The organism is Pelagibacterium montanilacus (assembly GCF_003992665.1).
Taxonomy (GTDB): domain Bacteria; phylum Pseudomonadota; class Alphaproteobacteria; order Rhizobiales; family Devosiaceae; genus Pelagibacterium; species Pelagibacterium montanilacus.
In genome coordinates, this window is the sequence record NZ_RZMX01000014.1 from 53,258 (window position 1) to 109,552 (window position 56,295).

The 56,295-nt window shown below is 62.9% G+C and carries 56 protein-coding genes (2 of these 56 only partly in view); 32 read left to right on the forward strand and 24 right to left on the reverse strand.

The window, feature by feature from the left end; all coding sequences use genetic code 11:
• The 4 genes from plsY to ruvX all read right to left on the reverse strand — a co-directional run.
• Positions 1-439: the 5' portion of a glycerol-3-phosphate 1-O-acyltransferase PlsY gene (gene plsY, locus EO136_RS05180; protein WP_127143403.1), read on the reverse strand. Its footprint begins 164 nt before the window's first position; only the first 439 of its 603 coding nucleotides appear in the window; its start codon is at positions 437-439; its stop codon lies off the left edge, out of view.
• Positions 436-1,734, reverse strand: coding sequence for a dihydroorotase (pyrC, locus tag EO136_RS05185; protein WP_127143404.1), 1,299 nt, complete (start codon positions 1,732-1,734; stop codon positions 436-438). Before pyrC ends, plsY begins: the two co-directional genes overlap by 4 nt.
• Positions 1,727-2,716, reverse strand: coding sequence for an aspartate carbamoyltransferase catalytic subunit (locus tag EO136_RS05190; protein WP_127143405.1), 990 nt, complete (start codon positions 2,714-2,716; stop codon positions 1,727-1,729). Before EO136_RS05190 ends, pyrC begins: the two co-directional genes overlap by 8 nt.
• Before the next feature lie 69 nt (positions 2,717-2,785).
• Positions 2,786-3,244 carry a Holliday junction resolvase RuvX gene (gene ruvX / locus EO136_RS05195; RefSeq protein ID WP_127143406.1) on the reverse strand — a complete coding sequence of 153 codons (459 nt, stop codon included), beginning with the start codon at positions 3,242-3,244 and terminating at the stop codon, positions 2,786-2,788.
• A 76-nt stretch (positions 3,245-3,320) separates the two neighbouring features.
• Between ruvX and EO136_RS05200 the strand changes: the two genes are divergently transcribed.
• The 15 genes from EO136_RS05200 (at position 3,321) to EO136_RS05270 (ending at position 12,025) form a co-directional block, all read left to right on the forward strand.
• A complete protein-coding gene (locus tag EO136_RS05200) occupies positions 3,321-3,857 on the forward strand; it encodes a hypothetical protein (RefSeq protein ID WP_127143407.1) in 537 nt (178 codons plus the stop codon).
• A 96-nt stretch (positions 3,858-3,953) separates the two neighbouring features.
• Complete coding sequence (gene gatC / locus EO136_RS05205; protein ID WP_127143408.1) at positions 3,954-4,241, forward strand: Asp-tRNA(Asn)/Glu-tRNA(Gln) amidotransferase subunit GatC; 288 nt, start codon at positions 3,954-3,956, stop codon at positions 4,239-4,241.
• A gap of 3 nt (positions 4,242-4,244) precedes the next feature.
• The gene (locus EO136_RS05210) at positions 4,245-4,739 is read left to right on the forward strand and encodes a GNAT family N-acetyltransferase (RefSeq protein WP_127143409.1); all 495 of its coding nucleotides are present in this window, start codon (positions 4,245-4,247) and stop codon (positions 4,737-4,739) included.
• Complete coding sequence (gatA, locus tag EO136_RS05215) at positions 4,736-6,223, forward strand: Asp-tRNA(Asn)/Glu-tRNA(Gln) amidotransferase subunit GatA (RefSeq protein WP_127143410.1); 1,488 nt, start codon at positions 4,736-4,738, stop codon at positions 6,221-6,223. The genes EO136_RS05210 and gatA overlap by 4 nt, the downstream gene beginning before the upstream one ends.
• Positions 6,211-6,981, forward strand: a complete 771-nt coding sequence (locus EO136_RS05220) for a pentapeptide repeat-containing protein (RefSeq protein ID WP_127143411.1) — start codon at positions 6,211-6,213, stop codon at positions 6,979-6,981. The genes gatA and EO136_RS05220 overlap by 13 nt, the downstream gene beginning before the upstream one ends.
• 81 nt (positions 6,982-7,062) lie before the next feature.
• Positions 7,063-7,377 (forward strand): hypothetical protein, encoded by a 315-nt coding sequence (locus tag EO136_RS05225; protein ID WP_127143412.1) that lies wholly within the window; start codon positions 7,063-7,065, stop codon positions 7,375-7,377.
• Positions 7,378-7,386: 9 nt separating this feature from the next.
• Positions 7,387-7,701 (forward strand): chorismate mutase, encoded by a 315-nt coding sequence (locus EO136_RS05230; RefSeq protein ID WP_127143413.1) that lies wholly within the window; start codon positions 7,387-7,389, stop codon positions 7,699-7,701.
• A 15-nt stretch (positions 7,702-7,716) separates the two neighbouring features.
• Positions 7,717-8,232 carry a GNAT family N-acetyltransferase gene (locus EO136_RS05235; protein WP_127143414.1) on the forward strand — a complete coding sequence of 172 codons (516 nt, stop codon included), beginning with the start codon at positions 7,717-7,719 and terminating at the stop codon, positions 8,230-8,232.
• A 131-nt stretch (positions 8,233-8,363) separates the two neighbouring features.
• Positions 8,364-8,687, forward strand: a complete 324-nt coding sequence (locus EO136_RS05240) for an ArsR/SmtB family transcription factor (RefSeq protein ID WP_127143415.1) — start codon at positions 8,364-8,366, stop codon at positions 8,685-8,687.
• A complete protein-coding gene (locus EO136_RS05245) occupies positions 8,684-9,112 on the forward strand; it encodes an SRPBCC family protein (RefSeq protein ID WP_127143416.1) in 429 nt (142 codons plus the stop codon). Before EO136_RS05240 ends, EO136_RS05245 begins: the two co-directional genes overlap by 4 nt.
• Positions 9,113-9,138: 26 nt before the next feature.
• On the forward strand, positions 9,139-9,348 hold the full coding sequence (locus EO136_RS05250) for a hypothetical protein (RefSeq protein ID WP_127143417.1): 210 nt from the start codon (positions 9,139-9,141) through the stop codon (positions 9,346-9,348).
• Positions 9,349-9,357: 9 nt separating this feature from the next.
• Complete coding sequence (locus EO136_RS05255) at positions 9,358-9,783, forward strand: DUF1801 domain-containing protein (RefSeq protein ID WP_127143418.1); 426 nt, start codon at positions 9,358-9,360, stop codon at positions 9,781-9,783.
• Between the two features lie 97 nt (positions 9,784-9,880).
• A complete protein-coding gene (gene gatB / locus EO136_RS05260; RefSeq protein WP_127143419.1) occupies positions 9,881-11,365 on the forward strand; it encodes an Asp-tRNA(Asn)/Glu-tRNA(Gln) amidotransferase subunit GatB in 1,485 nt (494 codons plus the stop codon).
• Positions 11,365-11,757, forward strand: a complete 393-nt coding sequence (locus EO136_RS05265) for a VOC family protein (RefSeq protein ID WP_127143420.1) — start codon at positions 11,365-11,367, stop codon at positions 11,755-11,757. The genes gatB and EO136_RS05265 overlap by 1 nt, the downstream gene beginning before the upstream one ends.
• A 73-nt stretch (positions 11,758-11,830) precedes the next feature.
• Positions 11,831-12,025: a hypothetical protein gene (locus tag EO136_RS05270; protein ID WP_127143421.1), complete on the forward strand. Its 195-nt coding sequence runs from the start codon at positions 11,831-11,833 to the stop codon at positions 12,023-12,025.
• 191 nt (positions 12,026-12,216) lie between these two features.
• Here EO136_RS05270 and EO136_RS05275 read toward each other — a convergent pair whose 3' ends face one another.
• The 3 genes from EO136_RS05275 to purM form a co-directional block, all read right to left on the reverse strand.
• Positions 12,217-13,107 (reverse strand): DMT family transporter, encoded by an 891-nt coding sequence (locus EO136_RS05275; protein ID WP_127143422.1) that lies wholly within the window; start codon positions 13,105-13,107, stop codon positions 12,217-12,219.
• Between the two features lie 128 nt (positions 13,108-13,235).
• Positions 13,236-13,775: a phosphoribosylglycinamide formyltransferase gene (gene purN / locus EO136_RS05280; protein WP_246018265.1), complete on the reverse strand. Its 540-nt coding sequence runs from the start codon at positions 13,773-13,775 to the stop codon at positions 13,236-13,238.
• A 44-nt stretch (positions 13,776-13,819) separates the two neighbouring features.
• Complete coding sequence (purM, locus tag EO136_RS05285; RefSeq protein WP_127143424.1) at positions 13,820-14,896, reverse strand: phosphoribosylformylglycinamidine cyclo-ligase; 1,077 nt, start codon at positions 14,894-14,896, stop codon at positions 13,820-13,822.
• 138 nt (positions 14,897-15,034) lie between these two features.
• Here purM and EO136_RS05290 point away from each other — a divergent pair, with 138 nt between their 5' ends.
• The 4 genes from EO136_RS05290 to EO136_RS05305 are packed head-to-tail and all read left to right on the forward strand — an operon-like array spanning position 15,035 to position 20,619.
• On the forward strand, positions 15,035-16,150 hold the full coding sequence (locus EO136_RS05290; RefSeq protein ID WP_127143425.1) for an AI-2E family transporter: 1,116 nt from the start codon (positions 15,035-15,037) through the stop codon (positions 16,148-16,150).
• Entirely contained in the window at positions 16,131-16,895 is a 765-nt protein-coding gene (locus EO136_RS05295; protein ID WP_127143426.1) for an HdaA/DnaA family protein, read from the forward strand. The genes EO136_RS05290 and EO136_RS05295 overlap by 20 nt, the downstream gene beginning before the upstream one ends.
• 2 nt (positions 16,896-16,897) lie before the next feature.
• Positions 16,898-19,075, forward strand: coding sequence for an RNA degradosome polyphosphate kinase (locus EO136_RS05300; protein WP_127143427.1), 2,178 nt, complete (start codon positions 16,898-16,900; stop codon positions 19,073-19,075).
• A complete protein-coding gene (locus tag EO136_RS05305) occupies positions 19,072-20,619 on the forward strand; it encodes a Ppx/GppA phosphatase family protein (RefSeq protein ID WP_127143428.1) in 1,548 nt (515 codons plus the stop codon). The genes EO136_RS05300 and EO136_RS05305 overlap by 4 nt, the downstream gene beginning before the upstream one ends.
• A 145-nt stretch (positions 20,620-20,764) precedes the next feature.
• Here the strand turns inward: EO136_RS05305 and rnd are convergent, their stop codons facing one another.
• A complete protein-coding gene (gene rnd / locus EO136_RS05310; protein WP_127143429.1) occupies positions 20,765-21,937 on the reverse strand; it encodes a ribonuclease D in 1,173 nt (390 codons plus the stop codon).
• A gap of 176 nt (positions 21,938-22,113) precedes the next feature.
• Here rnd and aspS point away from each other — a divergent pair, with 176 nt between their 5' ends.
• The 3 genes from aspS to EO136_RS05325 all read left to right on the forward strand — a co-directional run bounded on the left by aspS (position 22,114) and on the right by EO136_RS05325 (position 27,933).
• Complete coding sequence (gene aspS, locus EO136_RS05315; RefSeq protein ID WP_127143430.1) at positions 22,114-23,898, forward strand: aspartate--tRNA ligase; 1,785 nt, start codon at positions 22,114-22,116, stop codon at positions 23,896-23,898.
• An 80-nt stretch (positions 23,899-23,978) separates the two neighbouring features.
• Positions 23,979-25,559 (forward strand): EAL domain-containing protein, encoded by a 1,581-nt coding sequence (locus tag EO136_RS05320; protein WP_127143431.1) that lies wholly within the window; start codon positions 23,979-23,981, stop codon positions 25,557-25,559.
• Between the two features lie 91 nt (positions 25,560-25,650).
• Positions 25,651-27,933, forward strand: a complete 2,283-nt coding sequence (locus EO136_RS05325) for an NADP-dependent malic enzyme (protein WP_281280370.1) — start codon at positions 25,651-25,653, stop codon at positions 27,931-27,933.
• 101 nt (positions 27,934-28,034) lie between these two features.
• Here EO136_RS05325 and EO136_RS05330 read toward each other — a convergent pair whose 3' ends face one another.
• From EO136_RS05330 to EO136_RS05345, 4 genes are all read right to left on the reverse strand, one after another.
• Positions 28,035-29,513, reverse strand: a complete 1,479-nt coding sequence (locus EO136_RS05330) for an AMP nucleosidase (protein WP_127143432.1) — start codon at positions 29,511-29,513, stop codon at positions 28,035-28,037.
• Positions 29,514-29,803: 290 nt separating this feature from the next.
• Positions 29,804-30,415 carry a DUF1176 domain-containing protein gene (locus EO136_RS05335; RefSeq protein ID WP_164730445.1) on the reverse strand — a complete coding sequence of 204 codons (612 nt, stop codon included), beginning with the start codon at positions 30,413-30,415 and terminating at the stop codon, positions 29,804-29,806.
• A 73-nt stretch (positions 30,416-30,488) separates the two neighbouring features.
• Positions 30,489-31,745 (reverse strand): aminopeptidase, encoded by a 1,257-nt coding sequence (locus EO136_RS05340; RefSeq protein ID WP_127143434.1) that lies wholly within the window; start codon positions 31,743-31,745, stop codon positions 30,489-30,491.
• Positions 31,746-31,855: 110 nt separating this feature from the next.
• A complete protein-coding gene (locus EO136_RS05345) occupies positions 31,856-32,866 on the reverse strand; it encodes an SEL1-like repeat protein (RefSeq protein ID WP_164730446.1) in 1,011 nt (336 codons plus the stop codon).
• Between the two features lie 182 nt (positions 32,867-33,048).
• Here EO136_RS05345 and EO136_RS05350 point away from each other — a divergent pair, with 182 nt between their 5' ends.
• Positions 33,049-34,263: a TIGR03862 family flavoprotein gene (locus tag EO136_RS05350; protein WP_127143436.1), complete on the forward strand. Its 1,215-nt coding sequence runs from the start codon at positions 33,049-33,051 to the stop codon at positions 34,261-34,263.
• Here the strand turns inward: EO136_RS05350 and EO136_RS05355 are convergent.
• Positions 34,260-34,649 carry a GFA family protein gene (locus EO136_RS05355; RefSeq protein ID WP_127143437.1) on the reverse strand — a complete coding sequence of 130 codons (390 nt, stop codon included), beginning with the start codon at positions 34,647-34,649 and terminating at the stop codon, positions 34,260-34,262. The genes EO136_RS05350 and EO136_RS05355 overlap by 4 nt on opposite strands.
• Before the next feature lie 127 nt (positions 34,650-34,776).
• Between EO136_RS05355 and EO136_RS05360 the strand changes: the two genes are divergently transcribed.
• Complete coding sequence (locus EO136_RS05360) at positions 34,777-35,250, forward strand: YbaK/EbsC family protein (protein ID WP_127143438.1); 474 nt, start codon at positions 34,777-34,779, stop codon at positions 35,248-35,250.
• A 112-nt stretch (positions 35,251-35,362) separates the two neighbouring features.
• Positions 35,363-35,596, forward strand: coding sequence for a hypothetical protein (locus EO136_RS05365; RefSeq protein ID WP_127143439.1), 234 nt, complete (start codon positions 35,363-35,365; stop codon positions 35,594-35,596).
• Positions 35,597-35,749: 153 nt separating this feature from the next.
• Here the strand turns inward: EO136_RS05365 and EO136_RS05370 are convergent, their stop codons facing one another.
• The 3 genes from EO136_RS05370 to EO136_RS05380 form a co-directional block, all read right to left on the reverse strand.
• Positions 35,750-35,929: a hypothetical protein gene (locus EO136_RS05370; protein WP_127143440.1), complete on the reverse strand. Its 180-nt coding sequence runs from the start codon at positions 35,927-35,929 to the stop codon at positions 35,750-35,752.
• A 305-nt stretch (positions 35,930-36,234) separates the two neighbouring features.
• Positions 36,235-36,768, reverse strand: a complete 534-nt coding sequence (locus tag EO136_RS05375) for a hypothetical protein (protein ID WP_127143441.1) — start codon at positions 36,766-36,768, stop codon at positions 36,235-36,237.
• 78 nt (positions 36,769-36,846) lie between these two features.
• Positions 36,847-40,536 (reverse strand): vitamin B12-dependent ribonucleotide reductase, encoded by a 3,690-nt coding sequence (locus EO136_RS05380; protein WP_127143442.1) that lies wholly within the window; start codon positions 40,534-40,536, stop codon positions 36,847-36,849.
• 534 nt (positions 40,537-41,070) lie between these two features.
• Here EO136_RS05380 and EO136_RS05385 point away from each other — a divergent pair.
• From EO136_RS05385 to EO136_RS05395, 3 genes are all read left to right on the forward strand, one after another.
• Complete coding sequence (locus EO136_RS05385; protein ID WP_127143443.1) at positions 41,071-41,469, forward strand: NADH:ubiquinone oxidoreductase subunit NDUFA12; 399 nt, start codon at positions 41,071-41,073, stop codon at positions 41,467-41,469.
• A 19-nt stretch (positions 41,470-41,488) separates the two neighbouring features.
• Entirely contained in the window at positions 41,489-41,911 is a 423-nt protein-coding gene (locus tag EO136_RS05390) for a DUF2155 domain-containing protein (RefSeq protein ID WP_127143444.1), read from the forward strand.
• Between the two features lie 120 nt (positions 41,912-42,031).
• Positions 42,032-42,529: a GyrI-like domain-containing protein gene (locus EO136_RS05395; RefSeq protein ID WP_127143445.1), complete on the forward strand. Its 498-nt coding sequence runs from the start codon at positions 42,032-42,034 to the stop codon at positions 42,527-42,529.
• Here the strand turns inward: EO136_RS05395 and aat are convergent.
• From aat to EO136_RS05430, 7 genes are all read right to left on the reverse strand, one after another.
• On the reverse strand, positions 42,513-43,160 hold the full coding sequence (aat, locus tag EO136_RS05400) for a leucyl/phenylalanyl-tRNA--protein transferase (protein WP_127143446.1): 648 nt from the start codon (positions 43,158-43,160) through the stop codon (positions 42,513-42,515). The two genes, EO136_RS05395 and aat, sit on opposite strands and share 17 nt — an antisense overlap.
• The gene (locus EO136_RS05405) at positions 43,144-43,452 is read right to left on the reverse strand and encodes a hypothetical protein (RefSeq protein WP_127143447.1); all 309 of its coding nucleotides are present in this window, start codon (positions 43,450-43,452) and stop codon (positions 43,144-43,146) included. The genes aat and EO136_RS05405 overlap by 17 nt, the downstream gene beginning before the upstream one ends.
• Before the next feature lie 4 nt (positions 43,453-43,456).
• Positions 43,457-44,803 (reverse strand): acetyl-CoA carboxylase biotin carboxylase subunit, encoded by a 1,347-nt coding sequence (accC, locus tag EO136_RS05410; protein WP_127143448.1) that lies wholly within the window; start codon positions 44,801-44,803, stop codon positions 43,457-43,459.
• A gap of 16 nt (positions 44,804-44,819) precedes the next feature.
• Entirely contained in the window at positions 44,820-45,320 is a 501-nt protein-coding gene (gene accB / locus EO136_RS05415) for an acetyl-CoA carboxylase biotin carboxyl carrier protein (protein ID WP_127143449.1), read from the reverse strand.
• A gap of 47 nt (positions 45,321-45,367) precedes the next feature.
• Positions 45,368-45,805, reverse strand: coding sequence for a type II 3-dehydroquinate dehydratase (gene aroQ / locus EO136_RS05420; RefSeq protein WP_127143450.1), 438 nt, complete (start codon positions 45,803-45,805; stop codon positions 45,368-45,370).
• Positions 45,806-45,879: 74 nt separating this feature from the next.
• Complete coding sequence (locus EO136_RS05425) at positions 45,880-46,254, reverse strand: DUF2087 domain-containing protein (RefSeq protein ID WP_127143451.1); 375 nt, start codon at positions 46,252-46,254, stop codon at positions 45,880-45,882.
• Positions 46,239-47,108 carry a DsbA family protein gene (locus EO136_RS05430; protein WP_164730447.1) on the reverse strand — a complete coding sequence of 290 codons (870 nt, stop codon included), beginning with the start codon at positions 47,106-47,108 and terminating at the stop codon, positions 46,239-46,241. The genes EO136_RS05425 and EO136_RS05430 overlap by 16 nt, the downstream gene beginning before the upstream one ends.
• A 166-nt stretch (positions 47,109-47,274) precedes the next feature.
• Here EO136_RS05430 and EO136_RS05435 point away from each other — a divergent pair, with 166 nt between their 5' ends.
• Positions 47,275-48,417, forward strand: a complete 1,143-nt coding sequence (locus EO136_RS05435; protein ID WP_127143453.1) for a pyridoxal phosphate-dependent aminotransferase — start codon at positions 47,275-47,277, stop codon at positions 48,415-48,417.
• A 63-nt stretch (positions 48,418-48,480) separates the two neighbouring features.
• Here EO136_RS05435 and EO136_RS05440 read toward each other — a convergent pair whose 3' ends face one another.
• Positions 48,481-51,192 (reverse strand): Rne/Rng family ribonuclease, encoded by a 2,712-nt coding sequence (locus EO136_RS05440; RefSeq protein WP_127143454.1) that lies wholly within the window; start codon positions 51,190-51,192, stop codon positions 48,481-48,483.
• A 510-nt stretch (positions 51,193-51,702) separates the two neighbouring features.
• Between EO136_RS05440 and EO136_RS05445 the strand changes: the two genes are divergently transcribed.
• The 3 genes from EO136_RS05445 to prfB form a co-directional block, all read left to right on the forward strand.
• The gene (locus EO136_RS05445) at positions 51,703-52,989 is read left to right on the forward strand and encodes an N-acetylmuramoyl-L-alanine amidase (RefSeq protein WP_127143455.1); all 1,287 of its coding nucleotides are present in this window, start codon (positions 51,703-51,705) and stop codon (positions 52,987-52,989) included.
• Positions 52,990-53,095: 106 nt separating this feature from the next.
• Positions 53,096-55,513, forward strand: a complete 2,418-nt coding sequence (locus EO136_RS05450; protein WP_127143456.1) for a penicillin-binding protein 1A — start codon at positions 53,096-53,098, stop codon at positions 55,511-55,513.
• 71 nt (positions 55,514-55,584) lie between these two features.
• Positions 55,585-56,295 (forward strand): peptide chain release factor 2 gene (prfB, locus tag EO136_RS05455; RefSeq protein ID WP_127143457.1). Its coding sequence is split into 2 segments (ribosomal slippage): positions 55,585-55,653 and positions 55,655-56,295, totalling 1,119 coding nucleotides (it continues 409 nt past the right edge of the window); the frame shifts between segments, so codons are not numbered across the junction.

Below are 56,295 nucleotides of genomic sequence, written 5' to 3' on the forward strand. Positions count from 1 at the left end.
ATGCCGCCACCAGCGCCGAGAGCGAGGAATAGCGTGTGGTCACCGCCACCAGCAGCCAGATCGCGCAGAAAATCAGCCCCACCGGCCAGCTCAGGGCGAGGAGGGTGCCGATATAGGTCGCCACGCCCTTGCCGCCCTTAAAACCGAGCCAGACCGGAAAGACATGCCCCACAAATGCCGCTACGCCGGCGACGAGGGCGGCTCGCGGCGAAATCAGCCACAGGGTCAGGAAGACCGCCAGTGCCCCCTTGCCCGCGTCGCCAATCAGCGTCAGCGCGGCGAGATCCTTGCGGCCGGTGCGCAGGACGTTGGTCGCCCCGATATTGCCCGAGCCGATCGAGCGGACGTCGCCGAGCCCGGCCAACCGGGTGGCCACGAGACCGAACGGGATCGAGCCGAGCCCATAGCCGATGATCGCGGCAAGCAGAAAGTCGATCACCACCGCCCCGTTTCCTTGAATACGATCTCTCCGCCTACGATCGTCATCATCACCTTGCCTGTCATGCGCGCATTCTCGAAAGCGGTGTTGGTCGAGCGTGACCGCAACTGAGCTTCTTCGACAATCCAGGGATAGTCCACATCGAAAAGACATATGTCCGCAGGTGCGCCTTTTTTCAGCGAGCCGGTTTCAAGTCCCAATATCTGCGCCGGACGCGTCGTCATGGTCTCGAGAAGGACCATGATGTCCAGATCATCGGAATGGAAGAGACGCAATGCACTTGCCAGAAGCGTCTCCAGCCCGATGGCGCCGGTTGCCGCGTCGGCGAATGGCTGGCGCTTGACCTCGCTGTCCTGCGGGTCGTGATCGGAGTGAATGGTGTCGATCAATCCGGACTTTATCCCGGCGATCAGGGCCCGGCGGTCGTCTTCGGTGCGCAAAGGCGGATTGAGCTTGTAGTAGGTCCGGTAGGCGCCGATGTCGGTTTGGTTGAGGCAGAGATTGTTGATCGATACGCCGGCCGAGGTAACACTGCCGTCCCTGCGGTAGCGCTCGAGGACGTCGATGCTGCGGGCGGTCGAGACCGGGGCGGCGTGGTAGCGCACGCCGGTTGCCAGCGCCAGTTGCATGTCCCGGTCCAGAGGGATCGTCTCGGCTTCGATGGGGATGCCTTTGAGCCCGAGAAAACTCGAGAACGAGCCGGCGTTCATCTGGCCGCCCGCGGCCAGCGACGCATCGCAGGGCAGGTGCACGATCGGCATGTCGAAGTTGTAGGCGTAGGTCATCGCTGCCTTGAGGACGCCCGAATCCTGGATCGAGCGGCGGCCATCGGTCAGGCAGACGGCGCCGGCCTCGCGCAGAAGGCCAAATTCGGTGATCTCGCGCCCCTCGACGCCGCGCGTGATCGCAGCCGCCGGGAGAACGCGCACCTTGGCGGTTGCAGCAGCGCGGCGCGCCACGAAATCCACGAGCGCGGGATCATCGATCACCGGGTTGGTGTCGGGCATCACGACAATGGTGGTGACGCCGCCGGCTGCGGCCGCGAGCGAGGCCGATTCGAGAGTTTCGCGGTAATCCAGCCCGGGCTCGCCAGTGAACACCCGCATGTCGATGAGGCCAGGGCTGGCGATCAACCCCTTGGCATCTATGCGCTCGGCCCCATCCGGAGCGCCGGGGGGGGCGCCCTTGACGATCTCGGACACGCGACCGTCCTCGACCAGGATCGCTCCGATGTGGTCGTGATAGGGCATCGAATTGATGATGTGGGCATTCTCGATCAGCAGGGGTTTACGCATCGGCGGCGTCCGTTTTCGAGAGCAGGGCATCAAGAACGGCCATGCGCACCGCCACGCCCATCTCCACCTGTTCGGTGATCACCGATTGCGGACCGTCGGCAATCGCCGGGTCGATCTCCACACCCCGGTTCATGGGGCCGGGATGCATGACGAGGGCATTGGGATTGGCATAGCGCAGCTTTTCGGCATCGAGGCCATAGAAGCGGAAATATTCACGCGGCGAGGCGATGAGCTTGCCTGCTGAACGCTCGTGCTGCAGGCGCAGCATCATGATGACGTCGACGCCCTCCAGCCCTTCACGCATGTCGGTATAGACCTCGTCGACCATATCGCCGATTCCGGGTGGCAACAGGGTGCGGGGAGCGATGACCCGCGTGCGCGCCAGCATCGTGCGCAGCAGCACGAGGTTGGAGCGGGCGACCCGGGAATTGGCGATGTCCCCGCATATGGCTACCGTCATTCCGTTCAGGCGCCCGAGATGGCGGCGAATGGTCAGCGCATCGAGCAATGCCTGGGTGGGGTGCTCATGGGTGCCGTCGCCCGCGTTGATCACCGCGCACTCGACCTTCTGGCTCAGGAGCGATACCGCACCCGAGGAGCCGTGGCGCACCACGATCACGTCGGGTTGCATGGCATTGAGCGTTGCGGCCGTATCGACGAGCGTTTCGCCCTTTGCGACCGAGGAGGTGCGCATCGCCATGTTCATCACCGTGGCGCCGAGGCGCTTGCCGGCGATCTCGAAGCTGGCCTGAGTGCGTGTCGAGTTCTCGAAGAAGAGATTGATCTGGGTCTTTCCGGCCAGGTTCGGCAGCGTCCGGCGCTGTCGTGATATGGGGATCATCGCCTCGGCCCGGTTGAGCAGGGCGTCGATCTCCACCGGATTTAGACCGGCGATACCAAGCATGTGACGGTGAGCAAAGGCGGGAAATGCGGTGGCCGTGCCCGCACCGGTTTCGGAAGCGTCTGGCGTGCGCTGTGCCATATCAAGCCCCAGTTGCAATCGGGGGTGACTACCGCGTGCCAGCAGGCGAGGCAACAAATTGTTGGCCGGTTATCCCCTCCTGAGCCGGTCGAGCGCGCCCTGGAGGATGTAGCTGGCCGCCAGCTTGTCGACCACTTCGGCTCGCTTGGCGCGCGAGAGGTCCGCCTCGAGCATGGTGCGGGTGACGGCCATCGTCGAGAGCCGTTCGTCCCAGAAGGCGATCGGCAGCTCGGTCTTCTGGGCAAAGCTGCGCGCAAAGGCCCGGGTAGACTGGACCCGGGGGCCCTCGGTTCCGTCCATGTTCAGCGGCAATCCCAGGATGATGCCCCGGATGGCGTGCTTGTCTATGAGAGCCAGAAGGTGCTGGGCATCGGGAGTGAATTTGGTGCGCTTGATCGTCTCGAGCGGGCTCGCCGTCATGCGCAGGCCGTCCGAGATCGCCACCCCGATCGTCCGGGTGCCGAGGTCGAGCCCCATGAGCTTGCCGGCTGGTCCGAGATTGGCGAGGGGATTGTCCATCTCGGTCATGGGATTGCTTTCTTGCTCGCCAGGTTCCAGGCGCTTATCAGCAAACCTGACGCGATTGGCAAGCGGAGGCCATGGCATGAAAATCGTATGGCTGGGCGGATCAACCTTCCGCATCCAGATCGAGGGGCGCATTCTGGTGATTGAACCCGATGGCGCGCCCAGAGACATCGAACCGGCCGAACTTCGCTCGGGGGCCGATACGCTGGTCGATCTCGACAGTGCCGACCTGCCTCACTTCGACGCTGAAAGCTGGCGCCCCAGGCGCCGCACGCGTCTGATCGACGAGCCGCAGGGCGATGAGGGGCTGGACCTGCGTCGCCTGTCCTCCCGAGCGATCGTCTGCGATACGCGGGACGAGGGCATGATGGTCCTCGCCGAAACGAGCGTGCCGCCCCAGTGGGGCCGATGGGCCGACGCTGCGGTTGTCGTGCTGGCCGGGGCAGGGCGCGCATGTGCTGCGGCTGGCACCGCGCTGCTCGACATTGCACGCCCAAAACTCATCGTTCTTGCCGTTCCCGCGGAAGAAGTCGATGCAGCGTTTGCGGCTCTTGCGCCGCAACTGGCCGGCAGCGGGCTGGTCGTCGCCGATGCGGGGCTGGCAGTGGAAGCCTGATTGGCAATTGCCATTTGCAGGCCACGATTGTTAAAAGCCGTCGACGCATGCACAACATCACGTGCGTGCCTTGAAACACTTGGCCTGGAGAAACCCATGTCGGTCGATGCCGATACCGTAAGGCGCATTGGGCGCCTCGCCCGCATCCGGATTTCCGAGGATGAGGTCTCTGCCTATGAGGGCGAGCTCAACGCCATTCTCGGGTTCGTCGAGCAACTCGGGGAAGTCGACGTGTCCGATGTCGAGCCCATGACCTCGGTCACCCCGATGGTTCTGCGCCGCCGGGAAGATGCGGTCACCGATGGCGGCCATGCCGACAGGATCGTCTCCAATGCACCGCTTACGGAAGACAATTTCTTCATGGTGCCCAAGGTGGTGGAGTAGGCCTTGAGCGTTGTCGTCGCCATCGAAAGTCCGCTTCAGGATGACGTGCGCGTGCTGATCGAAGCACTGAACGCCGTCCTGATGCCGCTTTCCCCGCCCGAGTACTGCTTTGCCATGACGGTGGAAGAGATGGCCCGACCAGATACTCAGGTGTTCGTTGGACGTGACGGCCCAGGCAATGCGGTGGCCTGCGGGGCGCTCCGGATCCACAATGGCGGCATAGGTGAGGTCAAACGCATGTTCACGGTACCCGAGGCCCGCGGCATGCGGGCTGGTGCCGCGGTTCTGGCCGCCATCGAGGTGCGCGCCAATGAACAGGGGCTTGGCGTTCTCATGCTGGAAACCGGCCCGCGCGCCGATCTGCCGTCCGCCCACAGGTTATATGAGCGCTCAGGGTTCACGCCTCGCGGCGCCTTCCTCGACTATCCCGATAGTCCCTATTCCGAATTTTACGAAAAGGCGCTCGCCCAGCGCTCCGAAAAGGAACTGCTTTCGTGACCGATCTCACCCGATTGTCCCTTGCCGCCCTGCGCGACGGCATTGCCAAGAAGGACTTTACCGCGCTTGAGGCCGCCGACGCCTATGTATCGGCCATCGAGGCGGCCAAGGAAAAGCTCAACGCCTATGTGGCCGTCACGGCAGACAAGGCGCGTGACATGGCCAGGGCCAGCGACGAGCGGATTGCAAAGGGCGAGGCCGGGCCGCTCGAGGGTGTGCCGCTGGGGGTCAAGGATCTGTTTGCGACCCAGGGCGTGCACACCCAGGCCGCGAGCCATATCCTTGATGGGTTCAAGCCCGAATACGAATCGGCCGTCACGTCCAATCTCTGGCGGGACGGAGCGGTGATGCTCGGCAAGCTCAACATGGACGAGTTCGCCATGGGCTCGTCCAACGAATCTTCCTATTACGGCCCGGTCATCAACCCCTGGCGTGGCAAGGACTCCAATACCGACCTCGTGCCCGGCGGGTCCTCGGGCGGATCGGCTGCCGCCGTGTCCGCATGGCTCTGCGCCGGCGCGACCGCGACCGACACGGGCGGCTCTATCCGTCAGCCTGCCGCCTTCACCGGCACGGTCGGAATCAAGCCGACCTATGGGCGCTGTTCGCGCTGGGGCGTCGTGGCTTTCGCATCATCGCTCGACCAGGCCGGGCCGATCGCCCGTACGGTAGAGGACAGCGCCATCATGCTCTCGTCCATGTGCGGGTTCGACCCCAGGGACAGCACCTCCGTGGACATGGCCGTTCCCGATTTCGCCGCAGCGGTAGAGCGGGGCGTCAAAGGGCTCACTATCGGCGTGCCGCGCGAATACCGCATGGAGGGCATGCCCGCCGAGATCGAAAAGCTCTGGCAGCAGGGGCTGGACTGGCTCAAGGCAGAAGGTGCGACGATCAAGGAAATTTCGCTGCCCAATACGCGCTATGCGCTGCCTGCCTATTATATCGTTGCTCCTGCCGAGGCCTCTTCCAATCTCGCCCGCTATGACGGCGTGAAGTACGGGCTGCGCGTTCCGGGCAAGGACATCACCGAGATGTACGAGTTCAGCCGCGCCGAAGGGTTCGGGCGCGAGGTCAAGCGCCGGGTGATGATCGGCACCTATGTGCTGTCCGCGGGCTATTACGACGCCTACTACGTCCGTGCCCAGAAGGTGCGCACGCTGATCAAGAAGGATTTTGAGGATGCCTTCGCGGCCGGGGTCGATGCGATCCTGACGCCGGCGACGCCTTCGGCGGCCTTCGGCATCGCGGATCAGGACATGAGCTCCGATCCGGTCAAGATGTACCTCAACGACGTCTTCACCGTCACTGTGAACATGGCCGGCCTGCCGGGCATAGCGGTGCCTGCAGGCAAGAACGGCGAAGGCTTGCCGCTCGGCCTGCAGCTCATCGGCAAGCCGTTCGACGAAGAGACGCTCTTTGCCGCCGCGCGCGTGATCGAAAAGAGCGCTGCTCTCGATCTGGCGCCGTCCAAATGGTGGTCGTGACTCAAGGACAGCTCGAAGAGCTGATTCTTGCCGGAAAGCCCGTCGATAACGCCGATCTTTCGGCCATCGACTGGACCGATCTTCCCGATGGCGCGCTTCATGCGCGCCATTGCGTTTTTCGCGACGCCCACCTGACCGACGCCGAACTTGCGGGCGGGAAATTTGAGAGCTGCACGTTCGAGCGGGCGTGGTTCGGTGGCGCAAATTTCACCGATGCACTGTTTTCCAAGTGCTCATTTTTCGACGCGGACTCTCGGAAGGGCTGTGATTTTTCCCGCGCCGATTTCGACGGCGCGACATTTGAAAACTGCAATCTGGCAACTGCGAAATTCGGACTGGCGAGCCTGTTCGATACCAGCTTCAGGCAGTGCAAGGCCGCAGGGGCCGATTTCGAAGATGCCCGATTTGCCAAGTCATCGGGCCGGGTCGCGGTGTCCCGCGTCCGGTTCATCGGAACCCAACTGGACATGTCGAGTTTCCGGCAGGCCCGGCTTGATGATTGCATTTTGTCAGAGTGCAGTTTGCGCCAGGCCGATTTGCGGCAGGTCACGCTATCGAGTGCCGACCTGCGCGGCTCGGACCTGTCCGAAGCCAATCTCAACGGTGCTATCCTCGACAACGCCGATCTGCGCGACGCGACGCTTCTTGGGCTCGACGTGACCAGGCTGACCAGCTTCGAAGGCGTAAAGGTTTCAGCCGATCAGTTGATCGATCTGGTGCGGCCTTTGGGCATACGGGTCTTTCCACGGGGGCGTTGAGCCACCGTGTTGCACTGGGCGCCCTTAGAGGCTAACTCAGATCAACAATTATTCTGATGTTGTACGGTATTTCAAAAGCTCATGTCCGACATTTTCACCACCCAGGATTGGTCCGCGCCGCCCAAGGACCTCAGCATGCCACTCCAGGCCATGTGGTGGATCCGCAAGGGCGAGTTCCGCATGGGCCCCGAATGGGAGGAAGCTCACCGCATCGTTCAGCAGATGGAGGGCGTCCAGTCGTTCGACTGGGTGCATGCGCTGCTGCACTGGATCGAGGCGGACATGGGCAATGCCGATTACTGGTATCGGCAGGCGGGCAAGCGGCGCACGGCGCCTTCGGTTGCCCGGGAATGGGAACACATTGCGCTCATGCTGAGCGAAACCACGAGGCAATAGGGGCGATCGATGAGCGCACGCAAGCTGCCGGCCGAATGCGAAACCAAGGACGACGTCCGCGCCGAGATCGACAGGATCGACAATGCCCTGATCGCCCTATTTGCGGAGCGGCACGGCTATGTGACCCGTATGGCAGAGATCAAGACCGACCCCCATGAGGCCAATGATCCGGCGCGGATCGCAGCCATCGTCGCCAGGCGGCGCCAGCAGGCTTTGGCGCTCGATCTGGACGAGGATCAGGTCGAGCTGATCTGGCGGACATTAATTGACTGGAATATCAACTACGAAAAAGGCATCATCATCGCCAGGAACCGCAAGTCCTGACCCGATGAGGCCGCCATGTCCGACGCCCTGACGATCCGACCGGCATCGATCGCGGAGGCCGATCGTCTCGGCCATCTCGCTTATTTTGCGTGGGAATCCAGCATGGACCACGTGCTGGCAGGCCAGAGTGACGCTGGCCCCGTCGCAGAGCGCGAGGCGCTGCTGCTCAGCTTCCAGCTCTTTTGCATCAATGCCTCGGCGGACATCGTGGTGGCCGACGAGGGCGGCATGCCGATCGGCTGGGCTGCGCGCGACGCCATGAGCGCCTATGTGTCGGACCTGTGGGTCGATCCGCTCCACCAGCGCCAGGGCGTCGGCCGCAGCCTGTTGCGCAGGATCGAGGACGACATCTTCCGCGAAGGGCTCGATGTGAGCGTGCTCGAGACGCACGCCGAAAATGGCGGAGCGATCCGGTTCTATGCCCGCGAGGGCTACGGCATCGTCTGGCGCGGCGTGAAGTTCTCGCGTCTGCTCGGTCGGCGTATCGAAAAGGTGCGCATGGAAAAGCAACTGGTCGTCGTCGCGCACTAAGTACGACTTCTCGTCGTGCCTTCCGGTTGATCTCGATTCCCATAGACATGCTCTGGCAGCACTTTTGCGCCTTGACGGATTGATAGCCATGCGGTTATGAATTAAACCATAGCCGGAGAGTGATCAGTTTCATGGCCAAGGCCCGAGATACCCTGTTTGCAGCTCTTTCCGACCCGACCCGTCGGGGCATCTTCGAGCGGCTGTGCCGGGACGGGGATTTGACGGTCCGGGCGCTGACCCTGCAGTCGGGGGTGTCCCAGCCTGCGGTGTCCAGGCATCTCAAGACGCTCAAGCAAGCCGGTCTGGTCATCGACCGGCCGGAGGGCAGGCAGACCCACTACAGCGCCCGGCGCGAGGGGCTTGGTCCGCTCGTGGACTGGACGCGGCAGATGGGCGGGTTCTGGGAGGAACGGCTCGACGCTCTTGAAGACGTTCTCAAGAGGATGGATCAATGAACGAGAGCAACCCCGATGTGCGAACAGTGGTGGTCGAACGGGACATGCCGCATCCCCCTGACAAGGTATGGCGAGCACTCACCCAGCCGCATCTGATCTCGGAATGGCTGATGAAGACCGATTTCCGGCCCGAAAGGGGCCATAGCTTCTCCATGCGCGGCGACTGGGGCGGTGTCGAATGCAAGGTGCTGGAGATCGAACCGCACAGCACGCTTTCCTATACCTGGGATCACGCCCATGACGATCGCGCATTTGCGCTCAAAAGCGTTGTCACGTTCACGCTCACGCCGACCGAGGCGGGAACGCGTGTGCGCATGGAGCAGACCGGCTTCCGGCCCGACCAGAGGCAGGCGCTGGGTGGCGCGCAATTCGGCTGGCAGCAGCATCTCGAAAATCTCGAAAAGGCCGTGTCCAGACTCGAATGACATCAAGCCGTTTGCAGGAGAACCCCATGCGTGCAAGCACTCTGATCCGCCAATCCCATCGCTGGCTCTCTATCGTCTTCGTCCTTGCGGTTCTCGCCGCAACGGCCGCCGCCGCCACCGGACAGGACACCGACAGCCTGCTGTACTATCTGCCGCTGCCGCCTTTGTTTGTGCTCATGGCATCGGGGCTCTATCTGTTCGTCCTGCCCTATGCGGCGCGCAGGCGCCGGGGCTAGGAGACGGCGATGAGCGACAACCGTAGACCGGGCGCGCCAGTGCTTCTGTCAGGGGGCAACCCCCAGGTCCCGAAAGGTTATGGTGAAGAGCCGGTGCGGGCCTATATCGCGGCGATGCCGGGATGGAAGCAGGCGGTTGGCCAAAGCATCGACGACATTGTGAGCCGGACGGTTCCGACTGTGCTCAAAGCGGTCAAATGGAACACCCCGCTCTACGGGATGGAAGAGAACCATTACTTCCTCGGCTATCACTGCTTTGATCGCTATGTGAAGGTCACCTTCATGCGCGGGGCAGAGATCGATCCAATCCCGCCCGTGGGCTCAAAGCAGCCCCATGTGCGCTACTTTCATGTCCATGAGGGTGACGAGATCGACGAGGCGCAATTCGCCGATTGGGTCCGCCAGGCCAGCCGCCTGCCCGGCGAGAAGATGTAAAGCGCGGCGCCGGGCGGTTTTTGTCCAAACGCTCTAGCCTCCCAAGGCCATTTCCGCTATCGAACGGACGCAATCTCAAGCGTTTTCAGGCCCGTTCATGACCCTCGTCGACACCCGCACACCCAACCCGAAATACTTCATTTCCGGCGCCACCGGCGACTGGGAGATGGTAATCGGCATGGAAGTGCACGCGCAAGTGACGTCGGAATCCAAGTTGTTTTCCGGCTCGTCAACCGAGTTCGGTCGACCGCCCAACTCAAATGTCAGCTTTGTCGATGCGGCAATGCCGGGGATGCTGCCGGTCATCAATGACGAGTGCGTCCGCCAGGCCGTGCGCACGGGGCTCGGGCTCAAGGCCCAGATCAACAAGCGCTCGGTGTTCGACCGCAAGAACTATTTCTATCCCGACCTTCCCCAGGGCTACCAGATCTCCCAGTTCAAGGATCCGATCGTGGGCGAGGGCAAGGTCCTGCTCGATCTGGGCGAGGACGGCGAGGTGGAGATCGGCATCGAGCGCCTGCACCTTGAGCAGGACGCCGGCAAGTCGATCCACGATCAGCACCCCAACATGAGCTTCGTCGACCTGAACCGCTCGGGCGTCGCGCTCATGGAGATCGTCTCCAAGCCCGATTTGCGCTCCTCGGACGAGGCTAAGGCCTATCTCTCCAAGCTCCGCACTATCCTGCGGTATCTGGGGACCTGTGACGGTAACATGGAGCAGGGCTCCATGCGCGCGGACATCAATGTTTCCGTACGTCGCCCCGGCGGCGACTTCGGCACACGCTGCGAGATCAAGAACGTCAACTCCGTGCGCTTCGCCGGCCAGGCGATCGAATACGAGGCGCGCCGCCAGATCGATATCCTCGAAGACGGCGGCGCTATCGACCAGGAGACCCGGCTGTTCGATCCCAAGTCCGGCCAGACGCGCTCCATGCGCTCCAAGGAGGAGGCGCACGACTACCGCTATTTCCCCGATCCGGATCTGTTGCCGCTCGAGTTCGACGATGCCTTCGTTGCCGAGCTCGCGAAGGGCCTGCCCGAGCTGCCCGACGAGAAGCGCCAGCGCTTCATCGAAACCTATGGCATCTCGCACTACGACGCTTCGGTGCTTGTGACGGACCGGGAGTCCGCCGATTTCTTCGAGGCGGTGGCCAAGGGGCGCGACGGCAAGCTCGCCGCCAACTGGGTGATTAATGAATATTTCGGGCGGCTGAACAAGGAGGGCCATTCGATTGCGGAAAGCCCGGTCAGCGCGGATCAGCTTGGCGGCATCATCGATTTGATCGCCAATGGCGAGATTTCGGGCAAGATCGCCAAGGATTTGTTCGAGATCGTTTGGACCGAAGGCGGCGATCCCGCCGAGGTCGTACAGGCCCGCGGCATGAAGCAGGTGTCGGACACCGGTGCCATCGAGAAGATCGTAGACGATATCATCGCCGGGAACCCCGGGCAGGTCGAGGCTGTTAAAAACAAGCCGGGGCTTTTAGGTTGGTTTGTGGGTCAGGTGATGAAGCAGACCGGCGGCAAGGCCAACCCCCAGGCTGTCAATGCAATCCTGAAGGACAAGCTTGGACTGGACTGATGACGCAGAAAACAAGCCGGATCGTCTTCAATATCCTCGCCAAGGACATAGAGGACACGGCCCGGTTCTACGAGGCGCTATGCGGCCTCGAGCGTCTTTACACCAGTGACTGGTACATTGTCCTCACCCCGGGCGGCGATCTGGCCTATGAGCTCGGCATCATCGACGAGGTCCACCACGTCGTCCCGCGCCCTGCTCGGGGCCTTTTTGGCGGTGGTTATCTTACGCTAGTCGTCGATGACGTTTATGCGGCCCATGAGAAGGCGAAAGCGATGGGGGCGGACATCGTCAGCCCGCCGCGTCCTCTGGATTATGGCCAGACCCAGATGGTCCTGCGCGACCCAAACAGTGTCATCGTGGATATTTCCAGTCCCACCAAGAGCACGGATTGAAAACCGGGTCGCGCCCGGCAGCGTCGCAACGCCTCCGGGCCTCTGGGCGTTAATGGGCAAAGGAGAGCCCGCCATGACCAATCCCCAGCCCAATGACCGCCCCGATACGATTCCGAATCCCGATCCGGTGTCCCCGATTCCGGGACCGAACGGCGATCCTGTCCCGCCGCAGCCCGATAGTCCGATCCCCAACCCGAACGATCCGCGTCCCGACGTGATCGATCCCGAAATTCCCCCGCGCCCGGATGTGGAGCCGGATCGGCGCTAGAGCGTTTCCAGGACAAGTGAAAACACTTTTTTGGCCCGGACACGCGACAAATCAAAGACTTAGAGCTCCTGTTCTGATTCAATCAGAACAGGATATGCTCTAGGCACCTGCCGGGCCTGAGCCCACATCGCCGCAACGTGAATTGTTATGGAGGGTCGGCGCAAGCCGGCCCTTCTCGCATATTTCGGTGGCTAGCGTGACCAGAGCCGGAAGCGGCGGGCAATCCGCCCGTCGATCAGCAGCAGACCGGCAAAGATCGCCGCCATGCCTAAAAGGTGAGTCGGCAGAATGATTTCGCCCAACAGGATAAACCCGAAGATGATGGCCGAGATCGGTGCGATGAAGGTCACTGTCGAGAAGTTGGTCGCGCCGATGCGCGGCAGGATCCGGTACATGATCATGAACGTGAAGGTCGTTGCGATCAGTCCGATCCCCAGCGCGGCTAGCCACGTCTGGGGCAGGGCGATGGTCGGAACGCCTTCGCCGATGAGGGCCACGACCAGCGATGTCAGCCCCGCGCCGGTCAGCGCGATCACGGCGAATGCGGTCGGTTCGATATGCTTGAAGCTGCGCGTGATGTTGAGCGAAACAGCATAACAGATCGTTGCGCCCAGGCACGCTCCTATGGCCCAGAGCTGAGAGGTGCCGCCAGCGGAGAGGGCCGGCGAGGCGAGAATGGCAACGCCGGCAAATCCGCAGACCACGCCCATGATTTTCTGGGGCGTCGCGCGCTCGCCGTCCCTGAACAACGGAGAGATCAGAACCGTCATGATCGGGGTCAGCGCGTTGATGATCGCGGCGACCCCGCTCGCGAGGCTGCCTTGGGCCATCGGATAGAGCGCAAACGGAATCGAATAGGCCAGAAGGCCTAGCGCGCCGAGCTTGATCCAGACCATGGGATCGCGCGGCAAGGGCTTGCGCAGCGCGAACAGAACCAGCCAGCATCCAAGTGCGCCGATACAGACGCGCAGCGCCGAGACCCAGAGCGGGCCAATCTCTTCGATCAGAACTGCATTGAAAATAAAGGAAAAGCCCCAGATTCCACCGAGCAGAGAAATCCAGAACCAGTCGCGCGCTGCCATGATGTCATTCCGGTTGGTCAGTCCGGACGCTATGCGTTGGCGTGCCGGATGTCGAAGCAGAGTTGGCGATCGATAGGATCAACGCCGGTGATCTGACCACCCGGTTTTTACCCGCAGCCTGAACTCGGCTAAGGCAGGCTGGCTTTGCCCGTCGCCACCATGCGCAACGCTTCGGGATAGAGCCGATGCTCCTCCACGAGCACTCGGGCAGCGAGCGTCTCGGCCGTATCGCCGGGTCGAACGGGCACCCGTGCCTGCGCAATCACCGGCCCTTCGTCGAGACCGGGGGTCACGAAGTGGACCGAACACCCATGCTCGGCCGCACCGGCCGCAAGCGCCCGCGCGTGGGTATCGAGCCCTTTGAACGCGGGCAGAAGTGAGGGGTGGATGTTGATGGCTCGTCCCTGCCAGCGCTCCACGAACGATGGCGTGAGCACGCGCATGAAGCCGGCCATGCAAACGATATCGGTGCTCCAGCTTTCCAGTATGCCCGTGAGAGTCGTGTCGAAGTCCTCTCGCGACGCAAATGAGGACTGGGCCAGAGTGGCTGTCTCGATGCCTTCCGCGCGGGCGACATCGAGTCCCGGGGCTGCCCTGCGGTTGGAGAAGACGCCAATAATTTCAGCGGGATAGTCTTCTTTCTTGGCAGCTTGAATCAGAGCGCCCATGTTCGAACCGCGCCCCGAGATCAGAATTGCGACCCGCTTTTTGCTCACAGGTTGAGTTGCCCGTCAAAGACCACTGCGGCATCGGTGCGCGCTTCGATCACCCCTACAAGCGTCGCACTTTCTCCTGCGCCCTCGAGCATGTCGACCAGCGCCAGGGCGTGCTCGGGCGCGACGGCTACCAGCATGCCCACACCGCAATTGAATGTGCGGAGCATCTCAAGCTCTTCCATGCCGCCCTGCGTGGCCAGCCAGCCGAACACCGGCGGAGGCGTAAGGGCACCGAGGTCGACGCGCGCAGCAAGGCCCTCGGGCAGCACGCGGGGGATGTTTTCCTGGAAGCCGCCGCCGGTGATGTGTGCGAGAGCCTTGATGGCGTAGCCAGCTCTCAGGGCGGCGAGCAGCGGCTCGACATAGATGCGCGTGGGCGTGAGCATGGCTTCGCCCAATGTCAAATCGTCGGCGAACGGGCAGGGGTCGGTCCAGGCAAGGCCTGATCGTTCGACGATCTTTCGCACCAGCGAAAACCCGTTCGAGTGCAGGCCCGAAGAGGCGATAGCCACCAGGCTGTCGCCCTCGGCGAGATCCGGACGCGGCAACAATGTTCCGCGCTCGGCTGCGCCGACGGCAAAGCCGGCTAGGTCGTAGTCGCCCGAAGCGTACATGCCCGGCATCTCGGCAGTTTCCCCGCCCAGAAGCGCGCAGCCAGCCTGCCGGCAACCCTCGGCGATCCCCTCAACGATCGCGGTGCCCTGGGCGACGTCCAAGTTGCCGGTGGCGAAGTAGTCCAGAAAGAACAGGGGCTCGGCACCCTGCACGATAATGTCATTGACGCACATGGCGACGAGGTCGATGCCCACCGTGCCGTGCATCCCCGCTTCGACGGCGATCTTGAGCTTTGTGCCCACGCCGTCATTGGCCGCCACGAGCACCGGGTCTTCAAAGCCGGCGGCCCTGAGATCGAAGAGGCCGCCAAACCCCCCGATCTGCCCGTCGGCGCCCGGTCGACGCGTGGAGCGCACCGCAGGCTTGATCGCGTCGACGAGGGCATTGCCCGCGTCGATGTCGACTCCCGCGTGCTTGTACGAGAGCCGGATAGATGGCAGGTTCTTCTCGTCAGTCATGCAGTCACCATCAGCGGTGTTGTCCACTCCGATACCCACAGGACCTGCGGTTCGGAAGATTGGCGTTGATCGGGCGCGCCGGGCGCTATAATCGACAGGCTGATAGCGGCTCATCTGATCGCGCGCAAGGACCGGCCCATGCTTCTCCAAAATCAGGTCAAGGCCTGGATCGTCCTTCTGGGCATGTCCCTTTTGGCGCTTTGGCTCTTCAGGGGCATCCTTTTGCCCTTCGTTCTCGGTATCACGCTTGCCTATCTGCTCAATCCTATCGTGGATTGGATGGAAAGGCTCAAGGTACGGCGCGGGTTTGCTACGCTGCTTGTTATGCTCCTCGTGCTGATTATCGTGCTCACTGGCTTTCTGCTCATCGTGCCGCTGATCCTGCAGCAGGCCTTCGGGCTGGCCCGCAACATCCCGGGCTATCTCGAGCAGCTCCAGCTCTTCATCGAGACGGCGGCGCCCAGGCTCGAACTCTGGCTGGGTCCGGACCGCATGCAGGAATTCGAGCGCGGCATCGAACAGATGTTCGCCGACAGCATCGGCGTTCTGACGAACGTGACCGGCACCATCATGCAGTCCGGCATCGGGATGATAAACACGCTGGCGATCATGATCGTGACGCCGGTGGTCGCGTTCTACCTGCTGCTCGATTGGGACAAGATGGTCGAGAGCGTGGACAATCTGTTCCCGCCCAAGCACAAGGCGGAAATCCGGGTCCTGTTTAGGGATATGGATGTCGCGCTCGCCGGGTTTGTGCGCGGGCAGGGTGCGGTCGTGCTGATCCTTGCGGTCTACTATGCCGCCACGCTTTCGCTGTCCGGGCTGAGTTTCGGGCTGGCGATCGGGATCATCGCCGGCCTGTTCAGCTTCATCCCCTATGTCGGGGCGCTGATCGGCTTTGTGCTGTCGATGGGCGTGGCCCTCGTCCAGTTCTGGCCGGACTGGATCGCGATTTCCGTGATTCTCGCGATCTATCTCGTCGGGCAGTTCCTGGAAGGCAACATTCTCTATCCCAAGCTCGTTGGCTCCTCGATCGGCGTGCATCCGGTGTGGATGATGTTCGCGCTTTTTGCGTTCGCCGTTCTGTTTGGTCCGGTCGGCGTCATCGTTGCCGTGCCGCTGGCTGCGATCAGCGGGGTTTTGATGCGTTGGGGCGTGATGAAATACAAAAAGAGCGCCCTATATGATCCCGACCATTCCGTGCTGTTGCCAGGGCGCGACACGGAGGAGCGCAATGTCCGCAAAGTCACCTGACCTGAGGCAGGGGGGCGAGAGCACTCCTGCAGGGCTTGATGCGGAGAGCTCGCGGCAGCTCGTTCTCGAATGGGAGCACTCGGTCTCGCACGCTCTCGACGACTTCATTACCTGCGCGGCCAACCGAACCGCGTTCGATCACGTCTGTGCCTTTCCGGCATGGTCGTCGCCTCTCACCCTGATCCAGGGGCCGGCGAAATCGGGAAAATCCCATTTGGCGAGGATCTTCGCCGCCCTTTCCGAAGCGCGGCAGGTCGCGCGTGAGGAGATTGAGACGCTGGCGGCCGAGGGCGGACGCTTCCCAATCGTGGTCGAGGATGTCGACCGCTCGGGGTATTTGGAAGTGGGACTTTTCCACCTGCTCAACCAGTCCATGCGCGACGAGCGGCCCGTGCTCATGACCGCCCGGCTGCCCATTGCCCTATGGCCTTACCGCACTGCGGACGTCAAATCCCGCGCCCGGCTGGCCTCGTGGTTCTCGATCGAGGCGCCTGACGACATTCTCTTGTCGCAGATGATGGTGAAGTTGTTCGCCGACAGGCAACTGGCGGTCGATCCGAAAGTGATTTCCTATATGGTGGCCCGGATGGAGCGATCATCCCAGGAGGTCGTGGCCCTTGTGGAGACGGTGGACAGGTTGTCTCTCTCGCGCGGACGCGCGATCACCCGACCGATAGCGGCCGAAGCGCTTGCCCTGCGCGATTCCGGCCGCGATCGGGATGCAGAAACGGACACCCGAGGCTGAACATGGACGATATCGCGCATCACGAGCACCTGGTCGAGACAGCTGCTCCCGACATCCAGGCTTTACGCACCAGCCCCGCCCGTTTCGTCAATCGCGAGGTGAGTTGGCTGCAGTTCAACACGCGGGTGTTGGAAGAAGCGGCCAACCCCAACCATCCGTTGCTGGAGAGACTGCGCTTCGTTTCGATCTCGGCCAACAATCTGGATGAGTTCTTCATGGTGCGTGTGGCGGGCCTCAAAGGCCAGATCAGGGCGGGCCTGCCGCGCGAGAGCGCCGACGGCATGACGCCGACCGAGCAGATCGAGGAGATCACGACGCTCGCCCAGCACCTGCACCTCGAGCAGCAGGACCAGTGGCAGGCGATCCGCGACGAGCTGGTCGAACAGAATGTGGTGCTTCATGAGGCACAGGACCTCACCTCCGAGCATATCGCCTATCTCGAGGGCATGTTCCGCGACGATGTGTTCCCGGTCCTCACGCCCATCGCCATCGACCCGGCGCACCCGTTTCCGTTTATCCCCAATCTCGGATTTTCTCTCGCCTTTCAGCTCGACCGCGAGATCGACAACGAACGGCTGACGGCGCTGGTGCGCATTCCGTCCAACCTCGACCGCTTCGTGAAACTGCCGACCAACGCGATCTCGGACCGTCAGGTCGAGATGGTGACCATCGAAACGGTGGTCAGGCTGTTCTTCCATAAGATGTTCCCGGGCTACAAAGTGATCGGCACCGGCGCCTTCCGAATCGTGCGCGACAGCGAAATCGAGATCGACGACGAGGCGGCCGATCTTGTGGTCGAATTCGAGTCGGCCCTTCGCCAGCGCCGCCGGGGCCAGGTCATCCGGCTCGAGATCGAGCGGTCCACCCCACGGTCACTCAAGCGCATGATCGCCGAGGAACTGGGGATCGCCGCCGAGGACACGTTCGAGGTCGACGGGTTTCTGGGCCTCGCCGATGCTGGCAAGATCTGCGACATTGATCGGCCGGAACTGAAATTTCCGCGCTATCACGCCCGGTTTCCCGAGCGTATCCGCGATCATCACGGCGATTGCTTTGCGGCGATCCGGGAAAAGGACATCGTCGTCCATCACCCCTATGAAAGCTTCGACGTCGTGGCCCAATTCGTCACCCAGGCGGCGCGCGACGCCGATGTGGTGGCGATCAAGCAGACGCTTTACCGCACGTCCAAGGACTCCCCGATCGTAAAGGCGCTGATCGCAGCAGCGGAATCGGGCAAGTCGGTGACGGCGCTGGTCGAACTCAAGGCCCGTTTCGACGAGGAAGCCAACATCCGCTGGGCCCGCGACCTCGAGCGGGCAGGGGTCCAGGTCGTGTTCGGGTTCATCGAGCTCAAGACGCACGCCAAGCTCAGCCAGGTGGTGCGACGCGAGAAGGGCAAGCTCGTCTCCTACTGCCACGTGGGGACCGGCAACTACCACCCGGTCACCGCCAAGATTTACACAGATCTGAGCTATTTCACCGCCAACCCGATCATTACCCGCGATGTGGCGCGGGTCTTCAACTTCGTCACCGGCTATGCCCGCCCCAGCGGTCTCGAGGCCATGGCGGTTTCCCCGCTCGACCTGCGCGCGCGGCTGATCGCCCACATCGAGCGCGAGACGGCTTTCGCCCGCCGGGGAGAGCCGGCAACCATCTGGTTCAAGTGCAACGCGCTGGTGGATCCCGACATTATCGATGCGCTTTACGAGGCCAGCCAGGCCGGTGTGAAGGTCGAACTCATCGTACGCGGCATCTGCTGCCTGCGGCCCGGAATACCGGGTTTCTCGGACAATATTCGCGTCAAGTCGATCGTGGGGCGCTTCCTCGAGCATTCGCGCATCTACTGCTTCGGCAACGGCCGCGAGATGCCATCGCGCGATGCAGCGGTCTACATCTCCTCGGCGGACCTTATGCCCCGCAATCTGGACTGGCGCGTGGAAACCCTCGTTCCCATGCTCAACAAGACGGTGCACAAGCAGATCCTCGACCGCATCATGGTCGCAAACCTGCGCGACAACGAGCAGAGCTGGGAAGTGCTGCCCGATGGCACCTCGCAGCGCGTTTCGGTCGGCGACGAGGTGGAGCATTTCAATGCCCACAATTATTTCATGACCAACCCATCCCTGTCCGGGCGTGGCAGCGCGCTGCACGGGGACCATGACGATGAAGGTGACGATTGATTCGTATCTGGAGCGTCGAGTCCGACCCCAAAATCGCGGGCGGCAATGAGGACGCAACCCCGGTTGCCGTGATCGACATCGGATCGAATTCGGTCCGGCTCGTGGTCTATGAGCGCCTGACGCGCGCCCTGACCGTGCTTTACAACGAAAAGTCGTCCAGCGGGCTGGGCAGAGGGGTCGCGGCCACGGGCAATCTCGCCGACGAAACCATTGCCCGGGCGCTGAAGGCGGTCCAGCGCTTCGCGCTCGTCTGCCGGTTGATGGAAGTGGGCCAGATCTACGCATTCGCCACCTCGGCAACGCGTGATGCCGGGAACGGGCCGGCATTCACAAAGGCCGTGGAAGCCATTATCGGCGTCAAGGTGCATGTCATGAGCGGACGCGAGGAAGCCCATTTCGGCGCACTCGGCGTTGTCGCGGGCATGCCCGGATTTGAGGGCGTGGTTGGAGACCTCGGCGGGGGCAGTCTCGAACTTGCCCGCGTTTCGGGCGAAGGGGACATGCCAGGCGAAACCTTCGGGCTCGGCGGCATCCGCCTTCAGGACGACAGCGGCAACGACCCGGTCGCTGCGGCCCAACTCGCGCGCGAGCGGCTCGAGGAGTCTGAAATTCTGAAGGACAACCCGTCCCACACCTTCTGCGCGATCGGAGGGACTTGGCGCTCGATCGCCAAACTGATCCAGACGCGGGAGAAATATCCCCTGCACATGGTCCAGGATTACGCGGTCTCGGCGCCCCGCATCCTCGAGATTTGCGATATGCTGGTCAACGATAACGGCAAGAAGCCGGTCGCAGGCATGGAATCGGTCTCGAGTTCGCGCCGGGATCTCTTGCCCTATGGCGCCGCGGTTCTGGCGGAAGTGGTCCGGAAAGGCGGGTTCGAGCGTGTTGTTTTTTCGGCGCTTGGCGTGCGCGAGGGCTATCTCTACGATCGGCTCGATGCGCAAAGCCGCACGATCGATCCCCTGATCGAGGCAACGCGCGAAATGTGCATGTTGCGCGCGCGGGCGCCCAAGTTCGCCGACGATCTGATCGAGGGCAGCACGGAACTGCTCGCAATCTCAGATATCGAGGAAAGCCGGGACGAAGAGCGCCTGCGCCGCGCCGTGTGCTACCTTTCGGACATCGGCTGGAGGGCACACCCCGATTATCGCGGGGAGCAGAGCGTGGACATGGTGGCGTTCTCGGATATCACCGGCATCGGCCATGCGGGCCGGGCCTTTCTCGCCCAGACGCTGGCTTACCGCTATATGGGCTTCAAGCAAAAGAGCGCATCGGCCAAGCTTCTGGCCCTTGCAGGGGAGGCGCTCAACCTGCGAGCCCGGCTGATCGGCGCCTATTTCCGCGTGGCCTATCCTCTAGCCGCCGCGATGCCGGGCATCGCACCGCGCACGCGGTTTGCGGCAGACGGCAAGACGCTTCAATTGCACTTGCCGGCAGACCTCGCCTTTCTCGATGGGGTGCGTCTGGCCAACCGGCTGCGCCAGCTTGCCACCGAGGCGGGGTTCAAGGACAGCCGTATCGTTGTCGAAGACACGATCTGAAGCCGCGGTATCTCCCGGACCCGCTGGGGTCCGGAGATATCATCGCTAGAGCTCCTTTTCTGATTGAATCAGAACATGAGCTCTAAGTCTTTGATTTGTCGCGTTTCCGAACCGGAAAAGTGTTTCCACTTGTCCTGGATACGCTCTAGCCAGCCTCGGCTGTGTCCTGCGGGATTTCGAACTCGACGACGCCCTTGCGGCTGGCAGCGAGGCCGATGCGGCCGTGCTTGATGTCGAGCGCCTTGGCCCCGAAGAGCTTGCGCCGCCACCCCTTGAGGGCGGGGACGTCAGCCTGATCGTCGAGCACGATGGCGTCTATATCGTCCGAGCTCGCGATGATGCGCGGAGCGACTCCGTTGCTGTCGGCGACGGCCTTGAGAAGCACGCGCAGGAGATCGCCCACGGCGCCCTTGGGCGAGGGTCCACGGGGTCTGTGGGGCACCGCCGGCAGCGAGGCCTTGTCCATGTCCTCGACCCTGGCGATGATCGCGAGGATTTCCCCACCCGATGCCGAGCGTCCGAACCCGCGCGGCACGGCGCGCAGCTTGTCGAAGGCTTCCGCACTGCGGGGACGCTGCTGGGCCAGTTCGTATATGGCATCGTCCTTGAGGACCCGGCTGCGCGGCTGATCGTTGGACTGCGCCTTTTTCTCCCGCCAGCGCGCCAGCGCCTGAAGTGCTGCAAGGTCACGTGGCTTGGTCACCTTGAGCTTGAGCCGTTTCCAGGCCTGTTCGGGATCGACGATATAAGTGTCCCGGGCCTCGAGCACCGCCATCTCGTCGGCTACCCAGCTCTCGCGCCGCGCCTTGGCGATTTCGTCGCGGAGCTGGACGTAGATGGGGCGCAGATGGGTCACGTCGGCCAGCGCATAGGTGAGCTGCTTTTCGCTTAGCGGTCTGGCCGACCAGTCGGTGAACCGCGAGCTCTTGTCGATCTGCTCACCGACGATCGAGCGCACGAGATTGTCATAGGAAATGCTCTCGCCATGCCCGCACACGCTGGCTGCGATCTGTGTGTCGAACATCGGGGTGGGCACGGTGTCGAACAGCTTGACGAAAATCTCCACGTCCTGCCGCGCAGCATGGAAGACCTTTGTGACATGTTCGTCGGCCAGAAGCTCGGCGAACGGCCCCAGGTCGATCCCCTCGGCGAGTGGGTCGATGATGACGGCGCGCTCGGGGGTTGCCGCCTGCACGAGGCAGAGACGGGGCCAATAGGTCGTTTCGCGCAAGAATTCGGTGTCGACCGTCACGTAGTGGAAGCGCGCGGCGTCCTTGCAGAACGCCTCGAGCGCCCCCGTCGATGTGATGACCTGCATGCAGCATTCCATTCGATAAGCTATCAAAGTCTGGTAGCAGGTTGCTCGGTTCCGCGCCAGAGCGCGGGAGGGGGCGGCCGGGAAGGGTGCGGCCGAGCCCGGCATGCTTGACATTTGGGCTTCGTCATGCGCTTTTCCGGCACGATTTCCCTACCCGATTTTCCGAAAGACTATCGATGACTCATCGCTATCGCTCGCATACCTGCGCCCAGCTCAAGAAGGCCGATGTCGGCCAGACGGCGAGACTTTCGGGCTGGGTTCATCGCATTCGCGATCACGGTGGATTGCTGTTCATCGACCTGCGCGACCATTTCGGGATGACCCAATGCGTGGTGGATCCCGACTCTTCGGCTTTCGGGCTGGCAGAGACCCTGCGCGCCGAATGGGTCATCCGGGTCGATGGCGAAGTCAAGGCGCGCACCCCCGAGACAGTCAACGCCAACCTGCCGACCGGCGACATCGAAGTCTTCATTCGCGAAATCGAGGTGTTGGGAAGCGCTGGCGAGTTGCCGATGCCGGTCTTCGGGGATCAGGAATATCCCGAGGAGACGCGGTTGCGCTATCGCTTCCTCGATCTGCGCCGCGAACGCATCCACCGCAATATCGTGACGCGCTCGAAGGTTATCACCTCGCTGCGTCGGCGTATGGTGGATCAGGGTTTCACCGAGTATCAGACGCCGATTCTCACTGCATCGAGCCCTGAAGGAGCGCGCGACTTCCTCGTGCCCTCCCGCCTGCATCCGGGCAAGTTCTACGCACTGCCCCAGGCGCCCCAGCAGTTCAAGCAGCTCATGATGATTGCCGGGTTCGACCGGTATTTCCAGATCGCCCAGTGCTTCCGCGACGAAGACGCACGTCACGACCGGGCGGGCGAATTCACCCAGCTCGATATCGAAATGAGCTTTGTCGAGCAGGAAGACGTGTTCCAGTCAGTCGAGCCGGTGCTGCGCGGGGTGTTCGAGGAATTCTCCAATGGCTGGCGCGTGACCGACAAGTTCCCGCGCATTCCTTATGCCGACGCCATTCGCAAGTATGGTTCTGACAAGCCCGATCTGCGCAATCCCATCGAAATGCAGGACGTGACCGAGCATTTCCGGGATTCCGGGTTCAAGGTCTTTGCCGGCCAGATCGCCAATGATCCCAAGGTCGAGGTCTGGGCCATTCCCGCGCCAACCGGTGGCAGCCGCGCGTTTTGCGACCGCATGAACGCCTGGGCGCAGGGCGAAGGCCAGCCGGGGCTGGGCTACATCTTCTTCAAGGACGGAGCCGGTTCGGGTCCGATCGCCAAGAACATCGGCGAGGAACGCACCAAGGCGATCCGCGAGCAGCTTGGACTCGCCGACGGCGATGCGGTGTTTTTCGTATGCGGTCTGCCGTCCAAGTTCTACAGCTTTGCCGGGCTGGCGCGCACGCGCGCCGGTCAGGAGCTCAACCTTCTCGATATCGAGCAGTTCGCCTTCTGCTGGATCGTCGACTTCCCCATGTTCGAGTGGAACGAGGAGGAAAAGAAGGTCGACTTCTCGCACAACCCCTTCTCAATGCCCCAGGGTGGGCTCGACGCGCTCGAGAACGACGATCCGCTGACTATCAAGGCCTATCAGTACGATGTGGTCTGCAATGGCTATGAGCTTTCCTCGGGGGCCATCCGTAACCACCGCCCCGACATCATGCGCAAGGCCTTCGCCATTGCGGGCTATGACGAGTCGATCCTTTCCGAGAAATTCGGCGGGCTGTATCGCGCGCTGCAGTTCGGCGCTCCGCCGCACGGTGGCATTGCGCCGGGTGTCGACCGCATCGTCATGCTCTTGTGCCATGAGAGCAATCTGCGCGAGGTCACGGCCTTCCCGATGAACCAGCAGGGGGAAGACCTTCTGCTGGGCGCGCCCAGCGAGGTTTCGCCGCGGCAATTGCGCGACCTGCATCTGCGGGTCAACCTGCCGGCGGAGAAGCGCGGGGAATAGCGGCCTCTGCCGCTACATCGTTAATGCGGAGTTAGGGGCTTGCCGCTTAGGATGACCTCCAGCGACATGCGGGGAGCCTATTGCGTTCGCGAGCCACATATATTCTGCTCGTTTTCACGGGGCTGGTAGCGTTTGCTCCGGTCCTTGCGGTGGACTATGTGCTGGACGGCTACGCCCAGAAGCAGGAAACCCGGCTTCTCGAAGACCGGGTGGCTGCGGTAACGGGCGCCAGTGAAGCGAGCGTCCTGTCTGGGCTGGCATCGCTTGCACGTATCCTCGACGCCAGTCCGTCGTTGTGCACTTCCACCTACCATGCCAACGTCAACAGGGAACTGTCCACCAACCCCAATCTGGTCCAGGTGGTGGTCGAGAACGGCGACGGCATCCAGTATTGCTCGGCCTATGACGACACGTTCCAGTACCGCCTGGCTTCGGACCCGGTGACGGTGCCGGGTCGCACGGAATCGATGAGCGCTGTGACCTCGGATGGCCACGCTCACCCGCTGCTGCAGATCACCCAATCGTTCGGATCCGACAGGACCGTCTCCGCCTTCGTGCTCGCCGCGCCTCTGCTCGCTGCGGGGGCAGGGCCCTTCCTCGAGGATGTCGCCTATCTCGAACTTGCGCTTACGAGCGGCGCGCCGATCCTGTTTTCGGGTGACGACGCCGACCTCGGGGACGAGGCCCTCGTCGTGGCGCGCTCGATCGCGACCGAAATCCCGATCAAGGCCACGGCCGGCGCGGTCTTCTCCCAGCTCAGGACCCGCTATGCGGATCTCGATTTCGGCCTCACCATCGTTGCGTGCATCGTGGGCGCGATCATCATGGGCGGGGCGCTGCAGCTTGCCCGCCGGCCCAATGTCGCTAATTTCGACCTCGAACGCGCCATCGTCGCCGGTGAGATGAAGCCCTATTACCAGCCGGTCATGGATATCAAGTCCGGGCGGCTGATCGGGTGCGAAGTGCTTGTGCGTTGGGTCAAACGCAACGGCGAGGTCGTGCCTCCGGGCGCCTTCATCGATTACGCCGAGATGTCCGGCCTCGCGGTCCCCATGACCCTGAGCCTGATGGAGCAGGTCCGGTTCGATCTGGAGGATCTCTGCCGCGAAGTCCGCGACTTCAAGGTCTCGATCAATCTCTTTGAGGGCCATTTCCGGGACGGTTCGATCGTCGAGGACATCGAATCCATCTTTGGGGACAGCGGTATCGCCTACCGGCAGCTTGTGTTCGAGATCACCGAGCGGCGGCCGTTCGATGATCGCGTCGCCGCCACGCGCGTGATGTCCGCTCTCCACAAACTCGGTGTGCGCATCGCGCTCGACGATGCGGGTACGGGCCATTCCAACCTTGCCTATCTCGAGAGCCTGGGGATCGATATCGTCAAGATCGACAAGATTTTCATCGACATGATCAAGGACGCCGAGGCCCCGGTGCCGGTCGTGGATGGGCTGATTTCCATGGCCATGGATATGGGCATCGACATCATCGCCGAGGGCGTCGAGACCCAGGAACAGGCGCTCTACCTCAGGAGCAAGAAGGTCTACCACGCGCAGGGCTATCTGTTCGCGCCGCCCCTGAAGCTATCGCGGTTCATGGCGCTCGCCGATGCCCTCAATCCGCGCCCTTCCCAGGGCGCTTCTGGCCGGGACATGGCCGCCTGAACTTCCGGTACGCGAAAAGTTGCGCGCGTCGGCCTTTCCTTTTCCGGGGTTTGGTGGCACCTACGGAGCGGTTACGTTCCGAGGAGACGGCATGACTGACGAGATGCGCGAGCAGCACAAGGCCCTCAGAGAGGCCGCGCTGCATTTTCACGAATATCCCAAGCCCGGAAAGCTCGAGATCACGCCGACAAAGCCGCTGGCCAACCAGCGAGATCTGGCGCTTGCCTATTCCCCGGGCGTCGCCGCACCGTGCGAGGAAATTGCCGCCGATCCGGAAATGGCCGCGAAGTATACCTCGCGCTCGAATCTCGTTGCCGTGATCTCGAACGGCACCGCCGTGCTCGGGCTCGGTAACATCGGAGCGCTGGCCTCCAAGCCTGTTATGGAAGGCAAGTCGGTTCTCTTCAAGAAGTTCGCCGGTATCGACTCGATCGACATCGAGGTCGACGAACAGGACCCGGCCAAGTTCATCGAAACGGTGGCGCCGCTCTGGCCGTCCTTCGGGGGCATCAACCTCGAAGACATCAAGGCGCCGGACTGCTTCGAGATCGAGGAAGCGCTGCGCGAGCGCATGCCCATCCCCGTCTTTCATGACGACCAGCACGGCACTGCGATCATCGTGGCCGCAGCGGTCCTTAACGGCCTCAAGATTGCCGGCAAGAAGATCGAGGACGTCAAGATCTGCACGTCCGGCGCCGGCGCCGCCGCGATTGCGTGCCTCAACATGCTCATGGCCGTGGGCGCCAGGAAGGAGAATATCTGGGTCGCCGACCGCGAAGGGCTCGTCACAAAAGGCCGCGACAATATGGTCGACCGCTGGCGCGCCGCCTTTGCCCAGGATTCCGACAAGACTTCGCTCGCCGAGGTGATGGATGGGGCCGATATCTATCTCGGCCTTTCAGCAGCCGGCGCGCTCAAGCCGGAAATGCTCAAGGACATGGCAAAGGATCCGCTGATCCTGGCGCTCTCGAACCCCGTGCCCGAGATCATGCCCGAGCTGGCTCGTGAGGCCCGACCCGATGCCATGATTTGCACGGGCCGGTCCGATTATGCCAACCAGGTCAACAACGTCCTGTGCTTCCCCTTCATTTTCCGCGGCGCGCTGGACGTCGGAGCGACCGAGATCAACGAGGACATGAAGGCTGCAGCGGCTCACGCAATCGCCAAGCTGGCCCATGAGCCCGTGCTCGAGGCGGTGCCGGGTTCGCCCTCGACCTTCGGCCGCGATTTGCTCATTCCCAGCCCCTTCGATCAGCGTCTGATCCTGCGGATCGCGCCTGCGGTCGCCAAGGCTGCCATGGACAGCGGCGTGGCGCGCAGGCCGATCGAGGATTTCGAGGCCTACAAGGACAGCCTGAACCGCTTCGTCTTCCGCTCGGGCATGGTCATGAAGCCCATGATCGACAAGGCGCGCGGGCAGGGCAAGCGCATTGCCTTCGCCGATGGCGAGGACGAGCGCGTGCTGCGTGCGACTCAGGTCATTCTCGAAGAGAACATGGCGTCCCCGATCCTGATTGGCCGTCCGTTCGTCATCGAGCAGCGCATCGAGCGCTTCGGGCTTTCGCTCAAGCCGGGCAGGGATTTCGAGGTGATCAACCCGGAAGACGATCCGCGCTATCGCGAATACGTCTCGCTGTTCCACTCGCTCGTCGGCCGCTCCGGGGTCACTCCCGATACGGCGCGCACCATCGTGCGCACCAACACCACGGTCATCGGCGCCCTGGCAGTCAAGCGCGGGGACGCAGACGGGCTGATCTGTGGCCTCGAGGGGCGCTACATCAAGCACGTCCGCGACATCAGGTCGGTGCTCGGGCTCGCTGACGGCGTCAACGACGTTTCGGCCCTGTCCATGCTGATCATGCCGCGCGGGGTCTTCTTCCTCGCCGACACCTATGTGAGCATGGACCCGAGCGTGGAAGAGATCGTCGGCATTGCGCTGCAGGCCCGCGATCACCTCAAGCGCTTCAATATCGACGCCAAAGCCGCGCTTCTGAGCTATTCGAACTTTGGTTCGCGTGACGGCGATACGTCATACAAGATGCGCGCGGCCTATACCAAGCTCAAGGAACTTGCGCCCGATCTGGTGGTCGAGGGCGAAATGCAAGGCGATCTGGCCCTCAACCAGATGCTGCGCGAACGCTACATCCCTGACAGCGTGCTCAAGGGCGAGGCGAATCTTTTGATCTTCCCGAACCTGGAAAGCGCGAATCTTTCCATGACGTTGCTCAAGGAAATGAACAACGCACTTCCGGTTGGCCCAATCCTGATGGGCCCCCGCCAGCCGGCGCATATCCTTGCGCCTTCTGTGACCAGTCGGGGCATCGTCAATATGACGGCGATTACCGTGAACGAGGCGCTGTCCTCGTCTCGATAGACGACAATGGGGCCGGTTCTGCCGGCCCCGTTTTCATTTGTTGCTTCGGTCTTTGGCGCTTGCGGCCGCCGAGAAACGTTCGAGCTTCTTCTCAAAAAGCCCTATTGAAACGCGGTTTCCGCGAAGCTGCGCAGTTTGCGGGAGTGGAGCCGCTCTGGCGGCTGCGCCCGCAGGATTTCCATGGCCTTGATGCCGATCAGCAGGTGGCGGTTGACCTGCGTGCGGTAGAAGTCCGACGCCATGCCGGGAAGTTTAAGTTCGCCGTGCAGCGGCTTGTCCGAAACGCACAACAGCGTGCCGTAGGGCACCCGGAACCGGAACCCGTTGGCGGCGATCGTCGCGCTCTCCATGTCCAGGGCGATCGCCCTGGACTGTGAGAGCCGCCGGGAAATCTCGGTCTGGTCGCGCAATTCCCAGTTGCGGTTGTCGATGGTGAACACCGTGCCTGTGCGCATGATGGCCTTGGCCTCGAGCCCTTCGAGGTGGGTGACCTCGGTCACTGCGTCCTGGAGCGCGAGCTGGATTTCGGCGAGGGCCGGGATGGGTACGGTCACGGGCAGATCGTCGTCCAGGACATGGTCCTCGCGCACGTAGGCGTGCGCCAACACGTAATCGCCCAGCGACTGGGAGTTCCGCAGCCCCGCGCAGTGACCCAGCATCAGCCATGCATGTGGCCTCAGCACGGCGACGTGGTCGGTAGCGGTCTTGGCGTTGGACGGGCCCACGCCGATATTGATCATCGTGATGCCGCGGCCGTTCTTGCCCTTGAGGTGGTAGGCCGGCATCTGGGAGGCCCGGGCCGGGTGCGTCCCTGTGGTGCCGCCGCCAAGCCTGCTGTTGAGCGTGATCACATTGCCAGGTTCAACGAAGGAATCGTAGTCCGGGTGTCCTTCCTCCATCCACTGATGTGCGAGCCGGCTGAATTCCTCGATATAGAACTGGTAGTTCGTGAAGATCACGAAGTTCTGGAAATGCTCGGGCGAGGTGGCCATGTAGTGGCTGAGCCGGTGCAGCGAATAGTCCACGCGTGGTCCTGTGAAGGCGGCGAGCGGGTAGGGGCCGCCATTTGCGGGGATGAACGTGCCATTGGCGATCTCGTCGTCCATGTGACCCAGATCGGGCACGTCGAAGAGGTCGCGCAGCGGCACGCCGATATCGACCAAGACTTCGCCTTCCACGCGCTCGCGCGGATCGACTGCAAAATGCAGCGGGATCGGCGTTTCGGATTCGCCGACTTCGATCTGCCCGCCATGGTTCTTTAAGATAAGGTCGAAATTCTCGACCAGATACTTCCTGAAGAGGTCCGGCTGGGTCACCGTGGTCTGATAAAGGCCGGGGCTATGGAGAAAGCCGTAGGCCAGGCGCGCGGACGCCTGATGCTGGTGGCTGACCGAACGCACCTGAACCACCGGATAGTGCGCCCGAACCTTTCCGGGAGGAACCTTGCCTTTGGTGAGGTTGCGCAGATGGGTCCTGATGAAGCCGGTGTTGCGGTCGTAGATTTCCTGAACATACGACCAGGCCTCTTCGGCATCGGAGAAGGCCTTGAGCTGGAGCGGTTCGGGACTGACAAGCTTCATATGCGAACGGTCCTTCTTCTTGTTGTTCTCGCCATGTCAGAATCGATGCCAGTTCGCGCCCGCGAACGCAATCGGTGATCGATATGCGCCCTGTTTATCACAGTTCGGTGATTGGTCCTTTTAACGCCGCAATGTACGACGATATCTTGGGGGTCTGCTGATACTGGCAAACGAGCCCATGCGACAGTAGACATGAACTTCCACTGCAGTCCCCCAAGCCCTCAACAGCGCGGTGGAAGTGTCAAAAGGAGGTCGCAGTCGTCCGCCCGGCGCTGCGGCCTCTCTTTTTTTCATTCGTAATCAACCAGCCGCTCCAGTTCGATCTCGCCGTCATAGGTGGCATCGACATCGTAGGTCTTGAGGCTGAACTCACCCCGGGTGAACCTCCATACGCCGAGCGATGACGCATCGCCCAGCCCGCGCCAATAACCGTTCGAGGTGATGGTGCCCGTTTCGGGATCGAACTCGGAATTGGTCAACGTGTTCTGGGTCCGGAATCCGGTGATCGTCATGCTCTCCACGGCCTTGTCGTAATCGTCGTCCTGATAGCGGATGTCGAGCTCTGGAACGGCGAAGGCGACCGGGGAAGCGCCGTTGTAGTCGTCCTCGATATAATAGACGAACTGAACGTTGTAGGCGCCGGCACTGCAAAAATAGCGATGCAGCGTCACCACCGAATCGGTGTCCGAGTACTCCTCCCGCCAGCTCAACTCCCAGCTCTCTGCGGGAAAATCCTCGCTTCCCACGAGGTCGGACCAGAAGCACGTCTGGGCGAAGGCGGTTCGGAAATGCTCCTCTGCGCTCACAAGGGGCGGAGTATCTTCTTCGATATCATCCTGGGCGATAGCCGCGGCCGGAATGAGCAGCAGGCTGGCAATCGCGAGAAATGAAACGCGGATCATGAGAGGCTTCCTTGGCATGGGTCTGGACCGGGCGCCAGAGTGCGCCCGGTCCAGACGATCCGCCATCCCCCGTTCAGGTCCATTCACCCTTGCGGAAAACCGGCACCCGCTCGCCCGACGCAGTGATCCCGTCGATGTCGATCTCTCCCGATCCGATCATCCAGTCGATGTGGATCAGGCTGGAATTGCCACCCTGCTGTTTTATGGCATCGGGCGTGAGCGACCCGCTGTTCTCGAAGCACTCCGAATAGCATTGGCCCAGCGCGATGTGGCAGGCCGCGTTCTCGTCAAAGAGGGTGTTGTAAAACAGAATTCCCGACTGCGAGATCGGGGACGAATGGGGCACCAGCGCCACTTCCCCCAGCCGGCGGGCGCCCTCGTCGGTGTCCAGCACCTTCTGGAGCACCGCTTCGCCCTTGCTGGCCTTGGCCGAGACGATACGACCCTCCTCAAAAGTCACCTCGATCTCATCGATCAGCGTCCCCTGGTGGGAGAGCGGCTTGGTCGAGCGCACATGACCGTTCACGCGCCGCGCGTGCGGGGTGGTGAAGACTTCCTCCGTCGGGATATTGGGATTGCAAGTGATCCCGTTCTTGGCAGGGCTCGCACCGCCCTTCCAGGCGTGCCCATCGGCCAGACCGACCGTGAGGTCGGTGCCGGGGCCGGTAAAGTGCAGGGCGTCGAAGCGCTGCGCGTTGAGCCAGTCGCGGCGGCGGTGAAGGGTCGCGTTATGGTCGGCCCATGCCGCTACGGGGTCGTCCGCATCCACCCGCGACGCCGCGAAGATCGCCTTGGCCAGCTTGGCGATCGCTATATCCAGAGGCTCGTTGGGAAACACCACCTTCGCCCAGGCCGGGTTGGGGAAGGAGACGATGTTCCAGTTGGTCTCGAAGGTGACGATCTTTTCCATCGCCGGCTTGTAGGCAATGGAATTGGCCTTGTTGGCGCGCGAGACCTTGTCGGGGTCCTCATTGGCCAGCATCAGCGGATTGTCGCCGGCGATGGCGAGCCGCGCGGTATTGGACCCGAACGCCTTGGCCATGCCCTCGTAGAGCCAGCCATTGGCCTTGTCGAAGCTCTCGTCGGGGGCGTTGCGGTAGCGCGCGAGGGTCGTGACCTCGTCGGAATAGAGCGTTGTCACGATGCCCGCCCCGGCCTTGTAGGCATGCTCGGTGATCAGCCTGACCAACGGCAACGCAGCGAGCGGCGCGGTCATCAGCAGGTCCTGGCCGGGCGCCAGTCCAAGGCCGGTATGGACCGCGACGCGCGCGAGCTTATCGAGCTTGTCCGCGTCGATGGGCAGTTCGGGCAGGGGCGGTTCGATGGTCATGGGCGCCTTCTTGGTCAGATGGAACAGGTCCATCGAACCTAGCGGCTTGCCCCGACGTGGGAAAGAGGCTGCGCGCGGCAGATGCGCGCAACCCGGGATTGCCAGAAGCCTTAAAGCTCGGCTTCGAGCCGCTCGACCGCTTCCTGGGCCTGGGCGTCACCCATTTCGGCGGCGCGGCGATAATGATCGAGCGCCTCCTTGATATCGGGCTCGCCGCCGATGCCCTGTTCGGCGAAATAGCCGAGCATGAAATAGCCTTCGGGGTTGTCCGCCTCCGCCGCCTCGCGGGCATGGGCAAGGGCTTCGTCAGCATCGATATCGAGTCCGAACTCCTCGAAGGATAGAGTTGCCAGGCCGATCGATCCGCTCGCCGACCCGGCGGCCCGGGCCTTTTCGAACCATTCGCGCGCGGCAGCCGGATCGGCGGGCACGCCCAGCCCGTCGGCATAGGTCCAGCCGATATCGGCGTAGGCTTCCGGGTAGCCTGCTTCCCCTGCAGCCTCGAGGAGAACGATTGCCTGTCCGGGGTCGGCCTCCACGCCCTCGCCATCTCGATAAAGAATGGCCAGTTCGCGCATCGCCGGCGCGAATCCCTGTTCCGCGGCGGCGCCGTAGAGCTCGACCGCGCGCGCGGGATTCTCTTCAACCCCTTCGCCCCAGACATAGCTCATCGCCAGCGCGTACTGGCCAAGCGCGTAGCCCTGGTCAGCCGACGCCGTCAGCAACTCGGCGGAGCGGTCCAGATCGACCTCCACCCCGGCGCCCACCACATGCATGTCGCCAAATATCTGCTGGGCCATCGCGTTTCCGGCTTTCGCCGCCATCTGCACATGCGGCACCACGGCCTCGTAGTCGCCTGCGGTGTAGTAGGCGCGCGCGAGCCATGCGCGCACATCCATGTCCTCCGGGTCGGCCTCAACGGCAGCAAGGCACGAAGCGATGGCCGCTTCCACGTCCATGTCGGACTGATCTCGTCCGATGTCTTCATAGCCCGGCTGGAAGGGGCTTGCCGCCGCAGCGGCGCAGCTGGACTTGTCTTGAACCGACGCTGGTGTGGCGGTGGCCGAAAGGATCACAAGCGCCAGGGCTGCGGCGCGGGCGGGAGACGGAGAGCGAGTCATGACGCGGTCGGTTCCTCGATTTGGCGGACGGGCCAGCGGTCCGCGCGCGCGATTCCCCATGAACCGCATCGAGTTTTATGGCGCCAGTCCGTGCCGTTGTGAACCTCCCCGGTCAGGGGGTGCTTGCATCGCCGCTGCGGCCGGTCCATGACGGCATTTCACGGCAGGATCGGGCGGGGACAATGACGCGGCGCATCGGCATCATCGGAGGCGGGCCTGCGGGGCTGATGGCGGCGGAGGTGCTGTCCGCTGCCGGATGCGCGGTGCGACTCTTTGAGGCCATGCCCACCGTCGGGCGCAAGCTGCTTATGGCGGGCAAGTCCGGGCTCAACATCGCCCATGCCGAGCCTGACGCCGCCCAGATGCCCCGCTACGGCGCCGCTGCCGAACGGCTCGCCAAGACGCTTGCAGCCTTCCCCGCGCCCGCCGTCCGTGCCTGGGCCGATGGGTTGGGGGCCGAGACCTTCGTGGGTTCGTCGGGGCGCATCTTCCCGCGCGCCATGAAGGCCTCGCCGCTCCTGCGCGCCTGGCTGGCCCGGCTGGAGGGGCAGGGCGTTTCGATTCTCACCCGCCACCGCTGGGTAGGGTTTGGCCAAGGCACTGACAGTACGCCAGCCCTGCACTTCGAGACGCCCGATGGCCCCCGCACCGAGCAGTTCGATGCCGTGATCCTCGCCCTTGGCGGCGCGAGCTGGCCGCGGCTGGGGTCAGATGCCGCGTGGGTGCCCTGGCTTGTTGGCCATGGCATTCCGGTGCGACCCTTTCGTCCCGCCAATTGCGGGTTCGATGTGGACTGGTCCCAGGCTATTGTCGACCGGTTTGCCGGGCAGCCGGTCAAGGCGGTTGCCGCGACATCGGCAATGGGCACGTCGCAGGGCGAATTCGTCATAACGCGCCGGGGCATCGAAGGCAGCCTCGTTTACGCTCACGCCGCCGCCTTGCGTGACGCGCTCGACGAGACCGGCGCGGCCACGCTGATGCTGGACCTGATGGCCGGCCGTCCCGAGGCCCGTATCGCGCGCGACATCGAGAAGGCCGGAGCGAAGGCCAGTTTCGCCAACAGGCTGCGCAAGGCCGGCCTCGACCCGGTGAAGGTGGCGCTGTTGCGCGAGTTCTCGACCGATGCCCAACGGGCGAACCCCGACGCTCTGGCCCGATGCATCAAGACCCTGCCATTGGCCGTCGCCGGTACGCGCCCGATCGCGGAAGCCATCTCGAGCGCAGGCGGCGTCGCCTGGGAGGCAGTCAACGACAGTCTCATGCTCGGAGCCCTGCCGGGCGTCTTCGTTGCCGGGGAGATGCTCGACTGGGAAGCGCCGACCGGCGGTTATCTCCTGACCGCCTGCCTTGCCACGGGGCGCCGGGCGGGCCTGGGCGTGGCCGACTGGCTGGCTTAATCTCTGCGTCCGCTGCTCTCACGGTCGCGTGTGTAATGGTGCTCGAGCGGGAAGGGCGGCAGCCAGGGTTCGCGGCGGATCGTCCAGTTCTCATAGGTGGGAACCAGTTGACCGGGGTTATCGAGCGACCCCAGATGCACCTCGATTTCGTCGCCCGAGCGCGCAAAGACCGATGATCCGCAGCTTGGGCAGAAATGCCGGCCCTTGTACTCGGCGGTGTCTCCGGTGATCGACACCGCGCTATCCGGGAAGATCGCTGCGGCATAGAACACCGCCCCATGATGCTTGCGGCAGTCCATGCAATGGCAGAGCCCAACCCGATAGGGCTCGCCCCTTGCCTCGATCCGCACCGCTCCGCACAGGCATCCGCCGGTGAGCGTGTTCATGGCTGTTTTCCTTTCTTCCGTCCGAGCCCGATAACGCCCCGGCCGCGATTGCGATCCTATCCCGCTTGAGCGCACCGGATCGATTGTGTAACCGGGGACGCTCGTTCCTTCATCCCGGTATGTGTCCATGAGCCTTTCGTCCGTCCGCTCCTTCCTTGCCGAACGCGCGCCCGAGATCGCAATCATCGAAACTTCGGCGAGCAGCGCAACCGTGCCGCTTGCAGCCCAAGCCCATGGTGTGGAGCCGGCGCAGATCGCCAAAACGCTCTCGCTGCGGGTCGGCGATGCGGTGGTGCTCGTGGTCACCAGCGGCACCGCGCGGCTCGACAACAAGAAGGCGCGCGCCGTGTTCGGAGGCAAGGTCAGGATGCTCGGGCTTGACGAGGTCGAGGCCGTGACCGGCCACCCGGTGGGTGGGGTGTGCCCTTTCGGGCTCGCAGCGCCCATCCCGGTTTATTGCGACATCAGCCTGAAGGCGTTCGACGTCGTGGTCCCCGCCGCAGGCAGTCCCAATTCTGCCCTGCGCATCGCGCCAGACCGGCTGGCCGAGATCACCGAGGCCCAATGGGTGGATGTGGGGCAGGCGCCCCCGGCCGACTGATCCATCCGCGATCGCGCCCATCCTCGTCCCGCAGAAGGCATGTTCTCCATGGCGGGCAGAGCGATCTGTGCTAATCGGGCTGCAAAACCGCATTGAAAAAGGAGACCGGCCCATGAGCGAGCCGACCGTAGCCCAGGCAACCGACACCATCTACGCATCGCTGCAGGCGGACAACGCCGACATCGACGCCCACATCGCCACCCTCAAGCAGGCCATGGCCCGCGAGGGCGTCACCGAGGCTGTCTTCGACCCCACCAAGCTGGCCCAGAACAACCGCTCGGGCCGCAAGACCATGCAGGCCTATTTCCGCCAGCGCGGGGTCAAGGTGCGGTTCGAGGAGGCTTGAAGCGGTTCGGGGAAAATGCCTGTGCCAGACCCTGATCCGGGATGGTCGCATTTTTCCGGTCCGGAAACGCGACACATCAAAGGCTTGGAGCGCCTCATCTGATTGCATCAGAACAGGATCTGCTCCAGGCGGCTTTGAAATTCGCCATCCTGTCTAATCGAAAGTGGCCCAGAGGCCTGCGAGAATATCGGGATCGTTCCAGACCATCCAGGCGCCGACAGCGAGGGCCAGGATAATGGCGATGCCGAACAGCTTTCGCATCATGGCAAAGACCAGCCACAGCACCACGACAGCCGCGAGGCCGTAAATCAGAATCGAGGGGTCGTCGGTCATCGCAGCGCGGCTCCAGAATCATAATTTGCGAACGCGCCCGGCTTGTCGCCCATCTGAGCGGGATCTGTCGATAGGTGAATGGGGCTCTCCAATGTCCCTCACGGCACGGCTAACTTCGACATACTGGGTTGAGAACTGGCGGTAGGCGTTCAGCCAAATTGTATAGGCTACGTTCTATTTGCAATTTTTTCGATGTTCTTCGAGATATCCCTTAGATGATCTTCGAGATTTTTTAGAGCAGCAACATCAGAATATGGGTTCGTATCTATTAGACAATGTTCTCTATATATGTGCGCGTTGAATGCTTATTCAGCGCTGATGGTGAAACTCGATGGCGTTCGATCAGAATCCATATTAAAGCCCTGGGAAAGGTAGAACGATATTTTTTCTCCTGGTGCGAAGTGAGAGATTGTTCTCGTGAAGGCGCTGGAATCCTTAATGTTCCTTCGATCACCAAATTCAAAAAAATCTTTGTCTATCCCGAGGCGCAGATTTTTTGCTGGCGATCGACCAATATTTTCTATTTCCGGCATGAAAATGACTCCCGCGTATGTGTTGAGCCTGGCGATAACGAAGGGCCTAACGGTTTGCGCATATTGATCGGTGGCAGCAGATATTTGTCGCGCTGCTGCTCTCAGCGCAACATTGCCAGCAATGATTGCTGCTATAAGTGTAAAAATGCCGGTTAGAAGGGTTTGCCATTCTTTCAAACCATCGAGGAGGCAATGCGTTTCGACTGCACTGCAGGCCTGATATGCATACGCAAACCAGAGTAACGCAATCACACCAAACATAATGATTATGAAAACGTAGTCTTCCCGGTCAGGCCGTTTTCTCATGGTCGCCCCACAATGAAATGGCCTCGGCGTGTGCCGAGGCCACTTATTAGGTCATCATCATAATCAAGTCGCCATTGCTCAACTACACCCGGTCGTCGACCCGCACGTGTCACACTTCAAACACGTGCCGTTGCGCACCAGGGTGAAGTTCTGGCACTCCGAGCACGCCTCTCCGACATAGCCCTTCATCTGGGCTTCCAGCCTCAGGGTGGTGGCGTCCTTGGCCGAGCTGGCTTCCGGTGTCGCGGCTTCGGCCTCGTAGTCCGCCTCCGGCTTGAGGGCCGTGCCGGACTTGAGCGCCGTCACCGTGGTGGCCTGCAGGGCCTGCACCGGGTTGGGCAGGTTCAGGTCATGGGACGAAACCAGCATCAGGTTCTTGTCCTTGACCCGGCCACGGGTCATCCCGCGTGAGACGAACCGGTCCGCCGAGACGGGCGAGGGGGCCGCGCGCTCCTTGACCTGACGGTCTTCGGAGACGCCCGCGCCGATCGAGGTCGCGCCCGCATCGGGGGTGACATGGGCCAGATCGGTACGGTCCAGATAGGAGATGGCCAGCTCGCGGAACACGTAGTCGAGGATGGAGGTCGCGTTCTTGATCTGGTCGTTGCCCATCACCAGCCCGGCCGGCTCGAAGCGCGTGAAGGTGAAGGCCTCCACGAACTCGTCCAGCGGCACGCCGTATTGCAGGCCCAGCGAGATGGCGATGGCGAAATTATTCATCATGGCCCGGAAGGCGGCGCCTTCCTTGTGCATGTCGATGAAGATTTCGCCCAGACGCCCGTCATCATATTCGCCGGTGCGCAGATAGACCTTGTGCCCGCCCACGATGGCCTTCTGGGTGTAGCCCTTGCGACGATGCGGCATCTTCTCGCGATCGCGCACGGCTTTTTCGATGATGCGCTCCACGATCCGCTCGGCAACCGCCGGAGCCCGCTCGGCGAGCGGCATGGCGGCGAGGTCCTCGGCGTCGTCCTCCTCGTCCTCATCGGCGAGGATGGAGGCATTGAGCGGCTGGCTGAGCTTGGAGCCGTCGCGATAGAGCGCGTTGGCCTTGAGCGCCAGCTTCCAGGAGAGCATGTAGCTTTCCTTGCAATCCTCGACCGTGGCCGCATTGGGCATGTTGATGGTCTTGGAAATGGCGCCGGAGATGAACGGCTGGGCCGCCGCCATCATGCGGATGTGGCTTTCCACCGACAGGTAGCGCTTGCCGATCTTGCCGCAGGGCGAGGCGCAGTCGAACACCGGCAGGTGCTCGGCCTTGATGAACGGCGCGCCCTCGAGCGTCATGGCGCCGCAAACGTGGATGTTGGCGGCCTCGATGTCCTTTTTGGCAAAGCCAAGGAAGGGCAGTAGCTCGAAGGTGGGATCGACGAGCTGCTCGTCGGAGACCCCGAGGTCTTTGAGGAAATCGGCGCCCAGCGTCCACTGGTTGAACACGAACTTGACGTCGAAGGCCGACTTCATCGCCGCGTTGAGCGTGGCGATCTTGTCCGCGGGGAAGCCCTTGGTGGCGAGTGTCGCGGGGTTGATGCCCGGTGCCTGGTTCATGTTGCCATGGCCCACCGCATAGGCCTCGATCTCGGCGATCTGGTCTTCGGAATAGCCCAGCGTGCGCAGGGCCTGGGGCACGGCGCGGTTGATGATCTTGAAGTAGCCGCCGCCGGCCAGCTTCTTGAACTTGACCAGAGCGAAGTCCGGCTCGATGCCCGTGGTGTCGCAATCCATCACCAGCCCGATGGTGCCCGTAGGCGCAATCACCGAGACCTGTGCGTTGCGATAACCGTGCTTTTCGCCCAGCTCCAGCGCCTTGTCCCAGGCCGCGACGGCGCGCTCGACGAGCGACTTGTCGGGGCAGGAGGCGTGGTCGAGCGGGACTGGCGCGATCGCCAGCTTCTCGTAGCCCTCGGCATTGCCATGGGCCGCGTTGCGGTGGTTGCGGATCACGCGAAGCATGGATTTGGCGTTGCGCTTGTAATCCTTGAAGGCGCCCAGCTCCGAGGCGATCTCGGCCGAGGTCGCATAGGACACGCCGGTGAGGATCGCGGTCAGCGCGCCGGCAATCGCCCGACCCTCGTCGCTGTCATAGGGGATGCCAGAGGTCATCAGCAGCCCGCCGATATTGGCATAGCCCAGGCCCAGCGTACGATAGAGGTAGGAGCGTTCTGCGATGGCCTTGGAGGGGAACTGGGCCATCATCACCGAGATTTCCAGCACCAGCGTCCACAGTCGGACCGTATGCTCGTAATCGCCCGCGTTGAACACCCCGTCCTTGCCGCGATAGGGCAGCAGGTTGATAGACGCCAGGTTGCACGCCGTGTCGTCGAGGAACATATATTCCGAGCACGGGTTGGACGCGTTGATCGGACCGGCCTCCGAGCAGGTGTGCCAGTCGTTGATGGTGGTGTGGTACTGGATGCCGGGATCGGCGCACGCCCAGGCGGCATAGCCCACGGTTTCCCAGAGGTCGCGGGCCTTGAGGGTCTTGGTGACCCGTCCGTCCTGACGGGCGGTCAGGTTCCAGTCGCCGTCGTTCTCGACCGCATCGAGGAAGGCGTCGGTCACGCGCACCGAATTGTTCGAGTTCTGGCCCGAAACCGTCAGATAGGCTTCGGAGTCCCAGTCGGTGTCATAGACTGGAAATTCGAGGTCGGTATAGCCTTGGCGCGCGAACTGGATCACCCGGAAAATGTAGTTCTCGGGCACCAGCGCCTTCTTGGCGGCCTTGACCTCGCGCTTGAGCGCGGGGTTCTTGTTGGGGTCGAAGCAGTCGTCGGCATGGCCGTCACAATTGACCGCGGCCTTCATGATCAGCTTGAGGTGCCGGGAGACGATTTTCGAGCCGGTGACCAGCGCGGCGACCTTCTGCTCTTCCTTGACCTTCCAGTTGATATATTCCTCGACATCGGGGTGATCGATGTCGATCACCACCATCTTGGCGGCGCGGCGGGTCGTGCCGCCGGACTTGATCGCGCCCGCAGCGCGGTCGCCGATCTTGAGAAAGCTCATCAGCCCCGAGGACTTGCCGCCCCCCGAAAGCTTTTCGCCCGAGCCGCGCAGCGCCGAGAAATTGGTGCCCGTGCCCGAGCCGTACTTGAACAGTCGCGCCTCGCGAACCCAAAGGTCCATGATGCCGTTCTCGTTGACCAGATCGTCTTCGACCGACTGGATGAAGCAGGCGTGGGGCTGGGGATGCTCGTAGGCCGATTTGGACTGCACCAGCTTGTGAGTGAAGGGGTCGACATAGAAATGGCCCTGGCCGGGGCCGTCGATGCCATAGGCCCAGTGCAGGCCGGTGTTGAACCACTGCGGGGAGTTGGGGGCGACCCGTTGTGTCGCCAGCATGTAGCGCAGCTCGTCATAGAATGTGCGCGCGTCGTCCTCGGACGAGAAATAGCCGCCCTTCCAGCCCCAATAGGTCCAGGCGCCGGCAAGCCGGTCAAAGACCTGGCGGCTGTCCATTTCCGAGCCGAAGCGTTCGTCCTGGGACAGTTTGTCGAGCGCCTTTTCGTCGGGCACCGAACGCCAGAGCCAGGAGGGAACGTCATTCTCCTCGACCTTCTTCAGGACCTTGGCGACGCCGGCTTTACGGAAATATTTCTGGGCGATGATGTCAGCCGCGACCTGGCTCCAGGGCGCAGGCACGGCGATGTCCTCGAGCTTGAACACCACCGATCCGTCAGGATTACGGATCTCGCTCGTTGCGCTCCGGAACTCGATGCCGGCATAGGCGCCTTCGCCTGCCGTGGTGAATCGCCGCTCAATATGCATTCCAATGGTTCCCCAAACTGAAGTTCGCCCGCTTGCCTGGCCTGGCATTGCGGGAGACGATGGACCGGCCTGAAAAGGTCGATGGTGACAGCGCTCGATTCCGGCGCTCTGAAAACAAGGTTTTGCGATTCCGGGGGCGCTCGTCAATCGCACCAATACGACTAACCCTAGTGGTCTGTCCGGGCTGTTTTCCCAAATATAGTGGTTTTCGCTGTGGATAGCGAGGAAAACGTCATCATCGTTTCACCTGCACGCGATCCGGCTGGGGGGCCCGTTGGCGCGGGGCAGACATGGAGTGCGGTCTTCAATGGCCAGCGTAAGTGCCGATGATTGCACGCTTCCTCAAAATGCGGATCCCGTGCATGCGAATCGGAAGGATGCGTCAAGCGGTTTTTTTGCGGGTCTGGCGAGATTATCCACCGGTTGTGGACGCATCCCGGAGCCGCTGCGGCACGATGTCGTGGGTGCGGACTAGGCCGGGACCGGTGGCTGTGATAAACGGCTCCCAACAGTCATCTCATTCAGGTGTTCCTCGTGGCTCAGAACGGCTTCAAGCAGATCTTTTTCGAGCTTTTCGGCTGGTGGCACGGCCAAACACTCTCAACCCGGATTTTCACGCGCCTGCGCGGGATCAGGGTCGGGGAAGACGAGCTTGGCAACGTCTACTACAAGGGCAAGAAGGACGACCGGCGCTGGGTCATCTATAATGGGCCTGCAGAAGCTTCGGCCATTCCCGCCGGCTGGCACGGCTGGATGCATCACCGCACCGACGTCGCCCCCAGCGAGGCTGTCTATCAGGCCCGCGAATGGGAAAAGCCGCACCTGCCCAACATGACAGGCACAGCCCAGGCCTATCGGCCCGAGGGTTCGATTCTCACGCCGGCATCGCGCCCGCGCGTCTCGGGTGATTACGACGCCTGGTCTCCGGAATAATCCTGCGCCGGCGCCGCTCGTGAGCGTTGGGAGACCCGTTCGACGGCTTGGCGCGGCGCTGCTCGGCTGCTTGCTGGTCGCGTGCGGCGTGGGTGCGGTTCAGGCTCAGGACATCCCAAATCCCGTTGCCGTCTTCAGCGGCCTGGACAAGATCACGGGCCGCATCACCACGTTCGACGTCTATGTCGACGAGACTGTGCAATTCGGCTCGCTCCAACTCACCCCACGCGCCTGCTACTCGCGCCCACAGACCCAAGCCCAGGACGCCTCGGTTTTCGTCGAAGTCGACCGTGTTTCGCTGCGGGCCACCATGGCGCGGATCTTTTCGGGCTGGATGTTCGCCGAGAGCCCGGCGCTCAGCGCCGTTGACGATGCGGTCTACGACATCTGGCTGGTTGGCTGCAAACAGACATCCGACATCATCCCGCCCGACCAGCGCTAGCCCAGGCTCTTGCCTATTGGCTAGAATCGACATGCAAATCCGCCACCGTAGGGTGTCGGGTCGAGGCTTCGCGCCGCGTCCTTGGTTGATGACCCACCGCTGGATCAAGGAGATCGAACCATGCTTACTCTGCCCGAAATCGTCACGCGGCCTGAACAGCCATACGCCTACATCCCGTTCACCGTCCGCATGGACCAGATGCAGACGCCGGCCGACCAAGGCTTTTCCAGTCTCTTTCCCTTTCTCGCCGGACAGGGAATTGCGCCTGCTGCCGCTCCCTTCTACAACTACCGACGCATCAATATGGCCGATACCCTCGACGTCGAGGCTGGCGTTCCGGTCGGTCTGGCCGGGCAGGAGGGCGAGGGCGTTCGCTTCGGCACCTTGCCAGCCGGGCGGTATGCCACGGTGGCGTGGCACGGGCATTTCGACGGGCTTGTGCAGGCAACCGCCATGTTGATCGGGTGGTGTCGCCTGGTCGGGCACGAGTTCGACATGCATGCGAGGCCTGACGGGGACTATTTTGCCTGCCGGCTCGAGATCTACGAGACCAATCCGGCCTCGACGCCCGATCCGAAGGATTGGGTCACCACGCTTGCGTTCAAGCTGGCCGATTGAGCCGGTCCCAGGCCGAGAAATCGGCGCGCAGGGGCAGGGCTGCGGCCAGCAGCGACTCGTAGCGTTTGCGCGGGATCTCGACAGCCCCGAGTGACATCAGATGGTCGGTGACGAACTGGGTGTCGAGCAGCGCAAAGCCACCGGTCTTGAGGCGCGACACAAGATGGGTGAGCGCCATCTTCGAGGTGTCGCGCTCGCGGTGAAACATGGATTCGCCAAAGAATGCCCCGCCGATCGCCAGGCCATAGAGCCCGCCGACCAGTCTCTCGCCATCATAGACCTCCACCGTATGACAGATGCCCTGGTCAAAGAGCGCACCGTAGAGCTCACGGATCGTGCGGTTGATCCAGGTTTCGTCCCGTCCGGGAGCCGGGGCGGCGCAGGCGGAGATCACGGCCTCGAAATCGGTGTCGACGACGATGGAATAGTTCTTTTTGCGCAGCGCCTTGGCGAGGCTTTTTGACGGCTTGAATCCATCGAGCGGGATGATCCCGCGCATCTGGGGGCAGACCCAGAAAATCTCGGGATCGTCCGCATCCTCGGCCATCGGGAATATGCCGGACTGATAGGCCCGCACGATAAGCTCGGGGGTCAGTTCCACATCGAACGGGTCGCTATTTCTGCGCGTCATCGTTCCGGCGTCGCTTTTCGATCTGCGCCTGGGCCCATTGCGAATGAGCCCTTTCCTGCTCGTCGATGCGTCCCATGCTCGTGCAAAAGGCTGCCGGTACGCACCAGACGCGCTCGATATCGTAAAAGAACACGGCGATCTCGTCATCGGGAGGGTCGCCCTTGCCGGCGACGTACCCTTCAAGCCCGTCGATGGCGGCGTACTCGAGAGCGGCGGCAGACGCGAAGCGCACGACCTCGAAAAAGGCAAAGGGATCGGAGGCCGGCGCTGCGATGCGGTCGGCCTCACTCATCGGATCAGCTCTTGTTGGCTTCGAGGAATTTCTCGAGCCAATGGATGTCGTAATTGCCCGACTGGATATCGGGCTCCTTGATGAGTCGCCGGAAGAGCGGCAACGTCGTCTTGATGCCGTCGACGATGAACTCATCCAGCGCGCGGTTGAGTCGCTGCAGGCACTCGGGCCGGTCCCTGCCATGGACGATCAGCTTGCCGATCAGGCTGTCGTAATAGGGCGGGATCGTATAGCCCTGATAGACCGCCGCATCCACGCGCACGCCAACGCCGCCTGCGGGATGGTAATAGGTGATGCGCCCGGGCGAGGGCGCAAAAGTCTGGGGATCTTCGGCATTGATCCGCACCTCGATGGCATGGCCCCAGAACGCCACGTCCTTCTGCTCGAGCGAAAGCGGCTCCCCGGCGGCGACGCGGATCTGTTCATAAACAATATCGAAATTGGTGATGCGCTCGGTCACCGGATGCTCGACCTGAAGCCGGGTGTTCATCTCGATGAAGTAGAACTCGCCGTTCTCGTAAAGAAATTCGACCGTGCCGGCGCCCGAATAGCTCATCTTTCGCATGGCGGCGGCGCAGATCTCGCCGATGCGGATCTGCTCTTCCATCGGCACGGTGGGAGCGGTGGCTTCTTCCCAGACCTTCTGGTGACGGCGTTGCAGCGAGCAGTCGCGGGTGCCGAGATGGACGGCGTTGCCCTGGCCGTCGCCAATGACCTGGACTTCGATGTGGCGCGGCTTTTCGAGGTATTTTTCCATGTAGACCGCATCGTCGCCGAAGGCGGCCTTTGCTTCGGTGCGGGCGGTGGAAAATGCGAAAGAGAGCTCCGCTTCGGATTTCGCGACCTTCATGCCGCGCCCGCCGCCGCCGGCGGCGGCCTTGATGAGCACCGGATAGCCGATCTCGACCGCCGTGGTGCGCGCTTCGGCCTCGGTGGTCACGGCGCCGGCCGAACCCGGCACGCAGGGAATGCCGAGTTCTAGCGCAGTCTTCTTGGCCTGAATCTTGTCGCCCATGATTTCGATGTGATGGGCCGAGGGGCCGATGAACGAGATCTTGTGCTCTTCGAGAATCCGCGCGAACCGCGCATTCTCGGACAGAAAGCCGTATCCGGGGTGGACCGCTTCGGCGCCGGTGATCTCGCAGGCAGCCAGGATCGATGGGATGTTGAGATAGCTGTCACGGGCCTGATTGGGGCCCACGCAGACGCTTTCGTCGGCCAGGCGCACATGCATGGCGTTGGCGTCGGCCTGCGAGTGGATGGCCACCGTCTGTATGCCCAGTTCCTTGCAGGCGCGCAGAATACGCAGCGCAATCTCGCCCCGGTTGGCGATGAGGACCTTGGAGAACATGTGGGAGCTTTCTTTGTTACTCGATGACCATGAGCGGCTCGCCGTACTCGACGGGCGTTGCGTCGGTCACGAGGATGCGCGTGATGGTGCCCGACTTGTGCGCGGGAATCTGGTTCATAGTCTTCATGGCCTCGATGATCAGCACCGTCTGGCCTTCGGCGACCTTGCTGCCCACTTCCACGAAGGGCCGTGCGCCGGGTTCGGGTGAGAGGTAGGCCGTGCCGACCATCGGAGAGGTCAGGGTTGCGGGGCTTGCGGCGATCTCGTCGCTGCTCGCCTCGGCTACCGAGGTTGCTGCCGCCGGAGCAGCGGCAGCGGGGGTGGGGGCGGGCGCTGCAGGTGCCGGGGCGCCATAGGCGGGGCCGGACACGTGCACCACTTCGCGCGCGGGCAGGGTGCGCGTCACGCGGATGCGGAAATCATCCTGCTCAAGTTCGATCTCGGCCAGGTCTGCATCCCTGACGAGTTCTGCAATGGTGCGGATGAGGTCCTGATCGACCTGCGAGATTTTAGCCATTTCGGTTCTGTCTCCACGCGATCCCGCTGGTTCGGGATCCCTGCTTTTCAATCAATGAACTCGGCCAGCGCATCGATGGCCAGTGTATAGCCAGATGGGCCGAGGCCGCAAACGACGCCGCGCGCGACCGCGGATACATAGGAATGATGCCGGAACGGCTCGCGCTGGTGAATGTTGGTCAGATGAACTTCGATGATCGGAACGTCCAGCATCCGTAGGGCGTCATGGATGGCCACCGAAGTATGGGAATAGGCCGCGGGGTTGATGACGACGCCCTCTGCGGTGCCCCGTGCCTGCTGGATCCAGTCCACGAGTTCGCCCTCGTGATTGGACTGCCTGAAATCACATTCCAGCCCATGGGCCTCGCAGCGATCGGTGCACAGCACCTCTACGTCAGCGAGAGTGGCGGCGCCATAAACGCCGGGCTCCCTCGTACCGAGCAGGTTGAGGTTCGGCCCGTTTAGGATGAGAACGCGTTTCGCCATGATTTCCCGGTTTTCCGACACGCAACTGTCAAGTGCAAGCTCGCGTTATACGAAATGCACCGAAAAGGCCAGAGCTACAGCGTCCCGCACGCGTCGAACCGGTCTGAAAGCCGCGCCGCGGCATCGGGTATGTCGGTGCGGGCCACTCGAGTGTAAATGGCGCCGTCCGGGGTGCGGCGCAAAAGATCGAGGTCGACAAGCTGGCGCCTCAGGGTCAGTGGGTCCCCCAGATCGTGCCATGTGCGCAGCGTCGCGGTGATCTCGGCCTCGGAGCGGTGTCCATTGGCCGGCAATTGCGCCCAGACGATCCACAGCACCACGATCTGGTCCGCACGACGGGCCGGCCAGCGCTGCAACCGACCATTGCTGGAAAAGCACCGCGCGACGCGCTCTTCTTGACGGTGTGTGGCCTCGCTCCCGTCGTCCATGCCCGTCAGGATTGGTCGCAAACCGTGCTGCCGCAGGCGCGCATGTTGGCGATCCGGCGGGCAAGCTCGGCCTTGGGCACGGCACCGGGCAGCACTTCGTTGCCGATGATGAAGGTGGGCGTGCCCGAAATGCCCAGGCCCTGGGCGATGGAGTAGGACCGCTCGATGGCAGAGGTCACGTCCGCTGCTTCCATGTCCAGTTCGGTGGTCACCCGGTTGAGCCCGACTGATTCTGCAGCCTCGAGCGCCGCTTCGCGGTCGACCGCGCCGCGGGCCGAAAACAGCGCGGTGTGAAACGCGGCGTAGTCCGCGTTCTCTTCGCGGTTGACAAGGATGCCCACGCGGGCCGCGTCCACCGATCCTTGCGAGAGAATGGGGAATTCCTTGAGGATCACGCGCAGGTTCGGGTCCTCCTCGACCAGCGAGAGAACGTCCGCAACCACCTGGCGGCAATAGCCGCAATTGTAATCGAACAATTCAACGAGGGTGACGTCACCCTCGGGGTTGCCGAGCACGATGTTGTCGGGATCCGAATAGATGTCATCGGCCATTTCGGTGAGCGCGACCCGGGCCATCTCGCTCTCTTCGGCCTGGAGTTGCTGTTCGAGCGCCGTGGACATCCGCTCCAGGAGCCGTGGATTTTCCAGCAGATAGGATTCGATCCGCTCATCGATGCCTGCGCTGTCGAACGCAGTGTCCGGGGCAGGGCCGGCTGCGGCCTGCGCGCCCACTTGTTCGGCGACCGCCCGGTCGATCATCGCCGCGATTTCGGCTTCGCTTGGGCCCGGTGCCGGGCGGGAGAGATGGCTCGCCACCAGCGCGCCAGCCAGCCCGAGCACAGCCGCACCCAGGACGATGTTGACCGTGGTTTGCATCGATCTCTCCGATTCCATGGCTCCGTCGGGGTTTCATGACTTCAATCGGCGTTTGGCGCAACACTCGCGGACGCTGAGGCCGATCATAAGCTGGTGCGCGGGACGGTGCTGGACCTCGCCAGCAGGGTCACCTAAGTGTGCGTCGACGCCCCGGACAGGATCGAAGATGACCCAGGAAATGCTGCGCCCCTTCTATGCCATGGAAATTCTTGCGCGTGCCAAGGCGCTCGAGGCCCAGGGCCGGACGGTCCGGCATCTCGAAATCGGCGAGCCGGGTGCCTCGCCCGCTCCCGGTGTTCTCGGTGCCGTACGGGCCGGGCTCGACATCCGTTCAGGATATACCGCAGCGAAGGGCGACCCGCTGCTGCGGGCACGTCTGTCGGCCCGTTACCGGGAACGGCACGGGGTGGATATCGACCCCGATCGAATCATCGTGACCATGGGGTCCTCAAGCGGGTTCATCCTCACCTTCCTTTCAGCCTTCCAGCCCGGCGCGCGGATCGCGGTGACGCGCCCGGGGTATCCCGCCTATCTCAACACGCTCGCCGCGCTGAATTTCTCCGCCGTCGAGCTGCCCTTGAGCGCAGCCAATGGCTGGGTTCTGACCCCTGAGGCCATTGAGGCGACCTGGCAAGAGTGCCCGTTCGAGGGGTTGCTGCTGGCCAGCCCCGCCAATCCGACCGGTGCGGCGCTCGATTCTGAGGCGCTCGCAGCAATCATGGCGTGCTGCAGCCGTCTGGGTGTCCGGTTCATTTCCGACGAGATCTACCATGGCCTCAACCATACCGGGCCCGACGCGTCCGCGCTCGAGGCTGGTGACGAGGCCATCGTCGTCAACAGCTTTTCCAAGTATTACTGCATGACAGGCTGGCGGATCGGCTGGCTGGTCATGCCTGAGGATATCGTGCGGCGGGCCGAGATCATGGCCCAGAGCCTCTTCATCTCCGCGTCCAGCATCTCCCAGCGTGCCGCCCTCGCAGCCCTTGACGAAAGTGCCTACTACGAGGCGCGCAAGGCCGAATACTCGGAGAATCGCGCGATCCTCGCCGCTGGCCTTGAGCGCCTGGGCTTCGGCGATACACGGCCCGCGGACGGGGCGTTCTATGCTTATGTGAATGCCTCGGCGTTCACCAACGACACCATGGATTTCTGCATCTCGATGCTTGAGCTCGCCGGGGTGGCCAGCACGCCGGGGGCCGATTTCGACCGCATAGACGGGCACAAGTTCGTGCGCTTTTCCTATGCGGGCACGCGCGCGGACATCGAGGACGCACTCGACCGGATGGACGCGTTCCTCGGCAGGGGCTGAACAGCAAAAGGCCCCGCCGAGGCGGGGCCCTTTCTTCGATGTTGCTTGGCTAGCGTGAGCCTCTCAGCCCAGGCCGAGCCGGCGCTGCCACCAGCCTGCCTTCTTGGGCTTGTCCTGTTCCGCGTCGCCACTCGAGGAGACGATGATATCGTCGGACGTTACCTTCTTTCTCCCGGAGGCAGCGTCGTCTTCCGCCTCGGGCTCAGCCTGCGGCTCGGATGTCGTCTCCGTTTCCACCACTTCGCTGGGCGCGGCGTCGGCGGGGGCGGGCTCGGGATGCTGCGGCGTTTCCTCTACGGCTTCCGCTGCACTGGCGTCTTGGCCGGCCTCGGCCTTCTCCTCGGCAGCCTTCTTGGTGGCGCGCTTGCGCGGCGTGCGCTTACGCGTCGGCTTTTCCTTTGGCGCTTCGGCTTCTGCGGAAGCCTCTTCATCACCGGTTGCCGGTTGTTCGCTTGCGGGTTCCCCGGTTTCGGCCGTGGCCACCTTGCGGCTGCGGCTGCGTCGCGGCTTGCGCGCCGGCTTTTCCGCCGGTTCGTCGGGCGCAGCCGGTGCGGGCGCATCGTCGGCTGCCACGGCCAGAGGTGCCGGGCTGGACCGGTCCTCGACCGCGTTCATGGCGTCGGCATCGCTGACCACCGCATCGGTTTCGACGGTGCTCTCAGCGTCCGCCTCGGCGGGAGAGGCCTCCCGAGGGGCATCATCACCCGACGATGCATCGAGGGGCTGGTTCTCGTCCTGGCCGCGCCGGTTGCGACGGCCACCCCGGCGCCCGCGACGCCGCCGCTTGCGCGGCTGATCATCATCTTCGCCGTCAGATGCCAGGGTTTCCTGTTCCTCGTCACCAGACTGGTCGTCCTCGGATGTGGCTTCGGCGTGCGGCGCGCTCTGCTGGGGGACGTCGTCCTTCTGGCCGCCGCGCCGGCGCCGGCGTCGGCGCTTGCTGTTCCGGCCGTTGCCCTGGTCGGACGTGTCTGGCTCGGCATCGGCCTGAGCCTCTTCCTCCGCGACTTCGGGAGCCTCTTCTTCCTCAACATCATCGTAATCGTCCATCGAGGCTGCATCAGCCCGGATGTGCGATGCCTCGACGGGCACCGGATTGCGCGTCTCGCCGCGTTCGATGTTGAACTGGTTGCCGACCAATCCATTGGATGCGGAAATGGTGATCGACAGCCCGTGCCGTTCCTCGAGCGCCGAAAGGATGTGGCGCTTGGAGTTGAGGATATAGAGCGCGACTTCCGTGGGCATGTTGACGTTGATCGAGATGCCGGGCTTGCGCAGCACATGGTCTTCGATCGCGCGCATGATCATCAGCGCCAGGCTGGACACCGAGCGCACGAGACCTGTTCCCGCGCATGTGGGGCACGAGTGGGTCGAACTCTCCAGCACGCCGAAGCGCATGCGCTGGCGGCTCATCTCCATCAGGCCGAAATGGCTGATATGGCCGACTTGGATGCGGGCCCGGTCGTTCTTGAGGCAATCCTTGAGCTTGCGTTCCACCGAGCGGTTGTTGCGCTTCTCCTCCATGTCGATGAAGTCGATCACGATCAGCCCGGCAAGGTCGCGCAACCGCAGCTGGCGGGAAATCTCTTCGGCCGCCTCGAGATTGGTCTGAAGCGCCGTGTCCTCGATATTGTGTTCCTTGGTCGCCCGACCCGAGTTCACGTCGATCGAGACCAGCGCTTCGGTCGGATTGATCACGATATATCCGCCCGAGGGCAGGGTGACCTGCGGGTGGAACATGGAATCGAGCTGACTCTCCACGTTGAAACGTGAGAAAATCGGCACATCATCCTTGTATGCCTGCACATTCTTGGAATGGCTCGGCATGATCATGCGCATGAAGTCCTTGGCTTCGCGATAGGCCGCGTCGCCGGCGACCAACACTTCGGCCAGATCCTTGTTGTAAAGATCACGGATCGTTCGCTTGATCAGGCTGCCTTCCTCGTAAACCAGGCATGGCGCCGAGGATTCGAGCGTGAGCGTGCGCACGTTCTCCCAGAGCCGCATCAGGTATTCGAAGTCGCGCTTGACCTCGGCCTTGGTGCGAGAGGCGCCGGCGGTGCGCAGAATGATCCCCATGCCCTTGGGCACTTCGAGCTCGGACGCGACTTCCTTGAGCCTCTTGCGATCGGCGGCGCTGGTGATCTTGCGCGAGATCCCGCCACCGCGCGCGGTGTTGGGCATGAGCACCGAATAGCGGCCGGCCAGCGAAAGATACGTCGTGAGAGCCGCGCCCTTGTTGCCGCGCTCTTCCTTGACCACCTGCACCAGCAGAACCTGCCGGCGTTTGATGACTTCCTGGATTTTGTATCTGCGCTGGTTGCGGCGCGGGCGCTCGTGCAGGTCTTCGAGGGCATCGCCTTCGCCGAGCTGCTCGACCTTCTTGTCGCCGTTCGAACCGTTTTCGCCGTTGTCGTCGCCATTAGCGGTCTCGGCGTCAGCGCTGTCTTCGGCCTCGTCGGCCGCCGCGTCTTCTTCGTGCGCCTCCTCTTCCTCGGCGCGCATGAGCGCCTCCCGGTCGGCGACCGGGATCTGGTAATAGTCCGGGTGGATTTCCGAGAAGGCGAGGAAACCATGGCGGTTGCCGCCATATTCCACGAAGGCCGCCTGGAGCGAGGGCTCCACGCGCGTGACCTTTGCCAGATAGATGTTGCCTCTCAGCTGTCGCCGTTCGGCCGATTCGAAGTCGAATTCCTCGAGCTTGTTACCGTGAGTGACAACGATCCGTGTTTCTTCCGGGTGGGTGGCATCCACCAGCATTCTTTTCGTAGCCATAAATAGAAACTCCACGCTCTCGCGCGCCCATCCTGACCCTTGTCGGTCGGATATGGGGGGCGCCATGCGAGGCGAATGTCATTGGGGGCGGAACGCGAGATGCGCTCGGTACTGTGCGGGCAGGGGTCGTTGATGAACCGGGCAGGGGGCTACGGCACGCAGTGTAATTGGTGTCGCGTATAAACAGCCTCAACCCGGTCGACCTCGTCCTGATGGCGGCGCCGAAGTGGCCTCCGGGTCGCCTGCCGGCTCCCCGTGGGGGGCCGAAACTTCATAATTGCCGCTTTTCCTGTTCGGTTGCGCGCCTTGGCCGGAATTGCGCCCCATTTCGATATCAGAGGCGGTATGGCCGGATTCGCAGCAGGCCGGATCACGCGGCATCTACGTCCTTACGAGTGTAGCGACGAATTGGCAATAGAAAATGCCCGTCAAGGCCCGTAAGGACGTGTCACGATCCCGGGGGTACGCGCCATCAGAATCGCATATGGTTGGCGCTAAACGGAGTTGTTCATGACCTTAGCGTATCGTCGGCAGGTGGCAGGGTTTCTGCTGGTCCTGGTCTCAATGTTCTTCGCATCAAGCGCGATGGGACAGGAGGCCGCGCCACAAGCCGAAGCCGATGGTGCCGAGATTCCGGCTGTCCTTGATTCGCGTGTCACTACGACCACCGAGCGCGGGCGCCTCGTGCTCGATCTGACGGGTCCCACAGAGTTCGCCTACTACACGCTGACCGATCCGGCGCGGCTTGTGGTCGAGCTTCGTGCGCAGGCCGGCGACCCCCGGGAGCACGAGAGCGCCGGCCCGGGCGTGCTGGTGCCCAGCCATACCCTTGAGGCTCTTGGGGCTGATCGCGTGCGGGTGGAACTGGCCCTCAATGGTCCCGCCCAGGTCCAGCAGTCCTATATTCTCGAGCCGTTCGAGGATCAGCCGGCCCGTCTGGTGCTCGACCTGATTCCCGACACGGCAGAAAATTTCGCGGCCAACGCCCGCCAGCAAGATCAGGCGGATGGGCCTTCGGTTGCCGGTGCGACCGTATTGGACGGGCAGGAAACGGCGCCCGGCCAGACTGCGGGCGGCGGCTCACCGAACGCGCGTCCCCTCATTGTTATCGATCCCGGGCATGGGGGAGTGGACGGCGGCGCGCGGTCTACGGGCGGGCTCGAGGAAAAGAATATTGTTCTGGCGTTCGCGCTGAAACTCGAGAGCATTCTGGCCGAAACGGGACGCTTTGACATCGCGCTGACGCGCGACACCGACGTCTTCCTCGGGCTAGAGGACAGGCTGGGCCTGGCTCGGCAGAATCAGGCCAACCTCTTTGTGTCGCTTCACGCCGATTCCTTTGATCAGGAAGACGTCCGGGGCGCATCGGTCTACACACGCGGCGATCTCGTTCTGGATGCCATGGATCGTGCGCTCGCCGAGAACGAGAATCGCGCCGATCTCGTCGGCGGGTTCGATCTGCCGCCCGACGAGCCGGCGGTCGTCGACGTTCTAGTGGACTTTCTGGGCCGCGAGACGCGCCGGCAGTCCTATATCGCGGCCCGTGCAATGGTGGATCAGCTCGAACCCTCGATCCAGTTGCGCCGCTTCCCGCTGCGGCAGGCCGACTTCGTCGTTCTGCGCGCGCCTGATATTCCCTCGGTTCTCGTAGAGCTGGGGTTCCTGTCCAATCGCGACGATTCCGAAAATCTCGCGACAGATGCCTGGCTGGATCGGGTGGCGACAGCGCTGGCACGCGGGATCGCGATCTATTTCGACGAAATCGAGCAGCCCACGCCTACGCTTGCGGCGCAGTAGCGCTCTTTTTACCCATCCGATGACACATTGAGTTCCGATTCTGATACCGTAGGAACGGGCCGCGTCGCTCGGGCGCGAAACATGCGGGGGCATTGGAAAGGCACGTATGGTTCGCTTGCTAGGCTGGCTTTTTGCGTTCGGCGCGTTCGTCGGATTGGGCATCTTCGCGGGCGGGGTTTATTATCTCTGGGCGATCAGCAACGATCTGCCCGAATATGCCTCGCTTGAGGATTATGCGCCGCCCGTAACGACGCGCGTCCACGCCGAGGACGGGATGCTTCTGGCTGAGTTCGCCCGGGAGAGACGGCTTTTCCAGCCGGTCGCTACCATGCCTGCTCACGTGATCCACGCCTTCCTCTCAGCCGAGGACAAGGATTTCTACAGCCATATCGGCATCGATCCCGCGGCGATCTTCCGGGCCGCGCGGGACAACATCATGCAGGTGGTCGAGGGCCGTAGCGGCAACCTCGTCGGGGCATCCACGATCACCCAGCAGGTGGCCAAGAACTTCCTTCTGACGTCCGACCAGACCTTCGACCGCAAGATCAGGGAAGCGCTTCTTGCCTTGAGGATCGAGCGCGCCTTTTCCAAGGACGAAATCCTCGAGCTGTATCTCAACGAGATATTCTTCGGGTTCAGTTCCTACGGCGTCGCCGCCGCGGCGCTGAACTATTTCGACAAGGCGCTCTACGAGCTCACCCATGCCGAAGCCGCCTATCTGGCCGCGCTCCCCAAGGGGCCGGCCAATTATCATCCCTTCCGGCGCCCGGCAGCCGCCATCGAGAGGCGCAACTGGGTGCTCGACCGCATGGCCGAGAACGGCTTCATCACCGGCGAGGTGGCCGAGAGTGCCAAGGCCGAGAACCTCAACGTGGTCCCGCGCACCAGCGGTTCGCAGCTCTATTCGGCTGAATACTTCACCGAGGAGGTACGCCGCCAACTCGGTTCGCTCTACGGGTCCGACCAGCTCTATGGCGGCGGCATGTCGGTTCGCACCTCGCTCACGCCCGAGCTCCAGGCCAAGGCCCGCAGCGCCCTGATGGATGGGCTCGTCCGCTTCGATCAGGGGCAGGGCTATCGCGGTCCGGTCGAGAGCATTGAGATCGGCGAGGACTGGGGCAGTCAGCTCGCCGAGATCGATCCGCTGAGCGACGTTCCCGAGTGGCAGCTCGCGGTCGTTCTCGAGGCCGAGGGCAATAGCGCCACCATCGGGCTTCGGCCCGGCGTGTCCGTGGATGGCCGGGTGTCCAGCCGTCGCGTCGAGGGATCGCTGCAGGGCAGCGACGTGCCCTGGATATCCCAGTCGATCTCCTCTGTGCTTTCGCGCGGCGACGTCATCTATGTGGAGCGGGTCGCCGATACCCAAGACCGCTACGGGCTCCGTCAGGTTCCCGAGATCGGCGGTGCTCTGGTGGCCATGGACCCCAGGACGGGCCGGGTTCTGGCCATGGTTGGAGGGTTCTCATTTGATGAAAGCGAGTTCAACCGCGCGACGCAGGCCATGCGCCAGCCCGGCTCGTCCTTCAAGCCCTTCGTTTATGCTGCCGCGCTCGACAATGGATATACTCCGGCGTCCGTGATCCTCGATGCCCCGCTGGAGGTCGTGAACGCGGACGGGTCTGTCTGGCGTCCCGAGAATTATTCGAGCCAGTTCTACGGCCCGCAAACCCTGCGGCGTGGGCTCGAGCGCTCGCGCAACGTGATGACGGTGCGCCTCTCGCGGGACATGGGCATGCCCATGATCGCCGAGTATGCGCGCCTTTTCGGCATCTACGATGCCATGCCGCCGCTCCTGTCGATGTCGCTGGGATCGGGCGAGACTACCGTGCTGCGGCTGACCGCCGCCTACGCAACCATCGCCAATGGCGGCCGCAAGATCACCCCGACGCTCATCGACCGGATCCAGGACCGCTATGGCAAGACAATCTACCGGCACGACCAGCGCCTCTGCGAAAGTTGCCGGCAGGCGGACTGGCAGGGTCAGGCGGCGCCCGCGATCGTGGACAACCGCGATCAGGTGCTCGATCCCATGACCGCCTATCAGATCACCTCCATGCTCGAAGGCGTCATCCAGCGCGGCACCGGAACTGCCGTGCAGCGGGTCAATCGCCCGGTCGCGGGTAAGACCGGCACGACCAACGACTACAAGGACGCCTGGTTTGTGGGTTTTACCCCCGAACTCGCCGTCGGGGTCTATCTCGGCTATGACACACCCCGGCGCATGGGCAATTCGGCGACCGGTGGCGAACTCGCCGCGCCGATCTTTGCCGATTTCGTCGCCGATGCGCTTGAGGGCGTTCCGCCCACCCAGTTCTCGGTACCCCAGGGCCTGCGGACCGATTGGGTCGACCCGGCCACGGGCGTTGAGATCGTGGCTGGCGGCTCGGGCATCCGGGAGTTCTTCAAGCCGGGCACCGGCCCCAATCCGCGCACCTCGGTCATCGGGGTGGATTCGGCCGCCTTTACCGATATCGACCGGCGCGACGCAACCAGCTTCCAGATGGGCGTAGGCGGGCTGTTCTGATCGCGGTGGTTGATCGCATGGCGCTTTCTGGGTAAGTCAGCGACCGGACACTCATCGCAAAAGGAGCGGGAATGCGCGCCGAAGTTCAGCGGACCGTCGACGAAATCAAGCAGGCCCTAAGCCTGCTGAGGAGGCATCTTTGACTGGGATACGGCGCAAAGACGACTGGATGCGCTGAACGCGCGATCTGAATCGGGCGATCTTTGGAACGATCCGGAGGAGGCCCAGAAGGTCATGCGCGAGCGCCAGGCGCTCGAATCGGCGATTTCCGACGTTCATTCCCTTGAGGCCGGCATTGCCGACAATGTAGAGCTGATCGAGCTCGGCGAGGCCGAGGGCGACGCAGAAGTGATCGCAGACGCGGAAGCCGCGCTCAAGGCGCTCTCGGTCACCGCTGCTCGAATGCGGGTGGAAACCCTGCTTTCGGGCGAGGCCGACAGCAACGACTGCTATCTCGAGGTCCATTCCGGTGCCGGGGGCACCGAAAGCCAGGACTGGGCGCAGATGCTGTTCCGCATGTACGCCCGCTGGGCCGAACGCCGGGGCTTCAAGGTCGAGACCATCGAATACAATGCGGGCGAAGAAGCCGGCATCAAGTCCGCGACCATCCAGATCAAGGGCACCAACGCCTATGGCTGGCTCAAGACCGAGAGCGGCGTGCATCGGCTTGTGCGCATTTCGCCCTATGACAGCCAGGCACGCCGGCACACAAGCTTCTCGAGCGTCTGGGTGTACCCGGTGATCGACGACACGATCGATATCGATGTCAACGAATCCGATTG

Coding starts and splice junctions, on each gene's coding strand:
- EO136_RS05360 (WP_127143438.1), top strand. CDS start 34,777: ATGAGCCTTTCGTCCGTCCGCTCCTTCCTTGCCGAACGCGCGCCCGAG.
- EO136_RS05275 (WP_127143422.1), bottom strand. CDS start 13,107: ATGGCAGCGCGCGACTGGTTCTGGATTTCTCTGCTCGGTGGAATCTGG.
- EO136_RS05445 (WP_127143455.1), top strand. CDS start 51,703: ATGACCTTAGCGTATCGTCGGCAGGTGGCAGGGTTTCTGCTGGTCCTG.
- EO136_RS05295 (WP_127143426.1), top strand. CDS start 16,131: ATGTCCGCAAAGTCACCTGACCTGAGGCAGGGGGGCGAGAGCACTCCT.
- EO136_RS05200 (WP_127143407.1), top strand. CDS start 3,321: ATGAAAATCGTATGGCTGGGCGGATCAACCTTCCGCATCCAGATCGAG.
- EO136_RS05300 (WP_127143427.1), top strand. CDS start 16,898: ATGGACGATATCGCGCATCACGAGCACCTGGTCGAGACAGCTGCTCCC.
- EO136_RS05255 (WP_127143418.1), top strand. CDS start 9,358: ATGAGCGACAACCGTAGACCGGGCGCGCCAGTGCTTCTGTCAGGGGGC.
- purN (WP_246018265.1), bottom strand. CDS start 13,775: ATGGGCGCTCTGATTCAAGCTGCCAAGAAAGAAGACTATCCCGCTGAA.
- EO136_RS05440 (WP_127143454.1), bottom strand. CDS start 51,192: ATGGCTACGAAAAGAATGCTGGTGGATGCCACCCACCCGGAAGAAACA.
- EO136_RS05245 (WP_127143416.1), top strand. CDS start 8,684: ATGAACGAGAGCAACCCCGATGTGCGAACAGTGGTGGTCGAACGGGAC.
- pyrC (WP_127143404.1), bottom strand. CDS start 1,734: ATGCGTAAACCCCTGCTGATCGAGAATGCCCACATCATCAATTCGATG.
- EO136_RS05330 (WP_127143432.1), bottom strand. CDS start 29,513: ATGAAGCTTGTCAGTCCCGAACCGCTCCAGCTCAAGGCCTTCTCCGAT.
- EO136_RS05430 (WP_164730447.1), bottom strand. CDS start 47,108: ATGCAAACCACGGTCAACATCGTCCTGGGTGCGGCTGTGCTCGGGCTG.
- EO136_RS05190 (WP_127143405.1), bottom strand. CDS start 2,716: ATGGCACAGCGCACGCCAGACGCTTCCGAAACCGGTGCGGGCACGGCC.
- EO136_RS05380 (WP_127143442.1), bottom strand. CDS start 40,536: ATGCATATTGAGCGGCGATTCACCACGGCAGGCGAAGGCGCCTATGCC.
- EO136_RS05350 (WP_127143436.1), top strand. CDS start 33,049: ATGACGCGGCGCATCGGCATCATCGGAGGCGGGCCTGCGGGGCTGATG.
- gatB (WP_127143419.1), top strand. CDS start 9,881: ATGACCCTCGTCGACACCCGCACACCCAACCCGAAATACTTCATTTCC.
- EO136_RS05450 (WP_127143456.1), top strand. CDS start 53,096: ATGGTTCGCTTGCTAGGCTGGCTTTTTGCGTTCGGCGCGTTCGTCGGA.
- EO136_RS05325 (WP_281280370.1), top strand. CDS start 25,651: ATGACTGACGAGATGCGCGAGCAGCACAAGGCCCTCAGAGAGGCCGCG.
- EO136_RS05230 (WP_127143413.1), top strand. CDS start 7,387: ATGAGCGCACGCAAGCTGCCGGCCGAATGCGAAACCAAGGACGACGTC.
- EO136_RS05240 (WP_127143415.1), top strand. CDS start 8,364: ATGGCCAAGGCCCGAGATACCCTGTTTGCAGCTCTTTCCGACCCGACC.
- accC (WP_127143448.1), bottom strand. CDS start 44,803: ATGTTCTCCAAGGTCCTCATCGCCAACCGGGGCGAGATTGCGCTGCGT.
- accB (WP_127143449.1), bottom strand. CDS start 45,320: ATGGCTAAAATCTCGCAGGTCGATCAGGACCTCATCCGCACCATTGCA.
- EO136_RS05235 (WP_127143414.1), top strand. CDS start 7,717: ATGTCCGACGCCCTGACGATCCGACCGGCATCGATCGCGGAGGCCGAT.
- EO136_RS05290 (WP_127143425.1), top strand. CDS start 15,035: ATGCTTCTCCAAAATCAGGTCAAGGCCTGGATCGTCCTTCTGGGCATG.
- EO136_RS05340 (WP_127143434.1), bottom strand. CDS start 31,745: ATGACCATCGAACCGCCCCTGCCCGAACTGCCCATCGACGCGGACAAG.
- EO136_RS05395 (WP_127143445.1), top strand. CDS start 42,032: ATGCTTACTCTGCCCGAAATCGTCACGCGGCCTGAACAGCCATACGCC.
- EO136_RS05345 (WP_164730446.1), bottom strand. CDS start 32,866: ATGACTCGCTCTCCGTCTCCCGCCCGCGCCGCAGCCCTGGCGCTTGTG.
- purM (WP_127143424.1), bottom strand. CDS start 14,896: ATGACTGACGAGAAGAACCTGCCATCTATCCGGCTCTCGTACAAGCAC.
- EO136_RS05375 (WP_127143441.1), bottom strand. CDS start 36,768: ATGAGAAAACGGCCTGACCGGGAAGACTACGTTTTCATAATCATTATG.
- EO136_RS05405 (WP_127143447.1), bottom strand. CDS start 43,452: ATGAGTGAGGCCGACCGCATCGCAGCGCCGGCCTCCGATCCCTTTGCC.
- aat (WP_127143446.1), bottom strand. CDS start 43,160: ATGACGCGCAGAAATAGCGACCCGTTCGATGTGGAACTGACCCCCGAG.
- rnd (WP_127143429.1), bottom strand. CDS start 21,937: ATGCAGGTCATCACATCGACGGGGGCGCTCGAGGCGTTCTGCAAGGAC.
- EO136_RS05355 (WP_127143437.1), bottom strand. CDS start 34,649: ATGAACACGCTCACCGGCGGATGCCTGTGCGGAGCGGTGCGGATCGAG.
- EO136_RS05225 (WP_127143412.1), top strand. CDS start 7,063: ATGTCCGACATTTTCACCACCCAGGATTGGTCCGCGCCGCCCAAGGAC.
- EO136_RS05250 (WP_127143417.1), top strand. CDS start 9,139: ATGCGTGCAAGCACTCTGATCCGCCAATCCCATCGCTGGCTCTCTATC.
- ruvX (WP_127143406.1), bottom strand. CDS start 3,244: ATGACCGAGATGGACAATCCCCTCGCCAATCTCGGACCAGCCGGCAAG.
- EO136_RS05265 (WP_127143420.1), top strand. CDS start 11,365: ATGACGCAGAAAACAAGCCGGATCGTCTTCAATATCCTCGCCAAGGAC.
- gatC (WP_127143408.1), top strand. CDS start 3,954: ATGTCGGTCGATGCCGATACCGTAAGGCGCATTGGGCGCCTCGCCCGC.
- EO136_RS05435 (WP_127143453.1), top strand. CDS start 47,275: ATGACCCAGGAAATGCTGCGCCCCTTCTATGCCATGGAAATTCTTGCG.
- EO136_RS05220 (WP_127143411.1), top strand. CDS start 6,211: ATGGTGGTCGTGACTCAAGGACAGCTCGAAGAGCTGATTCTTGCCGGA.
- EO136_RS05270 (WP_127143421.1), top strand. CDS start 11,831: ATGACCAATCCCCAGCCCAATGACCGCCCCGATACGATTCCGAATCCC.
- EO136_RS05335 (WP_164730445.1), bottom strand. CDS start 30,415: ATGATCCGCGTTTCATTTCTCGCGATTGCCAGCCTGCTGCTCATTCCG.
- aroQ (WP_127143450.1), bottom strand. CDS start 45,805: ATGGCGAAACGCGTTCTCATCCTAAACGGGCCGAACCTCAACCTGCTC.
- aspS (WP_127143430.1), top strand. CDS start 22,114: ATGACTCATCGCTATCGCTCGCATACCTGCGCCCAGCTCAAGAAGGCC.
- EO136_RS05365 (WP_127143439.1), top strand. CDS start 35,363: ATGAGCGAGCCGACCGTAGCCCAGGCAACCGACACCATCTACGCATCG.
- EO136_RS05370 (WP_127143440.1), bottom strand. CDS start 35,929: ATGACCGACGACCCCTCGATTCTGATTTACGGCCTCGCGGCTGTCGTG.